General features: G+C 69.3%; 45 protein-coding genes, 1 tRNA gene, 3 rRNA genes and 1 riboswitch (2 of these 50 running past the window's edge). Of the genes, 24 read left to right on the top strand and 25 right to left on the bottom strand.

The window, feature by feature from the left end; all coding sequences use genetic code 11:
* Positions 1-55, bottom strand: the beginning of a protein-coding gene (locus tag N8I87_RS19120; protein WP_263210353.1) for a GTP cyclohydrolase II. The gene continues 572 nt to the left of window position 1, outside the view; the window shows 55 of its 627 coding nt (coding positions 1-55); the start codon lies at positions 53-55; the stop codon falls past the left edge of the window.
* Positions 56-158: 103 nt separating this feature from the next.
* A complete protein-coding gene (locus N8I87_RS19115) occupies positions 159-674 on the bottom strand; it encodes a MarR family winged helix-turn-helix transcriptional regulator (protein WP_263210352.1) in 516 nt (171 codons plus the stop codon).
* Between the two features lie 85 nt (positions 675-759).
* Here N8I87_RS19115 and N8I87_RS19110 point away from each other — a divergent pair, with 85 nt between their 5' ends.
* From N8I87_RS19110 to N8I87_RS19100, 3 genes are all read left to right on the top strand, one after another.
* A complete protein-coding gene (locus N8I87_RS19110; protein WP_263210351.1) occupies positions 760-1,896 on the top strand; it encodes a dihydrofolate reductase family protein in 1,137 nt (378 codons plus the stop codon).
* Positions 1,897-1,945: 49 nt separating this feature from the next.
* Positions 1,946-2,019, top strand: a tRNA-Met gene (locus tag N8I87_RS19105).
* 308 nt (positions 2,020-2,327) lie between these two features.
* A riboswitch (cyclic di-AMP (ydaO/yuaA leader) is annotated at positions 2,328-2,485 on the top strand.
* A 9-nt stretch (positions 2,486-2,494) separates the two neighbouring features.
* The gene (locus tag N8I87_RS19100) at positions 2,495-3,535 is read left to right on the top strand and encodes a M23 family metallopeptidase (protein WP_263210350.1); all 1,041 of its coding nucleotides are present in this window, start codon (positions 2,495-2,497) and stop codon (positions 3,533-3,535) included.
* Between the two features lie 121 nt (positions 3,536-3,656).
* Here N8I87_RS19100 and N8I87_RS19095 read toward each other — a convergent pair whose 3' ends face one another.
* The 4 genes from N8I87_RS19095 to N8I87_RS19080 form a co-directional block, all read right to left on the bottom strand.
* On the bottom strand, positions 3,657-4,991 hold the full coding sequence (locus tag N8I87_RS19095; RefSeq protein ID WP_263210349.1) for a PrsW family intramembrane metalloprotease: 1,335 nt from the start codon (positions 4,989-4,991) through the stop codon (positions 3,657-3,659).
* A 10-nt stretch (positions 4,992-5,001) separates the two neighbouring features.
* On the bottom strand, positions 5,002-5,826 hold the full coding sequence (trmB, locus tag N8I87_RS19090) for a tRNA (guanosine(46)-N7)-methyltransferase TrmB (protein WP_263210347.1): 825 nt from the start codon (positions 5,824-5,826) through the stop codon (positions 5,002-5,004).
* A gap of 42 nt (positions 5,827-5,868) precedes the next feature.
* Positions 5,869-7,086, bottom strand: a complete 1,218-nt coding sequence (gene lhgO, locus N8I87_RS19085; protein WP_263210346.1) for an L-2-hydroxyglutarate oxidase — start codon at positions 7,084-7,086, stop codon at positions 5,869-5,871.
* A gap of 179 nt (positions 7,087-7,265) precedes the next feature.
* The gene (locus N8I87_RS19080; protein ID WP_263210344.1) at positions 7,266-8,687 is read right to left on the bottom strand and encodes an NsdA family TPR-like regulatory protein; all 1,422 of its coding nucleotides are present in this window, start codon (positions 8,685-8,687) and stop codon (positions 7,266-7,268) included.
* 694 nt (positions 8,688-9,381) lie between these two features.
* Between N8I87_RS19080 and N8I87_RS19075 the strand changes: the two genes are divergently transcribed.
* Complete coding sequence (locus tag N8I87_RS19075; protein WP_263210343.1) at positions 9,382-11,613, top strand: asparagine synthase-related protein; 2,232 nt, start codon at positions 9,382-9,384, stop codon at positions 11,611-11,613.
* A gap of 354 nt (positions 11,614-11,967) precedes the next feature.
* Positions 11,968-15,276, top strand: coding sequence for an ATP-binding protein (locus tag N8I87_RS19070; protein WP_263210342.1), 3,309 nt, complete (start codon positions 11,968-11,970; stop codon positions 15,274-15,276).
* On the opposite strand, the gene N8I87_RS19065 is transcribed toward N8I87_RS19070, so the two are convergent.
* Both N8I87_RS19065 and N8I87_RS19060 read right to left on the bottom strand, forming a co-directional pair.
* Positions 15,263-17,182 (bottom strand): sigma-70 family RNA polymerase sigma factor, encoded by a 1,920-nt coding sequence (locus N8I87_RS19065; RefSeq protein ID WP_263210340.1) that lies wholly within the window; start codon positions 17,180-17,182, stop codon positions 15,263-15,265. The genes N8I87_RS19070 and N8I87_RS19065 overlap by 14 nt on opposite strands.
* A 206-nt stretch (positions 17,183-17,388) precedes the next feature.
* Complete coding sequence (locus N8I87_RS19060) at positions 17,389-18,162, bottom strand: TetR/AcrR family transcriptional regulator (protein ID WP_263210339.1); 774 nt, start codon at positions 18,160-18,162, stop codon at positions 17,389-17,391.
* Positions 18,163-18,541: 379 nt separating this feature from the next.
* Between N8I87_RS19060 and N8I87_RS19055 the strand changes: the two genes are divergently transcribed.
* From N8I87_RS19055 to N8I87_RS19045, 3 genes are all read left to right on the top strand, one after another.
* The gene (locus N8I87_RS19055) at positions 18,542-19,921 is read left to right on the top strand and encodes an NAD(P)/FAD-dependent oxidoreductase (RefSeq protein ID WP_263210338.1); all 1,380 of its coding nucleotides are present in this window, start codon (positions 18,542-18,544) and stop codon (positions 19,919-19,921) included.
* Between the two features lie 221 nt (positions 19,922-20,142).
* On the top strand, positions 20,143-21,801 hold the full coding sequence (locus N8I87_RS19050) for a SpoIIE family protein phosphatase (protein ID WP_263210337.1): 1,659 nt from the start codon (positions 20,143-20,145) through the stop codon (positions 21,799-21,801).
* Positions 21,802-21,833: 32 nt separating this feature from the next.
* On the top strand, positions 21,834-22,649 hold the full coding sequence (locus N8I87_RS19045; protein ID WP_263210336.1) for a class I SAM-dependent methyltransferase: 816 nt from the start codon (positions 21,834-21,836) through the stop codon (positions 22,647-22,649).
* Positions 22,650-22,712: 63 nt separating this feature from the next.
* On the opposite strand, the gene N8I87_RS19040 is transcribed toward N8I87_RS19045, so the two are convergent.
* On the bottom strand, positions 22,713-23,999 hold the full coding sequence (locus tag N8I87_RS19040; RefSeq protein WP_263216542.1) for an MFS transporter: 1,287 nt from the start codon (positions 23,997-23,999) through the stop codon (positions 22,713-22,715).
* A gap of 129 nt (positions 24,000-24,128) precedes the next feature.
* Between N8I87_RS19040 and N8I87_RS19035 the strand changes: the two genes are divergently transcribed.
* The 4 genes from N8I87_RS19035 (at position 24,129) to rrf (ending at position 30,492) form a co-directional block, all read left to right on the top strand.
* Positions 24,129-24,689 carry a MarR family winged helix-turn-helix transcriptional regulator gene (locus N8I87_RS19035; protein WP_263210335.1) on the top strand — a complete coding sequence of 187 codons (561 nt, stop codon included), beginning with the start codon at positions 24,129-24,131 and terminating at the stop codon, positions 24,687-24,689.
* 658 nt (positions 24,690-25,347) lie between these two features.
* Positions 25,348-26,873 (top strand): 16S ribosomal RNA (locus tag N8I87_RS19030).
* A 295-nt stretch (positions 26,874-27,168) separates the two neighbouring features.
* Positions 27,169-30,288 (top strand): 23S ribosomal RNA (locus tag N8I87_RS19025).
* 87 nt (positions 30,289-30,375) lie between these two features.
* A 5S ribosomal RNA gene (gene rrf, locus N8I87_RS19020) occupies positions 30,376-30,492 on the top strand.
* Together the 16S, 23S and 5S rRNA genes form the textbook arrangement of a ribosomal RNA operon.
* A 289-nt stretch (positions 30,493-30,781) precedes the next feature.
* Here the strand turns inward: rrf and tnpA are convergent.
* Positions 30,782-31,210, bottom strand: coding sequence for an IS200/IS605 family transposase (gene tnpA / locus N8I87_RS19015; protein ID WP_263210334.1), 429 nt, complete (start codon positions 31,208-31,210; stop codon positions 30,782-30,784).
* A 20-nt stretch (positions 31,211-31,230) separates the two neighbouring features.
* On the opposite strand from tnpA, the gene N8I87_RS19010 reads away from it, so the two are divergent.
* Entirely contained in the window at positions 31,231-32,514 is a 1,284-nt protein-coding gene (locus tag N8I87_RS19010; protein ID WP_263210333.1) for an RNA-guided endonuclease InsQ/TnpB family protein, read from the top strand.
* Between the two features lie 62 nt (positions 32,515-32,576).
* The gene (locus N8I87_RS19005; RefSeq protein ID WP_263210332.1) at positions 32,577-32,909 is read left to right on the top strand and encodes a hypothetical protein; all 333 of its coding nucleotides are present in this window, start codon (positions 32,577-32,579) and stop codon (positions 32,907-32,909) included.
* Positions 32,910-32,914: 5 nt separating this feature from the next.
* On the opposite strand, the gene N8I87_RS19000 is transcribed toward N8I87_RS19005, so the two are convergent.
* Positions 32,915-33,475: a cysteine hydrolase family protein gene (locus tag N8I87_RS19000; RefSeq protein WP_263210331.1), complete on the bottom strand. Its 561-nt coding sequence runs from the start codon at positions 33,473-33,475 to the stop codon at positions 32,915-32,917.
* An 86-nt stretch (positions 33,476-33,561) separates the two neighbouring features.
* Here N8I87_RS19000 and N8I87_RS18995 point away from each other — a divergent pair, with 86 nt between their 5' ends.
* On the top strand, positions 33,562-34,134 hold the full coding sequence (locus N8I87_RS18995) for a GNAT family N-acetyltransferase (RefSeq protein WP_263210330.1): 573 nt from the start codon (positions 33,562-33,564) through the stop codon (positions 34,132-34,134).
* 30 nt (positions 34,135-34,164) lie between these two features.
* Here the strand turns inward: N8I87_RS18995 and N8I87_RS18990 are convergent, their stop codons facing one another.
* From N8I87_RS18990 to N8I87_RS18960, 7 genes are all read right to left on the bottom strand, one after another.
* A complete protein-coding gene (locus tag N8I87_RS18990; protein ID WP_263210329.1) occupies positions 34,165-35,712 on the bottom strand; it encodes a type IV secretory system conjugative DNA transfer family protein in 1,548 nt (515 codons plus the stop codon).
* 11 nt (positions 35,713-35,723) lie between these two features.
* Positions 35,724-37,136 carry an ATP-binding protein gene (locus N8I87_RS18985; protein WP_263210328.1) on the bottom strand — a complete coding sequence of 471 codons (1,413 nt, stop codon included), beginning with the start codon at positions 37,134-37,136 and terminating at the stop codon, positions 35,724-35,726.
* 9 nt (positions 37,137-37,145) lie between these two features.
* Entirely contained in the window at positions 37,146-38,687 is a 1,542-nt protein-coding gene (locus N8I87_RS18980) for an SCO6880 family protein (RefSeq protein WP_411577382.1), read from the bottom strand.
* Between the two features lie 14 nt (positions 38,688-38,701).
* A complete protein-coding gene (locus N8I87_RS18975) occupies positions 38,702-40,042 on the bottom strand; it encodes a hypothetical protein (protein ID WP_263210324.1) in 1,341 nt (446 codons plus the stop codon).
* Entirely contained in the window at positions 40,032-40,853 is an 822-nt protein-coding gene (locus tag N8I87_RS18970) for a DUF8175 domain-containg protein (protein WP_263210322.1), read from the bottom strand. Before N8I87_RS18970 ends, N8I87_RS18975 begins: the two co-directional genes overlap by 11 nt.
* Before the next feature lie 178 nt (positions 40,854-41,031).
* Positions 41,032-41,340 carry a DUF8827 family protein gene (locus tag N8I87_RS18965; RefSeq protein ID WP_014673544.1) on the bottom strand — a complete coding sequence of 103 codons (309 nt, stop codon included), beginning with the start codon at positions 41,338-41,340 and terminating at the stop codon, positions 41,032-41,034.
* A 349-nt stretch (positions 41,341-41,689) separates the two neighbouring features.
* Entirely contained in the window at positions 41,690-42,292 is a 603-nt protein-coding gene (locus tag N8I87_RS18960) for a TetR/AcrR family transcriptional regulator (protein WP_263210315.1), read from the bottom strand.
* 89 nt (positions 42,293-42,381) lie between these two features.
* Between N8I87_RS18960 and N8I87_RS18955 the strand changes: the two genes are divergently transcribed.
* The 4 genes from N8I87_RS18955 (at position 42,382) to N8I87_RS18940 (ending at position 46,371) form a co-directional block, all read left to right on the top strand.
* Positions 42,382-43,308: an oxidoreductase gene (locus N8I87_RS18955; protein WP_263210313.1), complete on the top strand. Its 927-nt coding sequence runs from the start codon at positions 42,382-42,384 to the stop codon at positions 43,306-43,308.
* A 227-nt stretch (positions 43,309-43,535) separates the two neighbouring features.
* Positions 43,536-44,309 (top strand): trypsin-like serine peptidase, encoded by a 774-nt coding sequence (locus N8I87_RS18950; RefSeq protein ID WP_263210312.1) that lies wholly within the window; start codon positions 43,536-43,538, stop codon positions 44,307-44,309.
* Positions 44,310-44,500: 191 nt separating this feature from the next.
* Entirely contained in the window at positions 44,501-45,445 is a 945-nt protein-coding gene (locus N8I87_RS18945) for a C40 family peptidase (protein WP_263216540.1), read from the top strand.
* A 221-nt stretch (positions 45,446-45,666) separates the two neighbouring features.
* Positions 45,667-46,371, top strand: coding sequence for a phosphatase PAP2 family protein (locus tag N8I87_RS18940; protein WP_263210310.1), 705 nt, complete (start codon positions 45,667-45,669; stop codon positions 46,369-46,371).
* A gap of 275 nt (positions 46,372-46,646) precedes the next feature.
* Here N8I87_RS18940 and N8I87_RS44740 read toward each other — a convergent pair whose 3' ends face one another.
* The 3 genes from N8I87_RS44740 to N8I87_RS18930 form a co-directional block, all read right to left on the bottom strand.
* A complete protein-coding gene (locus N8I87_RS44740; protein ID WP_411577196.1) occupies positions 46,647-47,015 on the bottom strand; it encodes a transposase in 369 nt (122 codons plus the stop codon).
* The gene (locus N8I87_RS18935) at positions 46,933-47,895 is read right to left on the bottom strand and encodes an IS701 family transposase (protein ID WP_438829313.1); all 963 of its coding nucleotides are present in this window, start codon (positions 47,893-47,895) and stop codon (positions 46,933-46,935) included. Before N8I87_RS18935 ends, N8I87_RS44740 begins: the two co-directional genes overlap by 83 nt.
* A 111-nt stretch (positions 47,896-48,006) precedes the next feature.
* Positions 48,007-49,590 carry an FAD-binding oxidoreductase gene (locus N8I87_RS18930; RefSeq protein ID WP_263210309.1) on the bottom strand — a complete coding sequence of 528 codons (1,584 nt, stop codon included), beginning with the start codon at positions 49,588-49,590 and terminating at the stop codon, positions 48,007-48,009.
* Positions 49,591-49,957: 367 nt separating this feature from the next.
* Between N8I87_RS18930 and pstS the strand changes: the two genes are divergently transcribed.
* From pstS to pstB, 4 genes are all read left to right on the top strand, one after another.
* Entirely contained in the window at positions 49,958-51,085 is a 1,128-nt protein-coding gene (pstS, locus tag N8I87_RS18925) for a phosphate ABC transporter substrate-binding protein PstS (RefSeq protein ID WP_263210308.1), read from the top strand.
* Positions 51,086-51,192: 107 nt separating this feature from the next.
* Positions 51,193-52,203 carry a phosphate ABC transporter permease subunit PstC gene (pstC, locus tag N8I87_RS18920; RefSeq protein WP_263210307.1) on the top strand — a complete coding sequence of 337 codons (1,011 nt, stop codon included), beginning with the start codon at positions 51,193-51,195 and terminating at the stop codon, positions 52,201-52,203.
* Positions 52,200-53,264 (top strand): phosphate ABC transporter permease PstA, encoded by a 1,065-nt coding sequence (gene pstA, locus N8I87_RS18915; RefSeq protein ID WP_263210305.1) that lies wholly within the window; start codon positions 52,200-52,202, stop codon positions 53,262-53,264. The genes pstC and pstA overlap by 4 nt, the downstream gene beginning before the upstream one ends.
* Before the next feature lie 64 nt (positions 53,265-53,328).
* Positions 53,329-54,105, top strand: coding sequence for a phosphate ABC transporter ATP-binding protein PstB (pstB, locus tag N8I87_RS18910; protein WP_263210304.1), 777 nt, complete (start codon positions 53,329-53,331; stop codon positions 54,103-54,105).
* A 264-nt stretch (positions 54,106-54,369) separates the two neighbouring features.
* Here the strand turns inward: pstB and N8I87_RS18905 are convergent, their stop codons facing one another.
* Entirely contained in the window at positions 54,370-55,368 is a 999-nt protein-coding gene (locus tag N8I87_RS18905) for an inorganic phosphate transporter (protein ID WP_263210302.1), read from the bottom strand.
* Positions 55,369-55,375: 7 nt separating this feature from the next.
* Positions 55,376-55,996, bottom strand: a complete 621-nt coding sequence (locus N8I87_RS18900) for a DUF47 domain-containing protein (protein WP_171110497.1) — start codon at positions 55,994-55,996, stop codon at positions 55,376-55,378.
* A gap of 188 nt (positions 55,997-56,184) precedes the next feature.
* On the opposite strand from N8I87_RS18900, the gene N8I87_RS18895 reads away from it, so the two are divergent.
* Complete coding sequence (locus tag N8I87_RS18895) at positions 56,185-56,523, top strand: metal-sensitive transcriptional regulator (RefSeq protein WP_263210301.1); 339 nt, start codon at positions 56,185-56,187, stop codon at positions 56,521-56,523.
* Positions 56,524-56,613: 90 nt separating this feature from the next.
* Here the strand turns inward: N8I87_RS18895 and N8I87_RS18890 are convergent, their stop codons facing one another.
* Both N8I87_RS18890 and N8I87_RS18885 read right to left on the bottom strand, forming a co-directional pair.
* Positions 56,614-56,790, bottom strand: coding sequence for a hypothetical protein (locus N8I87_RS18890; RefSeq protein WP_263210300.1), 177 nt, complete (start codon positions 56,788-56,790; stop codon positions 56,614-56,616).
* 94 nt (positions 56,791-56,884) lie between these two features.
* A protein-coding gene (locus tag N8I87_RS18885) for an SCO4651 family lipoprotein (RefSeq protein ID WP_263210299.1) crosses the window boundary here: on the bottom strand, positions 56,885-57,671 show its 3' portion. It continues 68 nt past the right edge of the window; 787 of the gene's 855 nt are visible here — the last part of the coding sequence; its start codon lies off the right edge, out of view — the gene reads right to left on this strand; it ends in the stop codon at positions 56,885-56,887.

Raw genomic sequence — 57,671 nt, 5'->3', positions numbered from 1 at the left:
AGCGCAGCGGTACCCGGACGCGGGCGCGCGGTGTGGCGGCTGGGGTGTCGGGCATGCGGGTTCTCCGGGTTCAGGAGTTTCAGTTTTGAAGCAGATGCCGGAACCCTACCCCATGCTTTAAATTTGAAGCAACGGATTTGCGGAGTCTGTCCGGTGCGTCACGAACAGGACTTCGGCGACCGGCGCCGCCATGGCACATCGTCCGGCGCGCACCGCGCGTCCTCGCCCTGGAGCGCCTCGGCGATCCCGCCGAAGATCTCCTCCAGCTGCCGTACCTGCTCCGGGCTGAGGTGATCGAAGAGGGAGGCGCGTACGGTCGCCACATGACTCGGCGCCGCGTGGTCCAGCACGGCCCTGCCCTCGTCGGTCAGTACGGCGATGCTGCCCCGCTTGTCGGAGGGGCAGCCCTCACGCCGTACCAGGCCGTCCTTCTCCAGCCGGGTCACGGCGTAGGTCAGCCGGCTCCGGGTGATCTTCGACTTCTCGGCGAGGTCGGTCATGCGCAGGCTGTGTTCCGGCGCCTCGGAGAGGTTGGCCAGGATGGAGTAGTACAGGTGCGGCATGCCGGTGTCCTGCTGGAGCTGCCGGTCGATGGCGTCCTCCAGGAGCAGACTGCCGGCGATGTACGCGCGCCAGGCGCGCTGCTCCTCGGGGGTGAGCCAGCGGGTCGTCATACCGCCAGTGTAAGTTTGTTTCAAACTTGAACCAAGCCCGCACGTCAGTCGCACTACATCAGACCTCGTCAGGGAGAGCGCGCCGATGCCGTACCCGTACGTCCTGTTGTCCGCAGCCGTCTCCCTGGACGGATATCTGGACGACACCGGCCCCGAGCGGCTGCTCCTGTCCAGCCCGGCCGACTTCGACCGGGTCGACGAGGTGCGGGCTTCGGTCGACGCGATCCTGGTCGGCGCCGGCACGATCCGCGCCGACAACCCCCGGCTCCTGGTCAACTCGCCCGAGCGACGCGCCGCCCGCGTGGCCGCCGGCCGGCCCGAGTACCCCCTCAAGGTCACCGTCAGCGGCTCCGGCGAGCTCGACCCGGACGCGAAGTTCTGGCACACCGGCGGCGAGAAGGTCCTGTACACGACGGAGAAGGGCGCCGAGCGCGCACGCGGGCTCGGCCTCGCGGCCGATGTCGTCGCGCTCGGCCCCGATCTCGACTGGGCGACGCTGCTCACGCACCTGTACGAGGAGCGCGGGGTGCGCCGGCTGATGGTCGAGGGCGGCGGCACCATCCACACCCAGCTGCTCCGACAGGGCCTCGCCGACGAACTCCAGCTGGTCCTCGCGCCGCTTCTGGTGGGGGATCCGGCGGCGCCCCGGCTGTTCGGCCCCGGGGGCTACCAGGGCGGGCGGCTCCGGCTCCTGCAGACGCGTCGCATCGAGGACGTCGTACTGATGCGGTACGAGCCGACGGCACCCGGCACCGGGCGGTCCGTCACCGCGGCGGACCGGCACTGGATGCGGATCGCCTGTGACCTCGCGGCGCTGTGCCCGCCCTCGGAGACCGCCTTCAGCGTGGGCGCTGTCGTGGTGGCCGCCGACGGCACCGAGCTGGCCCGCGGTCACTCGCGGGAGGGCGACGACCCGGTCGTGCACGCCGAGGAGGCGGCGCTGGCCAAGATCGACCCGGCCGACCCGAGGCTGGCCGCCGCCACGGTGTACAGCAGCCTGGAGCCCTGCGCCCGCCGGGCGTCACGGCCCGCTCCCTGTGCGCGGCTGATCCTGGACGCCGGGGTACGGCGGGTGGTCACGGCCTGGCGGGAGCCGGACACGTTCGTGCCGGGCGCCGACGGCAGCGGGCTGCTGACGGGCCAGGGCGTGGATGTCGTCGTGCTGCCCGAGTACGAGGACCGGGCCAAGGCGCCGAACCGCCATCTGCCGGCCCTCGAATAAACCTGTGCGCTTGCACCCCTGAGCATGACGTATGCTTGAGGCACACCGACGCGGGGTGGAGCAGCTCGGTAGCTCGCTGGGCTCATAACCCAGAGGTCGCAGGTTCAAATCCTGTCCCCGCTACTCAAGGCTCAGGGCCGGAATCCAGTTCATGGATTCCGGCCCTGGGTGTTTTGTGCGACCAGGCGACGGCCAGGCGATTATCACGAAGAGTGACCGGACGAAAGCCCTCCGCATAACATCTGAGTCACCATCAAAAACGTTGTGACTCGTGTGCTGCGGTCAACTCGCCCGATTTTCATCGGTCGTGGCAGGTAAGTCCCGCAGTAAAAACATTAATGATCAAGCAGAACGGCTTGGAATCTGACAGCTGGGTCTATTAACGTTCGATAACGCAGCGCGGTCGTCCCAGCCGTCACAAGAGTCGGCTCCGTGCGCACGCGCCGAATCCCGCAAGGGAACCGGGGAACCACCACCTTGGGGTGAATCACGCGGATGCCGCCGTGGAGGCACGGCCTGTATGCGCGCGTAGGAGACCTTCCTGCTCCGAACCCGTCAGCTAACCCGGTAGGCGACGGAAGGAAAGGAGTACGCCCGCGTGGCGTCCAACCGGCCTGCCCCCACAGCCCCATTCGTGCCGAGCGAGCACACCGAGTCCTTCGGCTACGGCAGCTACCGCACCGACGAGGGCCCGTGGGAGGAGTGGAACCCCACCGAGGAGTCCCTCAGCCCGGTACGCGGCCGGCACCGCGTCGGCAAGCAGCGCGGCGGCGGACTCGCCCGTAGCTCCACGGTCCTGGGCGTCGGCGTCATAGCAGCCGTCGGCGCGGGCGGCATGGCCAGCGCCAACACCGGCAAGCCGCCGGTGTCCATCTCCATGCCCGACCTGCCCTCCGTCAGCTCCCTGCTCGGCGACAGCACCCCGGACGAGGCCCCCGCCAAGGGCTCCGCGACCGCGCTCAGCAGCGTCGGCACGACCTCCGCCGACCGCACCCAGGGCGCCTCCGACGCCGGTGAGGCGCTGCGCAACCGCATCATGGCCCAGGCCGAGAAGCAGCAGGGCCAGGTCGAGACCAAGGCCGCCGCCGCTGCCGCGGCCGCCGCGGACAGGCAGGTCGCCGCCGCGGCCGCCAAGGCCGAGAAGGAGGCCGCCGCCAAGGCCGCCGACGCCAAGGCGGCGGCGGAGGCCGCGGCCAAGAAGAAGGCCGAGGCCGCGCGCCTGGCCGCGCTGGCCAAGCAGTACACGCTGCCGACCTCCTCGTACACGATCACCTCGACCTTCGGTCAGGCCGGCGCCATGTGGTCCTCCGGCTACCACACCGGCCTCGACTTCGCCGCGCCCACGGGCACGCTCATCAAGGCCATCCACAGCGGCACGATCACCGAGGCGGGCTGGGCCGGCTCCTACGGCTACCGCACGATCCTCACCCTCGACGACGGCACCGAGCTGTGGTTCTGCCACCAGTCCTCGATCAGCGTCTCCGCCGGGCAGAAGGTCAGCACCGGCGACGTCATCGGCCGCGTCGGCGCCACCGGTAACGTCACGGGCCCGCATCTGCACCTGGAGGTCCACCCGGGCGGCCAGGCCACCGGGACCGACCCGATGACATGGCTGCGGGGCAAGGGCCTCAACCCCTGACCCAACCTGTCGAACCCCCGGCGGTCCTGACGGCACCCCCCGACGTCAGGACCGCCGGTCAGGTGTTTGCGGGACCTCTTCCGAGTCGGCGCAGCCGTGTGCCACGCCTGTCCGCTGCGCCCTAAGGCCGATAGGGGTTGTACGCGGGATACGGCGCGGCCGGGTACCCGTACTGCACCGGCATCCCGTACGGCACCTGTGGCCCGTACGGGATCTGCGGCCCGTACACCGGCCGGGGCGGCGCGGACATCCGGGCCGCGTACTCCATCGCCGGACGGGCCACCTGGCGTCGCTTCCACAGCTCGGCCAGCAACTCCCGCTCCCGTACGACGTAGTCGGCCCCCGCGCGGCCCCGGCGCCCGCGATGGCGCAGGAACGCCAGTGCCGTCGCGTCCGCCTCGTACTGCCCCACGGCGCGCGCCGCCTGCTTGCCCAGGTGGTGGCCGGCGTAGTCCCGGGCCATCTGCCGTGCCCGCATCGAGCCGAGCACGAACGGTTCGGCGGGCCCGAGCCACCCGGCGAAGACATACACGGGCAGTTCCTCGCGCACGGTCCGCAGTTCGCGCTGCCGTGTCCAGATCGCCAGCCAGGTCAGCAGCCCGAACGCGGGCACCATGAACGCTGCGTACACCGCGAAGAACCCGTACGGGCCGAAGGTCGAGGAGCCGTTCCAGAACGCGTGCATGCTCATCGCGAGCAGCAGCCCGCCGAGCGGCACCAGCACCCGCCGCACATGCTGCCGCTCGGCGGAGAGCGCGGCGATGCCGAAGCCGATGCCGGTGAGGACGGTGAAGAGGGGGTGCGCGAACGGGGACATCACGACGCGCACGAAGAACGTCGCGGCCGTGACGGAGGCGATGCCGCGGTCGCCGGTCATCTGGTCGGTGCCGAAGGCGGTGCCGAGATAGAGGATGTTCTCGGTGAAGGCGAACCCGGTGGCGGTGACCCCCGCTATCACCACGCCGTCCACGATCCCGGTGAAGTCCCGTCTGCGGAACAGGAAGACGAGGAGTACGGCCGCCGCCTTGGAGGACTCCTCCACGATGGGCGCTATGACGGTGGCGCCGAGGGTGTCGGCGCCGGACGGATCGGCGGTGGTCGTGGCTATCCACCGCGTCGCGAAGCTGTTGGCCACGATGGCTATCAACGCCGCCGCGCAGGCGCCCCAGGCGAACGCGAAGAGCAAGTTCCGCCAGGGCCCCGGCTCGACCCGGTCGAGCCAGCGGAAGGCGGCTATGAGCAGGGGCACGGGCAGCACGGCGAGACAGATCCCGACCAGGAACCCTTCCGTGCCGGTCTGTTCGCGGACCAGGGCGAGGATGACGAGCCCGGAGAGCGCGAGCAGGGTGATGAGTGCCCCGTACCGCACCCATCTGCGCTGCCACCAGCGCGGGTGATGGAGCGCACCGCCGTCGGGGCCGGCGGGGTGCGTCGGATACGGGGGAAAGGTGGTCACGGCATTGACCCTAACGTCGCTGCTGCTCCCGGTGCTGTACGCGGCGGAAGAGCAGATCGTTCACCACATGCCCCTTGTCCAGTCCCTGACCCTCGAAACGGGTCAGCGGCCTGAAGCCGGGACGCGGCGAGAAACCGCCGTCGGGCCGGGTGTTCTCGAAGTCCGGGTGCGCGGTCAGCACTTCGAGCATCTGCTCGGCGTACGGCTCCCAGTCCGTCGCGCAGTGCACGATCGCCCCCGGTCTGAGGCGGGTGGCGGCCAGGTCGAGGAACTCCGGCTGGATCAGCCGCCGCTTGTGGTGCCGCTTCTTCGGCCAGGGGTCGGGGAAGTAGACGCGCAGCCCGTCGAGCGAGTCGGGCGTGAGCATCTCGCGCAGCAGGATGATCGCGTCCCCGTTGCCGACCCGGACGTTGGACAGCCCGTTCTGGTCGCAGAGGTTGAGCAGGTTGCCCTGCCCCGGGGTGTGCACGTCGACGGCGAGGATGTTGAGGTCGGGGTTCTCGGCGGCCATCTGCGCGGTGGCCTCGCCCATGCCGAACCCGATCTCCAGCACCACGGGCTTGTCGTTCCCGAACAGCTCGCCCAGGTCGAGGACCCGCTGCCCGTCGATGTCGAGGCCCCACTTGGGCCACAGCCGCTGCAGCGCGTCCGCCTGCCCCGCGGTCACCCGGCTCCGCCGTGGCTGGAAGCTCCGGATCCGCCGCTCGAAGTGCGATCCGGCGGGATCGGCCCTGGGGCCGTCCGGGAAGCGAGGCTCACCCTTGGCGCGGGTGTGCCGGACGGAGACGCCGGGGACGTGCCGGGGGGATTCGGGGGCGTTCAGGAACTCAGACACAGTGGTGACGATTTTACGCGAGCCGGGACACGGTGAGCCCGGTCACAACGAGCCCAGCACGGCCAGTGCCCGGCGCGCCACAGACCTCCCGATCGGCAGCGAGGCCGTGGCCGCCGGAGACGGGGCGTTCAGCACGTGCACGGCCCGTGCGCCCTCCCGGATCAGGAAGTCGTCGACGAGTGTCCCGTCCCGCAGGACGGCCTGCGCGCGCACCCCGGGGGCCGCCCGCACCAGATCGTCCGGCTGCACGGCGGGCAGCAGTCTGCGCACCGCGTCCGTGAACGCCGGCTTCGACACCGAGCGCCAAAACTCCCCGGCCCCGTAGCGCCAGTGCTGCCGGGCCATCGCCCACGCCCCGGGCCAGGCCAGCGTGCCCGCCACCTCACGCGGCCGTACGACCCCCCAGCCGTACCCCTCCCGGGCCAGGGCGGGCACCGCGTTGGGGCCGACGTGCACGCCCCCGTCGATCCCGCGCGTGAGATGCACGCCGAGGAACGGGAACGCCGGGTCCGGCACCGGATACACCAGGCCCCGCACCAGTGCGGGCCGCGCCAGCTCGTAGTACTCGCCCCGGAAGGGCACGATCCGCACCTCGGGCTCGTCGCCGGTCAGCCGGGCCACCTCGTCGCAGTACAGCCCGGCGCAGTTCACCAGCACCCGCCCGCGCACGATGTCCCCGCCCGCCGTCCGCACGGCGACCCCCAGCTCCGGGCGGCGGTCCACCCGCACGGCCCGTGCCCCGTACCGGATCTCCGCCCCGGACGCCTCGGCGAGCTGCCGTGCGACCCCGGCGAAGTCGGCCACGCCCGTCGTCCCGACGTGTATGGCCGCGAGGCCACGCACCTCCGGCTCGTACTCGGCGATCTGCGCGGCGCCCAGCTCCCGCACCGGAATCCCGTTCTCCCGGCCGCGCTGCACCAGGGCGTGCAGCCGGGGCAGCTCGGAGCGCTCGGTGGCGACGATCAGCTTGCCGGTCACGGCGTGCGCGATGCCGTACTCGGCACAGAACTTCACCATCTCGGCGGCGCCCCGCACCGCGTACCGCGCCTTGAGCGAGCCGGGACGGTAGTAGATCCCGCTGTGGATCACACCGCTGTTGCGCCCCGTCTGGTGCCGGGCGGGCCCCGGCTCCTTCTCCAGCACGGTCACCCGTGTCCCAGGTGCGGCACGTGTGATCGCATACGCCGTCGACAGCCCGACGATCCCACCGCCGACCACCAGCACGTCGCAGTCGTACGCGACCTCCCGCACCTGCACCACCTCCTGGCATCGATAGTGCACTGCGCCACCGACAACGCGTTGAAACCAGGGTGACGACAGCGCCCCGAAAGGGGCGCGGGCCTGTGACACCAGCGGCTCCGCCGCGGGGCGCGACAAGCCGCAGTCAGCCCGCACCCCCAAGCCTGCATCAGCCAGGCAGACGCTCAGGAACCCGGCACCTAGGCGGGAGCCAACAGCGGTCGCGCCCGCTCCCGCAGCTCGACCACGCGCGGTTCGTCGCCGTACGGCTCCAGCCGGTGCAGCAGATCCTTCACGTACTCCGTGGTGCGCGCGGACGATATCCGCCCCGCGACCTCCACGGCCCGCACCCCCTGCTCGCACGCCGCGTCCAGATTGCCCGACTCCAGTTCGGCGACCGCCGAGACGACCAGCCGCAGCCCGTGCGACCGCACGAACTCCTCCGTCGGCTTCGACAGTGCCTGCTCCGTGAAGCGCCGGACCTGCCGCGGTGCCTTCAGATCGCGGTAGCACTCCGCGGCGTCGGCGGCGAACCGGTCGTAGGAGTAGAAGCCGAGCCAGGTCGGGTCGTTGTCGCCCTCCCGGGCCCGCTCCAGCCAGCCCTCGGCGGCCTTCAGGGCCGCGCCGGCCGCCTGTGCGTCACTGGCGCGTGCGTGCGCGCGCGCCTCGACGAGGCGGAAGAAGCTCATGGTGCGGGCGGTGGCCAGACCCCGGTTGCGCTCCACGGCGGCCTGCGCGAGGTCGACGCCCTCGTCGCCGAAGCCCCGGTAGGTCGCCTGAAGGGACATGGAGGCCAGGACGTAGCCCCCGAGGGGGACGTCGGCGGCCGCACGCGCGAGGCGCAGTGCCTGGATGTAGTACCGCTGCGCGGCCTCCTGCTGGCCCGTGTCGAAGGCCATCCAGCCCGCGAGACGGGTGAGTTCGGCGGAGGCCCCGAACAGGGCGCGGCCGACCTCGTCGGAGTACGAGCCGAGCAGCAGCGGTGCCGCCTCCACCCGTAAACACTCGGGCACCATGGACGAACGCCAGTCGCCGCCTCCGTATTTGGAGTCCCAGCGCCTGGCGTCCTCGGCGGCCTCCCGCAGTTTCTGCACATCGCTGTGGCCGACTTTGATCGGTGCGCCGGAGCCCTCGGAGGGGTTTGCGTCCCGTGCGACCGAGCTGTCGGCGGGGGTTATCAGCCAGCGTGAGGCGGGCGTTGCGTATGCGCTCACTGCGAATGATCCGGCCAGGGACTGCCAGATGCCGCCGGAGCCGGCCCGGCGGCCGGCGAGGTCGAGACGGTACAGCTCCGTCGCCGACCGCACCGCCTGTCCTACGTCTCTGGGGAAGGCGAGGCCCACTTCGGGTGCGGGATCCGCGTCCGCCAGGCCGATCTCGTGGAGCGGCACCGGGCGGCCGAGCTTCTGGCCGATCGCGGCCGCGATGAGGTGGGGCGCGGCACCCTGCGGCACCATGCCCTTCGACACCCAGCGCGCGACCGAGGTCTTGTCGTAGCGAAGAGTCAACCCGCGTTGAGCGCCAAGATCGTTGACGCGTCGCGCGAGTCCTGCGTTGCTGATTCCCGCGAGGGCGAGAACGGCGCCGAGCTTTTCGTTCGGCCCGCGTTGCTCCCTGGACATGCGCCACCCCTCGACACAGACGGCTGCCGCGCTGGCATAACCACGCGGCATTCGTAAACCCAGCGTAGTTCGCCGCATCCCAAGCGTTAAGGGGCATTGTTCCGGTTGGCGGGATTGTGGTCCGTACGGAAGTACGGGCCTGTACGCACCGTGCACGGCATGCCGCGACGTGCCCCCGCCCGTGTGGCCGTGCGCCCGTCCGTGCGCTCTTCTCCGGCCATGTCGGGAGCGGTTCCATGGATCGTGCGTGGGTCGGCCCGCTGTACTGGATCCAGTGGGCTGGGGGACACCGCCACCTTCATCCCCGCGGGTGGCGGACCGGTCCGGGAGGCGGTGCCCGCCTCCCGGACTGTGCGCTGTCGGCGCGCCGCGCCGAGCCTGTACGGAGCGTGCTCAAACCCGTTCCCGCGCCCGTGATTTGGCCGAAAATCGACCCTGCCTCTTATGGGTGATTACCGCTCCTACCACGGGACTTGAGGGCGTGAAGGGCGTTTTAGGGGAGCGTTCCGGGGGCGCATTCGAGTCGCAGTTCCCTTGTGTCGTACGGGGGTTCGCTTCTTCACGGGCACGCGCGCGTGGGCGCATTCCATCGGCCGAAGGAGGCGCCGCCGCACCTCAAGGGCGCGTTCTTCATGGCAGCATGGTGAACCGGTTCGTACCGTGCACTGGTTGTCCACAGCCTGTGGAGGCGTCGATGCGGTGGTTGGTGGGATGGAGCAGCGCCGCCGCCGGTGCCGCCGAGATCGGTTCCGCGGGCGCGACAGGGCACGACGGCGAGACCGTGCACCCGATCGGCTCCCAGCTCCTGTGGGGTGACCCCGATCCCCTGTGGGCGGTCGGTGACTGGCGCCCGGACGAGGTGCGCGTGGTCAAGGCCGACGCCCAGAACCGCGTCGCCGTGCTGGGCACCTGCGGTGCCTCCGACGAGGAGCTGCGGCTCGGCCTGTTCACCGCGCGCGGCGGGGCACTTCGGCATCTGACGGCCTGGTCCGGCAGTTACACGGCCGTCGTCCAGGTCGGCCGCCGCGTCACCGTCTGCGGCGATCTCGCCGGCGCCCGCCCGGTGTTCTACACCCCCTGGGCCGGCGGCACCGCGTACGCGACGGCCGCGCTGCCGCTCGCCGACCTCATCGAGGCCAACCTCGACTTCGGCCACCTCGCGGCGCTGCTCGCCGCTCCCGACGTACCGGCCGTGCTGCACGACTCGACGCCGTACGACGGCGTGCGGCGCGTTCCGCCGGGACATGCCCTGATCCTGCGTGCGGGCGCGCGCGAGATCGCCGGGTACGAGCCGGTCGCCTCCCTCGCCGTGGCGGCGCCCTCGGCCGACCCGGACAGGGCGGTGGACGCCGTGCGGGACGCGCTCGTGGAGGCGGTGCGCGCCCGTCTGTCCGCACCCCGGCACGTCCCCGACATCGACCCCGGCCCGGTGCCCGGCATGGGCCCGGCCGAACGGCGTGCCGCGCGCGGGATGCCCGTACCCGGGATCGGCGCGGACCTGAGCGGCGGCCCCGCCTCCGGAACGCTCGCCCTGCTGGCCGCCGGCCTCCCGGGCATGCCGGGCACGATCCTGGGCCACGGCACCGGCGCCGGTGAGCGGCTGCTGGCCGTCACCTTCAACGACCTGGCCGTCGGGGGCCGCGAGGCCGAGCTGGAGCGGGCGGGCAGCCTCGCGTCCAACCCGCGCCTGCACCATGTCGTGGTGGCCGGCGGCGAGGAGGTACTGCCGTACGCCGACCTGGACGGACCGCTCACGGACGAGCCGGCACCCTCGCTGGTCCTGGCGGCCCGGCACCGGGCGCGGCTGGCATCGGGCAGCGCGGACCACTTCACCGGCTACGGCGCCCGCCAGGTCCTGGACGCCCACCCGGCCCGCCTGGCGGACCTGCTGATGGACCGCAAACGGCGCCACCTTGTGCGTCCGGTCGCGGCACTGGCCAAGGCTGACGGTTCGGTGCTGGTCCCCGCGCGCGTGTACAGCGCGGCACGGCGGCTGGCGCGGACGCCGTACCGGGCGGGCGTGGAAGTGCTCGCCGAACGCCTGCTGCGCCGACGGTTCGACGAACCCGGAGGCGCGGTCGGAGCGTCCCTCGCGGCGCTCACCTGGGCCAGACCGGGGCCCGCGGCGCGCTGGCTGACCGGAGAGGCACTGGCTGAAGTATCGGTTCTGCTCCAGAGCTCGGCGAACCGCTCCGGAGTGGGCCCCGGCCAGCGGCCCGGCGACTACCGCGCGCGTGCGGCACTGGCCCGGCACGCGGCGGACATCCGGGTGCTGGAACAGGCCGCCGAGATCCGCTCCCAGCGGCTGCACGCCCCGTTCCTCGACAACCAGGTGGTCCGCGCCTGCCGCGAACTCCCCGAGGCCCTCAGGGTCCAGCCCGGCGCCCGCGCCGCCATCCTCCGTACGGTCCTGGAGGGCGCCGGCGTCACCGACCTCCCGCCCGGCTGGGGCGCCCCCTCCCACGCCTCCTCGGCCGCCGCCGCCCGCACGGGCCTGCGCGTGGCCGCCGACTCCCTCGTCTCCCTCTTCACCACCCCCCTCCTCGCGGAAGCGGGCCTGATCGAGGCCCGCGTGGTCCGCAAGGCACTGCGCGGCGCGGCCGCGGGCGAACCACTGCCGCTGGACGGCCTGGCGGACCTGGTCTCCCTGGAGTTGTGGCTGCGCCGGCTGCTGGCGCGTAGGGGCACGTGCTGGACGGGCACCCCGGCACGCGCGCGTGCGGTTCCGGCGGGGATCACGCCGCAGCGGGGGCGCTGGGGGCGGGGGCTGCCGCGCGGCGGGGGTAGGGCACGGGGCTGCGGTGGATGGCGGCCGGGTGGTCCGCCTGGCGCTGTGCGGTGCGGCTTCGGGCGAGCCGTTGCCGCTGGACGGCCTGGCGGGTCTGGTCTCCCTGGAGTTGTGGCTGCGCCGGCTGCTGGCGCGTAGGGGCACGTGTCGGACGGGCACCCCGGCACGCGCGCGTGCGGTTCCGGCGGGGATCACGCCGCAGCGGGGGGCGGGGGCCGCTGCGCGGCGGGGATGGGCGCCTGCACCATGCACCGGCAAGACGGTGATCACCGACAGCGCCGGGAAGCCGAAGGCGGCGGTCACCGCCGACTCGGTGGGCACCTGGCGCTGGGAGTTCGCGCGAATGGGTACGACGAGCGGGGCGACGGCGTGGCCCTGAAGCAGCCGACGGCGGACCCGCGCCGAGTGCTTCTCGGCGCCGGACTGCCGCAGCGGGACGGCCCCGCCCCGAAACTCCGTGCCCCCGCTCGCCGCCCCGGCGACAATGACCCGGTGCGGTACAGAATCCTGGGCGTTGCCCAAGTGACGGACGACCAGGGCACCTCCATCCCCCTCGGCGGCGCCCGGCTGCGCGCGCTCCTCACCGCCCTCGCCCTGCGCCCCGGCCGCACCACGCCCCCCGACGCCCTGATCGACGAGGTCTGGGCTGACGACCCGCCCCAGGACGCCCCGGCCGCGCTCCAGGCACTGGTGGGCCGTCTGCGCCGTACCGTCGGCAAGCACACCGTCTCCTCCGGCCCCGGCGGCTACCGCCTGGAAGCGACCGGGGACGACATCGACCTGCACGTCTTCGAGCGGCTCGTGCGCGACGGCACCGCCGCCCTGGACCGGGGCGACCCGGCCACCGCCTTCCGTACCCTCACCGAGGCCCTCGCGCTCTGGTACGGCCCCGCCCTCGCCGACCTCCCCGACCGCACCGCCGCGACCCGCCCGCAGGCCATGCGCCTGGAGGCGACCCGGGCCCGAGCGGCCGCCGCCCTCGGACTCCGCCGCGCGCCCGAGGTCGTACCGGAGCTGACGGAGCTCACCACGGCCCATCCGTACGACGAACCGCTGCACGCCCTCCTCATCCGCGCCCTGCGCGACACCGGCCGCACCGCCGACGCCCTCGCCGCCTACGACACTGCCCGCCGCACCCTCGCCGACGGCCTGGGCGCCGACCCCGGCCAGGAACTCAAAGCCCTCCACGCGGAGTTGCTCACGCAGGAGGAGCCTCCCGCGCACTCCCCCCTCGGCCGGTTCCGCGAGCGCACCGGCAATCTGCGCCCCCGCCTGACGTCCTTCGTCGGGCGGGAACCCGAGCTCGCGGCCGTTCGTTCCGAATTGAGCAGGGCCCGCCTCGTCACCCTCACCGGACCGGGCGGCTCGGGCAAGACCCGGCTCGCCGAGGAGGCCGCCGCCGGGCTCCCGCAGGCATGGCTGGTCGAACTCGCCCCGCTCGACCGGCCCGAGGCGGTGCCGGGCGCGGTGGTCAGCGCGCTCGGTCTGCGCGAGACCGTCCTCATGACCAGCGAACTGGCGACCCACCAGGACGACCCGGTCACCCTGCTCGTCGAGTACTGCGCCCCGCGCAGCCAGCTCCTGATCCTTGACAACTGCGAACACGTCATCGGCGCGGCCGCCGAACTCGCCGAGACGCTGCTCACCCGCTGCCCGGGCCTCACGATCCTCGCCACCAGCCGTGAACCCCTGGGCGTCCCCGGTGAGTCGGTGCGCCCGGTCGAACCCCTCGTCCCCGAGCAGGCGCACCGTCTCTTCGAGGAGCGCGCGGCGGCGGTCCGTCCCGACGCCGACGCCGTGCTCCATGACAAGGAGGCGGTCGACGAGATCTGCCGGCGCCTCGACGGCCTCCCCCTCGCCATCGAGCTCGCCGCCGCACGGCTGCGGCTGCTCACCCCCCGGCAGATCGCCGACCGCCTCGACGACCGCTTCCGCCTCCTCACCTCCGGAAGCCGTACGGTCCTGCCCCGCCAGCAGACCCTGCGTGCCGTGGTCGACTGGTCCTGGGAGCTCCTCGACGAGCGGGAGCGGACGGTGCTGCGCGAGGTGTCGGTGTTCGCCGGCGGCTGGGACCTCGCGGCGGCGGAAGCCGTGTGCACCGGCCCGGCGGCGGAGCTGATCGGAGCACTCGTCGACAAGTCCCTCGTCGTCGCCGCGCCGGACGGCTGGGACGCCCTGGACGGCATGCGGTACCGCATGCTGGAGACCATCCAGGAGTACGCCGTCGAGCGCGCCGCCGAGGTCCCCGGGCTGCGCGCGGCGGCCGAACTGCGGCACCGCGCGTGGGTGCGCGCGCTGACCGAGCGGGCGGAACCGCTGCTGAGGTCCGGGGCCCAACTGCCGTGGATCTCCCGCCTGGAGACCGAACTGGACAACATCCGCGCCGCCCTCGACCGCAGCCTGCGTGACGGCGACGAGGAGGCGGCGGGCGCGCTCGTCCTCGCGGTCGGCTGGTTCTGGTGGCTGCGCAACTACCGCCAGGAGTCGGTGGACTGGGTGGCGGCCGTGCTGCGCCTGGGCGTCGCCCTGGACACCCTGCCCGAGGACGCCACGGCTCAGGACCGGGAGCGGCTCGCCGCCTGCGCCGACCCGGTCGGCGCCCTTCTCGCGGCCCCCGACGCGGAGACGGGCCATCCCCTGCGCGACCTGCGCATGGACCTGCGGATGCTCCATATGTTCCTGACGTCCGAGTCCGGCGCCCCGGATCTGCTGACGGACGAGCGGGCCCCGGAGTACATCGCGCGCGTGCGGGCCGTCTTCGAGCACGGCGGGCCGCGGTCCGCCCGGCTGCCGGGCATCATCTGGCCGCTCACCGTCTACCACCTGGGCGGCCCGGCCGAGGTGGGCCCCGACATGTCGGCGGCGGTCGCCAACTGCCGTCTCCACGGCGACGACTGGGCGGTCTGCGTCAGCTTGATGTACCGCACCCACATGGTCGTCGACTCGCCCGGCAATCTGCGGGGCGTCGACGAGGACCTGGCGGAACTGCGGGTGCTCAGCCGGCGGGTGGGGGACCGTTGGATGCGGGCCCAGGTGTGCAGCGCGGCCGGCGAGGCGGCCATGGCGCGCGGCCGTTTCGAGGAGGCCAGGAGCGAGTACGAGGAGGCGCTGCGGCTCGCCTACGAGGTGGGCGGATACGCCGAAGCGCCGTTCCTGATCGCGCGGCTCGCCGAGATCGCCTACCGCTCGGGCGACCGGGCGGCGGCGCTTTCCGCCCTGGACGAGGCGGCCGCGGCGGCCGACCAGTACGGGGTGGCGGAGTCCCAGGCCTTCATCCTGCTGCTGCGGGCGCACATCGCCCAGGACGCCGGGGACATGGTCCGCGCGCGCGAGCTGTTCGAGGCCACGCGCCGGGTGACGGCGGGCGGAAACGCCCCGCCCCAGTTCATGGCGGTCCTGGGCGCGGTCGAGGCGCTGATCACGGCCGGTGAGTCCGGTCCCGAGCAGGGGCTGCCGGTCGTGGCCGAGGCGCTGCGCGAGGCCGTGCGGCGGCGGTGCGCCGAGTCGATCACGGCGGGGCTCGTGGACATCGCGGCCGACCTGCGGGCGCGGCTCGGCGATCTGGCGGGTGCGGTACGGCTGTTCACGGCCGCCGACCACTGGCGTGCCGGCCACCCACGCCCCGAGCCGGAGCGCACCCGCGCGGCGGACGTCGACGCCACCGCCCGCGCGCGGCTGACCCCTGCCCGGTACACGGCCGAGCGCGCCCGGGGAGCGTCCCTCACCGCGGACGACGTACTGCGGGAACTGGACCGTGGTCCCACCGCCACCGGCGGACTCGACGCCCCTAGCGGCAGGTGAACCTCGCGTCGGCCCAGTCGGCGAGCGCGCCGGTGTCGAAGGCGTTGCTGTGCGGCTCGACCACCAGCCGTACGGTGCGGTGCCCGGCCAGGTTCACATGGACGGGGACGGCCGGGGCGCCGCCCTTGACCATCCCGGACCGCCACAGCCGGACGCCGTCGGCGTAGACGGAGAAGTAGACCTTGCCCAGTCCCAGGGTCAGGTCGTCGACGCCGGCCATCGCGTCGTACGCGGTGCACTCCCGGTTGAGGTCGACGGTGACGGAGGAGGCGCCGTGGACGGTCACACCGCGCGCGTAGTGCTTGTCGGCGACGGACAGCCCGTAGCGCCGCCACACCCAGCTGCTCTCGGCCAGCCGCATCTCGGGCTTGCTGCCGTCGCCGGTGATGTCGTACCGCAGACCGCTCCACTGGTAGACGACCGGCGCCGGCGGGGGTGCGGGCGTCGTGGGCGGAGCGGGGGTGCGGGTGGGCGTCGAGGGCGGTGTCGGTGGCGGGGTCGGCTTCGGCGAGGGGGCCGGGGTCCGGCTCGGGCTCGACGTCGGGTTCGGGCTCTGCCCGGGTGCGCTCGACGGGGCGGGGGCCGGCGTCGGGGCCGCCACGGGGACGACGCCCGGTGCCGTCGGTGTGGGCCGCGTCGTCGAGGGAGCCGAGGGTGCGGGGGCCGGCGGATTCGGCTGGGCGACCGACGGTGGGGACGACGGCTTGGCGACCTCCTTGGCCGGGTGGCCGTCGTTCAGCAGGGCGAGCGCCACCGTGGCGACCCCGACCGCCACCACACCGGCCGCGATACCGGCCTTCACCGACCCGGCCAGCCCTTCGGCGGCCGCCGCGCCACCGCCCGCCCCGCCGGACGAGCCGGCACCGGCCGTGGCGGCCGCGCCCGCGGCGCCCACCCCGGCGCCGGTGGCGATGATCCCGAGCGCCTTGGCGTACCCGGCGGCGCCGAACCAGCCGATGACCGCGACCGGGACGACCGCGGGGATCCCGCTCGCGACCTCCTCGATCTGCGCGGCCGCCAGCCGGCAGCCGGCGCACTCCGCCAGGTGCTTGCGCAGGCCCCGCTCGGCGCGGATGCGCAGCTTGCGGCGGGCGTACGTGCCGAGCTGGTCGGCATAGCGTGCGCACTCCGCGTCGCCGGCGAGCGTGGCGCTGACATGGGCCTGGAGGTAGGCCTGCCTGAGGCCCTCGCGGGCGCGGCTGGCGAGCACGCGCGTGCCGTTGGCGTCCAGCCCGAACAGGACGGCCACCTCGCTCGGCGACTCGTCCTCCACCTCGGTGTGCCACAGCACCGCCTGCCAGCGCTCGGGCAGCGAGCGGAAGGCCCGCATGGCCAGGGACTGCTCGGCCTCGTGCAGGGCCCGCACATCGGCGCCCAGGGCGAGTGTCCCGTCGCCCGGCACCCCGGACGCGCGCGTGGCATGAGCGGCGAAGACCGCGAAGTCGTCGACGAGCTGCTCGCGCCGGGACGACTTCGTCCAGTGCGCGGCCACCCGCCTGACGGAGGTGAGCAGATAGGCGCGTACGGCGTGCTCGGGACCCGAGCCGCCGCGCACCGCCTGGAGCATGCGGGCGAAGACCTCGGCGGTCAGATCGTCCGCGGTGTGGGCGTCGCGGCAGCAGGAGCGCGCGTAACGGCGCACGGCGTCCGCGTGGCGCCGGTACAGCTCCTCGTACGCCGTGTCGTCGCCCGCGCGCATCCGCTCGATCAGATCGCCGTCGCCCGGCGCCGCCTCACGCGACGGCAGGGGGCCGCTCTCGCGCTGGGCCGGGACGCTGCTGCGCGCCCGGTCGCCGGAGCGCGGTACGTCCGCCGGGCCGCCCTGGCTGGGCACCTGGGGCGCGGTCAGCCCGCCGGTGTCCGCGTCACCGTCACCGAGGGACTCGTCCCACCCGTCAACGCTCATCGCGCAAAGCCCCCGACGCCTGCAAGCCCGACCCGATCACCGGGTCAGAGTGCCACACCGGCCTTGGTTCAGGACCTCCGAGTACGAGCCATCCACTCGTCCGAGCGGACCTGTCGCCCGGCGCCGGCGGCCATCACCCGGACGGGGAGGGCTCAACGAGCCGACCCCGCCCGGTACTTGATCGGCGTGCGCACAAGCCGCACCGGTCACGCGGGACGCGAACGCAGCCCCTCCAGCAGGATGTCCAGCAGCCGTGCCGAGGCCGCCGCCTGCTGGGCCGCGTCCGGCAGCGACGGGGCCGCTGTGGCGATCACCAGCAGGACGTCGGACACCGACACGTCCGGCCGCAGTTCGCCCGCCGCACGGGCCCGCTCCACGAGCCGGCCGACCACCTCGAGCAGCGCCGCCGCCCCCGCGTCGTCGTCCGCGGCCGCCGTCGGCTCCTCGGACACCAGCCGCAGCTCACCGGCGCCCGGCTGGCTCCGCTGCTGCGGTACCCGCGCCTCCTCGGCCCCGGAGCCCGCGTCCTCGGTGCCGTCGTCCTGGACGCCGACCCGCAGCACCTGCGGCGGCAGCAGCCGCCCGGCCCCTGAAGCCACCGACGTGCGCAGGAAGCGCGACAGCGCCGACCACGGCTCGTCCTCCTGCCCGAGCGCCGCCCGCGCCTGGTCGGTCAGCCGGGAGGTCTCCTCCTCGGCTATCCGCCTGACCAGGACGTCCTTGCTCGGAAAGCGCCGGTACACCGTGCCCACACCGACCCGCGCGCGCCGCGCCACGTCCTCCATCGGCGCGCCGTAACCCAGCTCGCCGAAGACCTCGCGCGCCGCTCGCAGCACGTGCTCCAGATTGCGCTGTGCGTCCACCCGCAGCGGCGTCGTGCGCGAACCCTCCGCGCGTCCGTTGCCCGCCGCCGCGCCCATCGCACCGCCGACGGGTGCGATGGCGTTCGCCGAAGACCAATGCGTGTCCTGAATATGCATAAGCGTTCCCCCGGTTAATGACGTCTCCCCCCGGAGACTCCCCGCCACTGAATCCGGAGTGCGCGGAACTGGCACCGGTCCCTGAGCGGGAGCGCCCGTCGCGGACCCGTTCGACCACATCCCCTACACCCCGTCGACACACGAACATAGTTGAGAGGGAGTCAATTCAGAAGGGGCAGGTTCCGCACGGAGCGCCCCCCGATCGGAGTACGGAGCGCATACGTCCCGTTTGCGCACTCTGGCGCCCTCGTGTCCGCCCCCGCTGACCTGCCCGCTTTCTCCCGGCTTCGGCAGCTCCGGCGCCGCTGCGAACACCTGGTCGCCGGTCACACAAATTGCCGGGGCTGTGGACAAACAAGAGCGTCGGGTGCGTCATGGGATGGTGAAGGAACGTGCGCGCATTCTCGTTGTCGGCGGTGGCTACGTCGGGATGTACACGGCTCTGCAACTTCAGCGGAGGCTGAAACAGGAGCTCAGGCGGGGCGAGGTCGACATCACTGTCGTCACCCAGGATCCGTACATGACGTATCAGCCGTTCCTTCCCGAAGCGGCCGCCGGTTCGATTTCTCCTCGTCATGTCGTCGTACCGCTGCGCCGCGTCCTGGACCAGTGCCATGTCGTCGTCGGTGAGGTGGTGGCCGTGGACCACACCACGCGGACCGCCACCCTCACCACGCTCGCCACCGAGGAGGAGGGCAGGGGCGCCGAGCACCTCACCTACGACGAACTCGTCCTCGCCCCCGGCGCGATCGCGCGCACGCTCCCCATCCCCGGCCTCGCCGAGCACGCCGTCGGTTTCAAGACCGTCGAGGAGGCCATCGGCCTGCGCAACCACGTCCTCGAGCAGATGGACATCGCCTCCTCCACCCGCGACCCCGCGATCCGCAACGCGGCCCTCACCTTCGTCTTCGTGGGCGGCGGCTACGCCGGAGTCGAGGCACTGGCCGAACTCGAGGACATGGCTCGCTACGCCACGCGCTACTACCACAACGTCCGGCCCGAGGACATGAAGTGGATCCTCGTCGAGGCCGCCGACCGGATCCTGCCCGAGGTCGGCGCGGAGATGGGCCGCTACACCCTCACCGAACTGCGCCGCCGCAACATCCAGGTCCTCCTGGAGACGCGCCTCGAATCCTGCGCCGACCGAATCGCCGTACTGAGTGACGGCCAGCGCTTCCGGACCCGTACGGTCGTGTGGACCGCCGGCGTCAGACCGCACCCGGTCCTCGCCGCCACCGACCTCCCGCTCGACGGCCGCGGCCGCCTCAAGTGCACCGCCCAGCTGACCGTCGAGGGCGTGGAACACGCGTGGAGCGCCGGCGACGCCGCCGCCGTCCCCGACGTCACGGCCGAGGAGCCGGGCAAGGAGACCGCGCCCAACGCCCAGCACGCGGGCCGCCAGGCCAGGGTCCTCGGCGACAACATCGCGCACGTCCTGCGCGGCGAGCCCCTCGACACCTATGCGCACTCCTACGCCGGCGCCGTCGCCTCACTCGGACTGCACAAGGGCGTAGCACAGGTCTACGGCCGCAAGCTGAAGGGCTACCCTGCCTGGTTCATGCACCGCGTCTACCACCTCAGCAGGGTGCCCACCTTCAACCGCAAGGCTCGCGTACTCGCCGAATGGACCCTCTCCGGACTCTTCAAGCGGGAGATCGTCTCCCTGGGCTCGCTCGAACATCCCCGCGCGGAGTTCGAACTCGCGGCCGGTGGAAAGCCTCATCACGACCCCTCGGACGACCCGAAGGGGTCGTCCTGACCGGACCGAGGAACTCCCCGAGCCGCTTGGGCGTCTGACGGATGTCGCCGCGGTCGGCCAGCCTGCCAGACTGCCCCACGACTGCCCACGACCTTGGACGGGCATCCGCCCGCCCTCAGCACCCATGAGGCTTTTCCCGAGCACCGCAATTCCGGGGGCGACCCCCGGACCCCCGGCCGGATCCGGTGCCGGCCGACCACGACGACACGAGGCAAGGATTCGTGAACTTCACGCGCTGGAGCGCCCGGCTCCCCGGAACGCAGCGCCGCGCCGCAGCGCGGACCGAGCACGCGGTCACCCCGGACCGGCGGGGGGACGGTTCCGTGCCCGCGGCCCGCGCCGAACAACTGACCGACGACGCACCGTCCGTGCCCGCCGTCGACGAGCTCCCCGCGCGCGAGGTCCTCGACCGCGTCCCGGCCCTCGTCGCCCTCGTCCACGGCCCCGACCACCGCATCGCCTACGTCAACGACGCCTACGCCGCGGCCTTCGGCCAGCGACCGCTCGGCGAACCCGCCCGCGAAGCCCTCCCGGAGCTCGCCGAACTGGGCCTGCTGCCCCTCCTCGACCAGGTCCTGCGCAGCGGCAAGCCCCGCACGCTCAAGTCCCGCAGGGCCCCCGACGGCCGCTCCTACACGTTCACCTGCACTCCGGCCGCCGAGAACGGCGTCCGGGACGGCGGCGACGGCGCGGTGCTGGTCTTCGCCACCGACGTCACCGACCACGCCGAGGCCGCCGAACGCCTGCGCGCCAGCGAACGCCGCCAGCGCGAGACCGCGGTGACCCTGCAGCGGAGCCTGCTCCCCCAGGAGCTGGAAGAGCCGGACGACCTGAGGATCGCGGCGACCTACCAGCCCGGCGGCACCGAATCCGCGGTCGGCGGCGACTGGTACGACGTGATCACCCTGGGCGGCGGCCGCACCGCCCTGGTGATCGGCGACGTGATGGGCAGGGGGGTACGGGCGGCCGCGGTGATGGGCCAGCTCCGCACGGCGGTGCGCGCGTACGCCCGCCTGGACCTGCCCCCGCACGAGGTGCTCCAGCTCCTCGACGGCCTCGCCATGGAGATCGACGCCAACCAGATCGCCACCTGCGTGTACGCCATCCACGACCCGAACGAGGGCCGGCTGGTGTACGCCTCCGCCGGGCACCTGCCCATCCTGGTCCGCGACGAGAGCGGCACGGTGCTGCGCGCCGACGAACCGACCGGCCCCCCGCTCGGCACCGGCGGCTGGATGCACGCGTCGGGCTCGATCCCGCTGGGCCCCGGCTCGACCGCGGTCCTCTACACGGACGGTCTGGTCGAGCGCCGGGACGAGGACCTGGACGAGGGCATCGCGTCGCTGGAGCGGGCACTGGCGGGGGCGACGGGGACACCCCAGGTGGTCTGCGACCGACTGGTCCGCACGGCGGGTGTCACGGCCGACCACGACGACGACGTGGCGGTCCTGGTCCTCCAGCACCCGGCCCGCACGGGCCCCGACGGCGACCTCTTCCGCAACGCGGCCCTGGAACTCCTCGGCGGAGTGGAAGCGGCCCCACGCGCGCGTGCGTTCGCCTCCGGCGTGCTGACCAGCTGGCGCTTCCCGGCCGACCTGCACGACCTGGGCGTCCTCGCCACCAGTGAGCTGGTCGCCAACTCCCTGCAGCACGGCACCCCGCCCATGCGCCTGCGCCTGCGCCGTACCGACCGCCGCCTCATCGTCGAGGTCACCGACGGCGACGACCACCTCCCGCGCCGCCGGCACGCGGAGCCGGGGGACGAGTCGGGCCGGGGCATCGCCATCGTGGCGACGATCGCCTCGAACTGGGGATCCCGGCGGACCCCGGGCGGCGGGAAGGCGGTGTGGTGCGAGTTCGTGCTGCCGCGCGCCATCTAGGCGAACCGGCTCCGCGGTGCTACTAGCTCCCCATGGCAGACGAACCGGGATTCCAGCTCAAGGGAAGCGCTCCCGAGCGCTATGAGGAGTATGTGGCGCCGCTCATGGCGCCCTTCACGACGGCGTTGCTCGACGCCGTGGACCTGTGCCCAGGCGATGTCGTCCTCGACCTCGCCTGCGGCACCGGCTTCGCCGCCCGCGCGGCCGCCGCCCAGGTCGGCCCCGCCGGCCGCGTCCGCGGCGTCGACGTCAACGCGGACATGCTCAAGGTGGCCGTCGCCCACCATCCACGCCTGTACCCCGACATCGAGTTCACCGAGGCCTCCGCCGACCGGCTCCCCTACCCCGACGCGACCTTCGACGCGGTCGTCTGCCAACAGGGCGCGCAGTTCTTCCCCGACCTCACCGCGGCCCTCACGGAGACGGCCCGTGTCATGCGCCCCTCCGGCCGCTTCGCGGCCACCGTCTGGGCCGACATGAGCCTCTCGCCGTACCTCACCGCCCAGTACGAGGCCATCAAGGAGTACGGCGGCGACGAGGCCGCGGCCGACTTCAGTACCGCCTTCGCCTGTACGGCCGACCGGCTGACCGACGCCCTCGGCAAGGCGGGCTGCCATGACGTCACGACACGTGAGATCGCCTTCGGCATCGCCCTGCCCCCGCTCACGGACTTCGCCCCCGGCCATCTCTCCGTCCTGCCCTGGGGCCAGCGGCTCGCCGACGCCCACGGCGAGGAGACGCTCGCCGCCGCAGGCCACTCGGTCGCCGCCCGCCTCGCCGACCGCACGGGCCCCGACGGCAGGCTGACGCTCCCGTTCACCGCGATCCTGGCGACCGCGATCCGGTGAAACAGAAGGCGGCCGCCACCCGAAGGTGACGGCCGCCCTCGCCGGTCTCAAGCCTCGCCGGTCTCAGGCCTCGGCGGCCACCGGCTCCGCGGGTGCGGCGCCCCGCGCCACGACCCGGCTCCGCGCCTGCCAGGGCCGGTCCTGCGCGGCGGTGAGCTGCCGCCCCAGCCGGAGCGCGAGGGCGGTGATGCCCAGCGAGAACAGCAGGAACGTCACGATGTATGGCGTGTGCAGCGAGGCCGCCATCGGCCCGCCCACCGCGGGACCGACGGCCAGCGCGAGCTGCTTCACCAGGGCGAAGGCGGAGTTGTACTGCCCCGCCATCCCCTCCGGCGCCAGATCGGCCACCAGCGGGGCGACGGTGGGCGACAGCATCGCCTCACCCAGCCCGAACAGGGCGTACGTCGACACGAACGCGGCCGTGGCCATCTCCTGGCTGCCGTGCCCGAGACCCGCGTACCCGGCCACGACCCACGCCACGGCCCAGATCAGGCCCACGGCGGCGATCACCCGCGTGCGGCGACGGCGCTCGACGAACTTCAGCACGGCGAACTGCGCGACCACGATCATCAGGGTGTTCGCGGCCAGCGCCGTACCGAGCGCGGAGGTGGAGATCCCCGCGGCCTCGACACCGAACGCGGCCAGCCCGGACTCGAACTGCCCGTAGCAGGCGAAGAACAGCACGAAGCCCAGTACGGACAGCTGCACCATGGCCCGGTTGCCGAGCAGCTGCTTCCAGCTGCCCTTCGCCGAACGCGCGGGCGCGTCCTCGATCCGCGGCGAGTGCGGCATCCGCACCGTCGACATGATCACGACGAGCAGCAGGAACATCGCCGCCTCGATCGCGAACAGGAGCGTGAAGGAGGAGACGCGGGTGGTGTCGACCAGATGACCGCCGATGAGCCCGCCGACCCCGAGCCCGAGGTTCTGCAGGAAGAACTGCGTAGCGAAGGCCCGCGACCGCGTCTCCGCCGACGAGCACTCCACGATCATCGTCGCCAGCGCCGGCTGCATCACGGCCTGCCCGGCCCCGAGCGCCGCCGCGGAGAGGAGCACGGCAGGCGCACTGCCCGCGAGCCCCAGGCTCAGGGCGCCCAGCGCGGCCATGACCAGGGCGGCGAGCAGGACCGGCAGTGGGCCGCGCCGCACGATCGCCCGGCCGGCGAACGGCAGCACGATCAGCGCGGCCACGGCGAAGACGGCGAGGACCAGCCCCGCCGTCATGGCTCCGAGCCCCCGCACCTGCGCCACATAGACGTACAGGTAGGGGACGGTGAAGCCGAGCCCGAACGCGCTGAGTGCGTTGCCCACGTGGATCCGGCGCATCGCAGCGCCCATCGCCCTGGTCACGTTCACCTCTCTCCGGTAGTTGGTGTGTCTCGGTACTTAGGACCGAAGACTTCGAAGATAAATTTCGAAGCTAAAGAGTACACATCCAAGGACTTCAACGCCAAGCGGCCCCATGCGATACTTGGGCGCATGGGCGACACCTCCGGCACCATCGGCATCGGCGGCGAGCCGACCCTCGAAGAGCAGATCGCCGCCTACCAGCGCGAGTTCCAGGGCCTCGACCCCCAGGTCGAGAAGATCGTCTCGGCGCTGTCCCGCCTGAACCGCCGCATGAACGTCGCCTACGGCCGCCAGACCGCCGCCCTCGGCATCAGCAACGCCGAGTGGGAGGTCCTCAAGGCGCTCGTCCTCTCCGGCGCCCCCTACCGCATGGGCCCCAGTGACCTCGCCAAGCGCCTCGGCCTCACGCCGGCCGCGATGACCCACCGCATCGACCGCATGGTGGCGGAGGGCCTTGTCACCCGTGAGCGGGACGAGTCCAACCGCGTTCGGGTGATTGTGGAGCTGACTCCCGAGGGGCGCGAGAAGTGGCTCGAGGCCATGCGCCTCGCCTCCGTCTTCGAGGAGGAGCTCCTTCAGGACCTCTCCGCGGAGGAGCGCACGGTCCTCGGGGAAGCCCTCACCCGGCTGCTCCGCAGGGTGGAACACGCCCAGCCGGACGCCGGCGGGCGCCTCTCCGACCTGGACTGACGTCCGACAGAAAAGATCTTGACAGGGGGTGCTTGACAGCACCTCTGTCCGATCCGTAAAGTCCTCCGGGTTGCCACGGGGCCGTAACGGTTCTGCGACAGCACCTCCCGCCGCAGCAGCGGCAGCCCAAACCATCAGCACGATCACCCAGCCGGGTTGAATTCGGCATGCCCGAATTCAATTCGATTTGGACACGGCAGCTCGATTAGGAACTGCCGGCAGGATCCGCTAAGGTTTGAGACGTCGGAACGGCCCAACGGCCGCGAGGACAAACCCCGCTGACCGGGAATCAGGGCCGAAAGGATCTGATAGAGTCAGAACCGCCGGAAAGGGAAACGCGAGAGCGAGAACCTGGAAAGCACCGAGGAAATCGGGTCCCAAAAGATCTGATAGAGTCGGAAACGCAAGACCGAAGGGAAGCGCCCGGAGGAAAGCCCGAGAGGGTGAGTACAAAGGAAGCGTCCGTTCCTTGAGAACTCAACAGCGTGCCAAAAGTCAACGCCAGATATGTTGATACCCCGTCTCCGGTCGTCATGACTGGGACGAGGTTCCTTTGAAATAACACAGCGAGGACGCTGTGTGCGAGGGGACTATTCCTCCTCTCGCACCGCTCTCGTGGTGTTCAACCGGCTGTATTAATTTACTGGCCGAGTAAACATTCACGGAGAGTTTGATCCTGGCTCAGGACGAACGCTGGCGGCGTGCTTAACACATGCAAGTCGAACGATGAAGCCCTTCGGGGTGGATTAGTGGCGAACGGGTGAGTAACACGTGGGCAATCTGCCCTTCACTCTGGGACAAGCCCTGGAAACGGGGTCTAATACCGGATACAACCACTGACCGCATGGTCGGGTGGTGGAAAGCTCCGGCGGTGAAGGATGAGCCCGCGGCCTATCAGCTTGTTGGTGAGGTAATGGCTCACCAAGGCGACGACGGGTAGCCGGCCTGAGAGGGCGACCGGCCACACTGGGACTGAGACACGGCCCAGACTCCTACGGGAGGCAGCAGTGGGGAATATTGCACAATGGGCGAAAGCCTGATGCAGCGACGCCGCGTGAGGGATGACGGCCTTCGGGTTGTAAACCTCTTTCAGCAGGGAAGAAGCGAAAGTGACGGTACCTGCAGAAGAAGCGCCACTAACTACGTGCCAGCAGCCGCGGTAATACGTAGGGCGCAAGCGTTGTCCGGAATTATTGGGCGTAAAGAGCTCGTAGGCGGCTTGTCACGTCGATTGTGAAAGCCCGAGGCTTAACCTCGGGTCTGCAGTCGATACGGGCTAGCTAGAGTGTGGTAGGGGAGATCGGAATTCCTGGTGTAGCGGTGAAATGCGCAGATATCAGGAGGAACACCGGTGGCGAAGGCGGATCTCTGGGCCATTACTGACGCTGAGGAGCGAAAGCGTGGGGAGCGAACAGGATTAGATACCCTGGTAGTCCACGCCGTAAACGGTGGGAACTAGGTGTTGGCGACATTCCACGTCGTCGGTGCCGCAGCTAACGCATTAAGTTCCCCGCCTGGGGAGTACGGCCGCAAGGCTAAAACTCAAAGGAATTGACGGGGGCCCGCACAAGCGGCGGAGCATGTGGCTTAATTCGACGCAACGCGAAGAACCTTACCAAGGCTTGACATACACCGGAAAACCCTGGAGACAGGGTCCCCCTTGTGGTCGGTGTACAGGTGGTGCATGGCTGTCGTCAGCTCGTGTCGTGAGATGTTGGGTTAAGTCCCGCAACGAGCGCAACCCTTGTTCTGTGTTGCCAGCATGCCCTTCGGGGTGATGGGGACTCACAGGAGACCGCCGGGGTCAACTCGGAGGAAGGTGGGGACGACGTCAAGTCATCATGCCCCTTATGTCTTGGGCTGCACACGTGCTACAATGGCCGGTACAATGAGCTGCGATACCGTGAGGTGGAGCGAATCTCAAAAAGCCGGTCTCAGTTCGGATTGGGGTCTGCAACTCGACCCCATGAAGTCGGAGTCGCTAGTAATCGCAGATCAGCATTGCTGCGGTGAATACGTTCCCGGGCCTTGTACACACCGCCCGTCACGTCACGAAAGTCGGTAACACCCGAAGCCGGTGGCCCAACCCCTTGTGGGAGGGAGCTGTCGAAGGTGGGACTGGCGATTGGGACGAAGTCGTAACAAGGTAGCCGTACCGGAAGGTGCGGCTGGATCACCTCCTTTCTAAGGAGCATCTAGATCTCGTAAGAGATCCAGAGCCACTACGTCGGCAAACGTCCGACGGTGGTCAGCTCATGGGTGGAACGTTGACTACTCGGCACACTTGACCTGCTCTGGTCGCTAGTACTGCTTCGGCGTGGAACGCGAGATGGGGAGGCGAGGGTGTCGGGCACGCTGTTGGGTGTCTGAGGGAATGAACTTCCTTCAGTTGCCGGCCCCGGTGTACTCGCTGGTTTCCAGTGGGGTGACGGGTGGCTGGTCGTTGTTTGAGAACTGCACAGTGGACGCGAGCATCTGTGGCCAAGTTTTTAAGGGCGCACGGTGGATGCCTTGGCACCAGGAACCGATGAAGGACGTGGGAGGCCGCGATAGTCCCCGGGGAGTCGTCAACCAGGCTTTGATCCGGGGGTTTCCGAATGGGGAAACCCGGCAGTCGTCATGGGCTGTCACCCACTGCTGAACACATAGGCAGTGTGGAGGGAACGAGGGGAAGTGAAACATCTCAGTACCCTCAGGAAGAGAAAACAACCGTGATTCCGGGAGTAGTGGCGAGCGAAACCGGATGAGGCCAAACCGTATGCGTGTGAGACCCGGCAGGGGTTGCGCATGCGGGGTTGTGGGATCTCTCTTCTGTCGTCTGCTTAACGACAGGACGAGTCAGAAACCGTTGATGTAGGCGAAGGACATGCGAAAGGTCCGGCGTAGAGGGTAAGACCCCCGTAGCTGAAACGTCAGCGGCTCGTTTGAGAGACACCCAAGTAGCACGGGGCCCGAGAAATCCCGTGTGAATCTGGCGGGACCACCCGCTAAGCCTAAATATTCCCTGGTGACCGATAGCGGATAGTACCGTGAGGGAATGGTGAAAAGTACCCCGGGAGGGGAGTGAAATAGTACCTGAAACCGTGTGCCTACAAGCCGTGGGAGCGTCGGATGCAGCTTGCTGTATCTCGTGACTGCGTGCCTTTTGAAGAATGAGCCTGCGAGTTTGCGGTGTGTTGCGAGGTTAACCCGTGTGGGGAAGCCGTAGCGAAAGCGAGTCCGAACAGGGCGTTTCAGTAGCACGCTCAAGACCCGAAGCGGAGTGATCTAGCCATGGGCAGGTTGAAGCGGAGGTAAGACTTCGTGGAGGACCGAACCCACCAGGGTTGAAAACCTGGGGGATGACCTGTGGTTAGGGGTGAAAGGCCAATCAAACTCCGTGATAGCTGGTTCTCCCCGAAATGCATTTAGGTGCAGCGTCGTGTGTTTCTTGCCGGAGGTAGAGCACTGGATAGGCGATGGGCCCTACCGGGTTACTGACCTTAGCCAAACTCCGAATGCCGGTAAGTGAGAGCACGGCAGTGAGACTGTGGGGGATAAGCTCCATGGTCGAGAGGGAAACAGCCCAGAGCATCGACTAAGGCCCCTAAGCGTACGCTAAGTGGGAAAGGATGTGGAGTCGCACAGACAACCAGGAGGTTGGCTTAGAAGCAGCCACCCTTGAAAGAGTGCGTAATAGCTCACTGGTCTAGTGATTCCGCGCCGACAATGTAGCGGGGCTCAAGCGTACCGCCGAAGTCGTGTCATTGCAGCATAAGCCCCAACGGGTGCTGTGATGGGTAGGGGAGCGTCGTCTGCCGGGTGAAGCAGCACCGGAAGGTAGTTGTGGACGGTTGACGAGTGAGAATGCAGGCATGAGTAGCGATACAAACGTGAGAAACGTTTGCGCCGATTGACTAAGGGTTCCTGGGTCAAGCTGATCTGCCCAGGGTAAGTCGGGACCTAAGGCGAGGCCGACAGGCGTAGTCGATGGATAACCGGTTGATATTCCGGTACCCGCTGTGAAGCGTCAAACATCGAGCATCGTGATGCTAAGGCCGTGAAGCCGCCCTGATCTCTTCGGAGTTGAGGGGAGTGGTGGAGCCGCCGGACCAAGCGGTTAGTAGGTGAGTGATGGGGTGACGCAGGAAGGTAGTCCATCCCGGGCGGTGGTTGTCCCGGGGTAAGGGTGTAGGCCGCAAGGTAGGCAAATCCGCCTTGCATACGGCTGAGACCTGATGCCGAGCCGATTGTGGCGAAGTGGATGATCCTATGCTGTCGAGAAAAGCCTCTAGCGAGTTTCATGGCGGCCCGTACCCTAAACCGACTCAGGTGGTCAGGTAGAGAATACCGAGGCGTTCGGGTGAACTATGGTTAAGGAACTCGGCAAAATGCCCCCGTAACTTCGGGAGAAGGGGGGCCAGCTCCGGTGATCCGATTTACTCGGTGAGCTGGGGGTGGCCGCAGAGACCAGCGAGAAGCGACTGTTTACTAAAAACACAGGTCCGTGCGAAGCCGTAAGGCGATGTATACGGACTGACGCCTGCCCGGTGCTGGAACGTTAAGGGGACCGGTTAGCTCCATTTCGGTGGGGCGAAGCTGAGAACTTAAGCGCCAGTAAACGGCGGTGGTAACTATAACCATCCTAAGGTAGCGAAATTCCTTGTCGGGTAAGTTCCGACCTGCACGAATGGCGTAACGACTTCTCGACTGTCTCAACCATAGGCCCGGTGAAATTGCACTACGAGTAAAGATGCTCGTTTCGCGCAGCAGGACGGAAAGACCCCGGGACCTTTACTACAGTTTGATATTGGTGTTCGGTTCGGCTTGTGTAGGATAGCTGGGAGACTTTGAAACGCGGACGCCAGTTCGCGGTGAGTCGTCGTTGAAATACCAGTCTGGTCGTGCTGGATGTCTAACCTGGGTCCGTGATCCGGATCAGGGACAGTGTCTGATGGGTAGTTTAACTGGGGCGGTTGCCTCCTAAAGAGTAACGGAGGCGCCCAAAGGTTCCCTCAGCCTGGTTGGCAATCAGGTGTTGAGTGTAAGTGCACAAGGGAGCTTGACTGTGAGACCGACGGGTCGAGCAGGGACGAAAGTCGGGACTAGTGATCCGGCGGTGGCTTGTGGAAGCGCCGTCGCTCAACGGATAAAAGGTACCCCGGGGATAACAGGCTGATCTTCCCCAAGAGTCCATATCGACGGGATGGTTTGGCACCTCGATGTCGGCTCGTCGCATCCTGGGGCTGGAGTCGGTCCCAAGGGTTGGGCTGTTCGCCCATTAAAGCGGTACGCGAGCTGGGTTTAGAACGTCGTGAGACAGTTCGGTCCCTATCCGCTGTGCGCGTAGGAGTCTTGAGAAGGGCTGTCCCTAGTACGAGAGGACCGGGACGGACGAACCTCTGGTGTGCCAGTTGTTCTGCCAAGGGCATGGCTGGTTGGCTACGTTCGGGAGGGATAACCGCTGAAAGCATCTAAGCGGGAAGCCTGCTTCGAGATGAGGACTCCCACCCACTTGATGGGGTAAGGCTCCCAGTAGACGACTGGGTTGATAGGCCGGATATGGAAGCCAGGTAACTGGTGGAGTTGACCGGTACTAATAGGCCGAGGGCTTGTCCTCAGTTGCTCGCGTCCACTGTGTTGGTTCTGAAACCACGAACAGCCCCATGCTTTCAGGCATGGTGCGGCGTTCACAGTTTCATAGTGTTTCGGTGGTCATAGCGTGAGGGAAACGCCCGGTTACATTCCGAACCCGGAAGCTAAGCCTCACAGCGCCGATGGTACTGCAGGGGGGACCCTGTGGGAGAGTAGGACACCGCCGAACAAATTTTGAGAAAGAGCCCCAACTCCGGTTGAAAAACCGGGAGTTGGGGCTCTTTCGCGTTCACGCCACGGTCATGGCCACGTCACCTCGGTTCCACAACGGGCCCGACCATGTGGATGCGCACCGGACGGTATCGCAGGTCATCAGCCCGTACACGCGGACCGGACGGGTCGACTCGACCTTCTACCTCTGATCTTGGCCAGTGCTCCGCCCTTCAGGGCGGGGGTGAAGGCCATCCCTGGGTCGGAGGCACGGAGCGCCGGAGGGCTCTGCGCCTCAGTGGTGACGGTCAGACGGGGCGCTGCTGGTTCTCGATGTACTGCTTGACAACGGTCAGGGGTGACCCGCCGCATGATCCGGCGAAGTAGGAACCGGACCAGAAGTGTCCGGCCCACAGGTACCGGCGGACGTGGCTGTCGTACTCCCGGCGGAGCCGCCGGGAGCTGACGCCCTTGAGGGAGTTGACCAGCTTGGAGAGCTGGACTTTCGGCGGGTAGTGCACGAGCAGGTGCACGTGGTCCTGTTCTCCGTTGAACTGCTTCAGCTCGGCCTCGAAGTCGGCGCAGACCTCCCGCATGATCTCTTCGGTGCGGGTCAGCATGGCGTCGGTGAATGCTTTCCGCCTGTATTTGGTGACAAAAACCAAGTGAACGTGCAGGTTGTGGACGACATGGCGACCGGTTCTGACATCGGGATTAGGGTTCCAGCGCGGTGACATAAACCAATGCTAGGCTCCCGATGGTGAGTCAAGATACCCTGGTAAAGCGGCAGTTCGGGCATCGTGCCCGGCTTGCGCTGTCGCCTGCCGGGATGTTGAAGACCGACGGCCAGGCGCACGCAGCCCGCACCATGTGGAACCTGCTGCACGCCTGGTGGCAGATGATGCCGAAGCAAGAGCGGACTCTCGCGAACGCGGACGCCGCGATTCGCCAGGCCCGCGAGGACATCGACTTTCTCGCCGTCCTGCCCGCGCAGGCCGCGCAAGCGGTGCTCAAGACGTACTTCCAGGCGTGGAAGAACTGCTGGGACGGCCGCGCCGACGCTCCGAACTTCAAGGGCCGGTTCCGCACGGTGATGTCCGTGGACATCCCGCAGGGCCGGGACCTGAACATCGTCCGGGTGCACCGCCGGTGGGGGCAGGTCAACATTCCCAAGGTGGGCCGTGTCCGGTTCCGGTGGACAAAGGACCTGCCTGTCGGCAAGCACGCAGGCCCGGAGAACCGGATCACCGGGGCCCGGCTGATCAAGGACGCGCTCGGCTGGCACATCGCCTTCCGTGTCCAGACCCTTCAGGGCAAGCCCGAGCCCCACCAGGGGCCGGACATCGGCATCGACGTGGGCGTCACCGTGCCCATCGCCCTCTCGGACGGCGAAACGTACGAGCACGGCGAATGGCTGACCGGCAAGGAGAGGGCCAGGCTCCTGCACTTGGAGCAGCGTGCCGCGCAGCGAAAGCGCCACCGCAAGCCCGGCGAGCGCACCAGCCGCCGGCTGCACCGCACGTGCGACCAGATCGCAGGACTCCGCGCGAAAGCCAAGCGCCGGGCCCTTGACTGGCAGCATCAGACGACCACCGCCATCGCCCGCACATACGGCACGGTCGTCATCGAAGCACTCACCATCACGAACATGGTCAAGTCCGCCAGGGGAACCATCGAAGAGCCGGGGAAGAACGTTGCCCAGAAATCCGGGCTGAACCGCTCCATCAGCGGGGAGGCGTGGGGGCGCACGGTCACCATGCTGGCGTACAAGACCGCCCAGCACGGCGGCACCCTGGCCAAGGTCCCCGCCCCCGGCACCTCCCGGCGCTGCTCCGCCTGCGGCCGCACCACGCCCGGCAACCGGGAGTCCCAGGCCGTGTTCGTGTGCAAGAACCCGGACTGCGGCTGGTCGGGCAACGCCGACCACAACGCAGCCCGGAACGTCCTGCACCTGTACCGGATGGGCCTCGCGCTCATCCCGGCTGCCGGAAGGGCAGTCGTCAGGCGCGCCAAGCGCGTCAAGCCCGCTACCGCAAGGTAAGCAGGAATCTCCCGGCGCCAGCCGGGAGAGCACTTCAAAGCACCGCCTCCATGGTGCGGACGATGGAACTGCTGCTGGGGCTGTCCCCCATGACGCAGTCCGACGCGTACGCCACCCCGATGGTGAACTCCTTCACGGCCGAGCCGGACGCGGCGCCGTACGACGCCGTGAAGCCGGCGACCGACCTCACGGCGGTGAACACGGTCAACTCGCCGATGGCCGGTGTGTCGGCGAAGCAGGACCTCACCAAGGAGGACCAGATCGACGAGCGGACCTTCAACGAGGCGATCTGGAAGAGCGTGCGCGGGGCGAAGGCGCGGATGCCGGAGCCCCGGCACGACCTCTACGGGGTTGTGCCCAATGACCAGGCCAAGGAGCTCGATGACGACGACTGACGGTGTCAGTCGGCCGCGGTGAAGGTCACCTCCGCGGTGTCGACGGTCCCGCCCCGGCGGCCGGGTGCGCTGTGCCACTTCCAGTAGAGGTTGGTGTGGGCGATCACCTGCTCCGGGGCGGGAGCGCCGTAAGCGGAGAGGTCCTCCGTGGTGTGGGCGTCGGCGACCAGCGTCGCGTCGTACCCGCGGACGACGGCGCCGTGCAGGGTGGAGCGGACACATATGTCCGTCTGGGCGCCGGTGACGACGAGCCGGCCGACGCCGCGCTCGGCCAGGACGGACTCCAGCTCGGTGTCCTCGAAGGAGTCCGGGTAGTTCTTGTGGACCAGGGGCTCGGTGTCGTGGCGCTTCAGCTCCGGGACGTACTCCCAGCGCTCGCTGCCGGACTTCAGCTGTTCGTCGGAGTGCTGGACCCAGATCACCGGGACGTTCTCGGCGCGGGCCTTGTCGACCAGGACGTTGATGTTCGCTATGACGTCGGCACGGTTGTGGGAGCCCTCCACCACCCCGTTCTGGACGTCCACGATGAGCAGCGCGGTGTTCGGCCGGTTCTGCAGAGTCGTCATGACCAACCACGGTAGATCGCGGCACTGACAGTGAGCCCGGCCTATTTCAGGTGAGCGTTCCGGTGGGTGCGTACTAGCGTGGCCGTATGAGCAGTTTGATCAGCTTGACCAGCGACGATCACGTGATCCGGGCGATACGGGCCGACGAGTGGCAGGCCGTCAAGCGGCTGCGGCTCGACGCGCTGCGGGATCCCGTGGCGCACCTCGCGTTCCTGGAGACGTACGAGAAGGCCGCGGCCGAGCCGGACACCTTCTGGCAGGGGCGGGCCGAACGGTCCGGTGAGGGGGCGGACGGCGCCCGGCAGTTCATCGCCGAGGGGCCGGACGGGGCATGGGTCGGCACGCTGACCGTGCTCGTGGAGGAGGCGGGGTCCACCGACTGGGCCGGCTTCGCGGTCGACCGGAAGCAGGGCCATGTCGTCGGGGTGTTCATGCAGCCCGGATACCGGGGAATCGGGCTCACGGAAGCGCTGTTCGCGGCAGGGGTGGAGTGGGCCTGGGGGGTCGGGGCCGAGCGGGTGCGGCTGATCGTCCACGAGGAGAACGGGCGGGCCCAGGGCTTCTACCGCAAGGTGGGGTTCGTGCCGAGCGGGGTCACCGTGGCATTGGAGCAGGCGTCCGGTGAGTCCGAGCTGGAGTTCGTGCTCGAGAAGTCGTAATGAGACACAACAAGTTCGTAACGAGGCTTCTCAGACGGGCAGTTCGTGGTGCGGCCAGCGGGCGCGGCCCTGTTCCCGGGAGCGGAGCAGGGCCAGGGTCGGCAGGCCGCGGTCCGCTCCGGTGGCCAGCAGCTCGGGGAGCTGGGGGAGCGGGGCGACGGCCGCGATGTCGTCGAGGACGAGGGTCAGTGGTGGGTCGAGCCGACCGGAGGATGACCGTTCGGCCATGCGCCGGCCGCGCTCGACCACGCTTGAGACAAGTGCGGTCAGAAGGGGCATCGCACCTGGGTTGGTCCTGGGATCCTCGATGGAATCACCCACCAGATAAAGCGTGCCCCCTTCGTTGACGAAGGAATCCAAGGCAAGCGCATCAGTTCGGTTCGGAGTGCATGCCTCGCGGATGTTGACCGTGGACAGGGCGGCCAGCGCGCGGCTCGTCAACTCCTGGGCGATGTCTCGGCGTTCGGGGTGCGCGGTGAGGGCGGCTTCCAGTTCGCCCGCGGCTCCGGGGGCCGCCTTGGGGTTGGTACGGAGGGTTCGTACGGCGTCCTGGATCTGGGCGCCCTGGGACCAGCGGTGGACGTGGCGGATGGTGCGGCCGTCTATGGCGGCGGCGTGCAGATAGCTGCGGAGCAGGGTTTCGGCGGTGTCCACCAGGGCCTGGTCGATCTTGGCCGTCGGTCTGACCGGGGCCAGCAGGGCTGTGGCGCGCTGTACTGCCGTCTGCTTGTCCTCGCAGCCCGCCGTGGGCGACCAGTGGAGGCGGGCCGGGGTGTCGCAGAGGTGGGTCGGGTCGTAGAGCAGGACGGGGCCGAGCTTGGCTCGCGCGTCCTTGGTCTCCGACCAGAGCGTGGGATTCGAGGTGACGACCACTGCGGGGCCTTCCGCGTCCCGGATCGCCTGGGCCGCGGTCGCGCGGCGGCTCTCGGGCGGGGCGTAGAGCACGGCGCCTTCGGTGCGGCCGGCTTCCCATGCGCCCACGCGCTCACCGCCCGCCGGGAAGCCGGGAAGAGCTTCGGTCGGCGCGGGCTCCGATTCCCTGCGTGGTTCGGGCACTTCGAACTGCTGGGGCTGGGGCTGGGGCTGAGGTTGAGGTGCCTGCGGCTGCGTCGCCTGAGCCGCCTGATCCGCTGGGGCTGCTGCCGGGGCCGCGGGTGCCGCGCCCGCCGCCTGTGCGCGCCCCTTCGCCACCCCCTTCTCGAAGCTCCGTCTGACCTTCCCCGCCCGCCACCGCGCCATTGTTCCCATCACGAACACGGTCAGCACGAACAGCACCATCAGCTGGCCGATGAACAGGCCCCAGAAGAGCCCGTACCCGGAGAGCTGCCCGGCCGGTGTGTTCGGCCAGGCGCCCGCGATGTCGTGCGGTTCGCCGATGAGGTGCCGCATGGCCAGCGGGGTGCGGGTGAAGGTGACCCCGGACGGCCACGAGCCCCGGGCGAACCAGCCCGCCAGTCCCGTCGCCGTCCACACCAGCAGGGTCATGCCGAGGAGGAACGCGAGTATGCCGATCAGCAGTCCGTCGGGAATACCGCCCTGGTTCTCCCGCCGGGAGTCGCGGTGGTCGTCGGGTCTCACGGGGTTCCTCCCTACGCCACCGTCGATTCGGAGTCGCCGAGATGCTGTTCCACGAAGGCCGCCGCGCGCTCCTCCGCCTCCAGCTCGGCCGCGCGCAACGCGTCGTCGGACTCCGTCTCCCGGGACGACTCGGTCATCGCGCGGTCGGTGAAGACCAGCGGGCGTTCCGTCTCGGTCACCAGGTGCTTGACCACCTGGACATTGCCGTTGACGTCCCACACCGCGATGCCCGGGGTGAGGGTCGGGATGATCTCCACGGCCCACCTCGGCAGGCCCAGCACCCGGCCCGTCGCCCGCGCCTCGTCCGCCTTCTGGGCGTAGACGGTCCGCGTGGAGGCCATCTTCAGGATCGCGGCCGCCTCCTTCGCCGCCGCGCCGTCCACGACGTCGGACAGATGGTGGACGACCGCCACGAAGGACAGACCCAGCCGGCGCCCGAACTTCAGCAGCCGCTGGAACAGCTGCGCCACGAACGGGCTGGCGATGATGTGCCAGGCCTCCTCGACCAGGAAGATGCGCTTCTTCCGGTCGGGGCGGATCCAGGTGTGCTCCAGCCACACACCGACGATCGCCATCAGGATCGGCATTGCGATGGAGTTGCGGTCGATGTGGGACAGGTCGAAGACGATCAGCGGCGCGTCGAGGTCGATGCCGACCGTGGTGGGGCCGTCGAACATGCCACGCAGGTCACCGTCGACCAGGCGGTCGAGGACCAGCGCCACGTCCAGGCCCCAGGCCCGTACGTCGTCTATGGCGACGTTCATCGCCTCGGCCGACTCCGGCTCCGGGTGCCGTAGCTGCTCGACGATGTCGGACAGCACCGGCTGGCGCTCGACGATCGTCTCGTTGACGTACGCGTGCGCCACCTTCAGCGCGAAGCCGGACCGCTCGTCCAGGCCGTGCCCCATCGCGACCTCGATGATCGTGCGCAGCAGCGCCAGCTGGCCGGTCGTCGTGATCGAGGGGTCGAGCGGGTTGAGCCGGATGCCGTGGTCCAGGGCCGCCATCGGGTCCAGCCGGATGGGAGTTATCCCCAGCTCCTCCGCGATGAGGTTCCATTCGCCCACCCCGTCCTCGCCCTGCGCGTCCAGGACGACGACCTGGCGGTCGCGGAAGCGCAGCTGGCGCAGGACGTACGTCTTCTCCAGGGCCGACTTGCCGTTGCCGGACTCGCCGAGGACCAGCCAGTGCGGTGCCGGGAGCTGCTGGCCGTACAGCTGGAACGGGTCGTAGATGTAGCCCTTGCCGGAGTAGACCTCGCGGCCGATGATCACGCCGGAGTCGCCGAGGCCGGGGGCGGCGGTCGGGAGGTAGACCGCCTGGGCCTGGCCCGTGGACGTGCGCACCGGCAGCCGGGTCGTCTCGACCTTCCCGAAGAGGAAGGACGTGAAGGAGTCGGTGAGGACGGACAGCGGATCCCGCATGTATGGCCCCTACCTTCGAATACCGGTGGCGAACGGGAGGGTGTTCACGAAGGCCCGGTGGTGCTCGCGGTCGCACCACTCCAGCTTCAGATACGACTTTCCGGCCGAGGCCCTTATGGTCCGCTTGTCGCGGTTGAGCGCCTCCGGTGAGCGGGAGGACACGGTGATGTAGCCGACGAGGTTGACCCCGGCCGCGCCACTGGCCAGGTCCTCGCCGCGCTGGTCGAGACGGTTGTGGGCGGCGATGTCGCGCGGGTCGACGGTGCGGTTCATCTTGGCGGCGCGGCTGGCCTCGGCCTCGTCGTTCGTCTTCTCGGTCAGCATGCGCTCGATGGCGATCTCGGTGGGTTCGAGGTCCATCGTCACGGCGACCGTGCGGATGACGTCCGGGGTGTGGACCAGCAGAGGGGCCAGGAAGTTGACGCCGACCGGTGTCATCGGCCACTCCTTCACCCAGGCCGTGGCGTGGCACCAGGGCGCGCGGGTCGAGGACTCCCGGGTCTTGGCCTGGAGGTAGGTGGGCTCCATGGCGTCGAGCTCGGCCGGCCAGGCGTTGCGTTTCGTCATCGCCTGGATGTGGTCGATCGGGTGGTCCGGGTCGTACATGGAGTGGATGAGGGAGGCGAGCCGGCCCTGGCCGAGGGGCTGGCGCACCCGGATGTCCGCCTCCTGGAGGCGCGAGCAGATGTCGGTCAGCTCGCGCGCCATGACGACGGCGAGCCCGGCGTCCCGGTCCAGCTTCCGGCCGGCCTGCGGCCGTGCCGCGCGGGCCATGACCTGTGCCTCGGAAGCCAGTTCGCGCGTGTAGTGCATACAGGCGACGAGGTAGGCGCGGTGCTGCTCGCTGCTGGTGGACACCATCGACTGCAGCTGGTCGTACGAGCGTGCCAGCCAGTCGGGCGCCTTCTCGTCCCCGCGCAGCGCGACGTCCTTGGCGTGGGCGTCCGGGTCGGCGGGGAGGGTGCGGGCGAGCATCTGGAGCCGGGTGACGAAGCCGTCGCCGTTGGCCACGTGCTTGAGCAGCGTGCCGAAGCGGTCGACGAGGGCCTCCTGGTCCTCGGAGTCGCGCAGACCGACGCCGGGTCCCTCGATCTCGATGGCCGCGGTGACGGTGCGGCGGTCGGCGTGCAGCAGGACGGCGATCTCGTCCGGCCCGAAGGGCGCGGCCAGCCAGCTGATGCGGCCGATCCCCGGGGGCGGCCCGATCTCCACCTCCCGCCCGTCGGCCCGGGTGCCTGCCTCCATCACCCCGCTGCGGTACACGGTGCCCCGCCGCAGGGTGCGCTTGTAGCTGCGGTTGATCTCGAACCACTTGTAGAACGTGCGGTGCTTGTACGGCACGTACACCGCCATCAGCGCCAGCAGCGGGAAGCCCATCAGCAGCACGATGCGCAGTGAGAGGACGGGAACCAGGAGCCCGCACATCATGCCGAGGAACGCGCCCGCGATGATCAGCGCGATCTCGCCGGACTCACGGTTCCGTCCGACGATCGCGTTCGGCCGGGCGCGGCCGATGAGATACGTACGGCGGGGCGTGACCGGATGGGACATGTGGGACTCGGTCGTCAACGCCCTTCACCTCCCGAGCGATTGCTGCTGTTGCGAGTGTTGCTGGCGTGCGGGGTGTTCGTCGGGCTGGGCGTGCGCGGCGCGGGGGTGGTGGAGGGGACGGATCCGCCGCCACCGCCGTTCGAGCCGCGTGAGCTGTGTGCGGCGACGCCCCCCTGGGCCGGGTTGGCCGGGCGAGGGGTGTTGGAGCCGCCGGACTGGCCGCCGCCTCCGTTGTTGTCGGCGCGGGCGCTGTGTGTCTTGATGCCCTGTGCGACCAGGGTGGCCGGGGAGCTGATGACCGCGGCGGCCTTGCCCTCGGCGCCCTGCATGATGCGGTTGTTGCGGCCGTTGGCGATCTCGTCGCCGAAGCCCGGGACGAAGCGGTAGATCATCGCGCTGGCGAAGATGGCGAGCAGGATGATCGCGAGGCCGGAGACCACGGCGGAGAAGGCGTTGGGCCCGTTGTCGTTGGACAGGGCCCCCGCGAGGCCGAGCACGATGACGATCACCGGCTTGATGAGGATGACGGCGATCATGATGCCGGCCCAGCGGCGTACGTGACCCCAGAGGTTCTTGTCGACGAGGCCTGCGTAGACGACGGTGCCGAGGAGGGCGCCGACGTAGAGGAGGGCGGCCCTGATGACCAGCTCCAGCCACAGGATGCCGGCGGCGAGGATGCTGACCAGGGAGACGACGATCAGCATGATCGGGCCGCCGCCGATGTCGTTGCCCTTTTTGAGGGCGCCGGAGAAGGTGCCGAAGAAGGTGTCCGTCTGGTTGCCGGTCGTCTGCGCGAGTACGTCCGTGACGCCGTCGGTCGCCGATACGACGGTGTAGAGGATCAGCGGGGTGAACGCCGACGCGAGCACCGTCAGCCAGAGGAAGCCGATGGCCTCGGAGAGGGCGGTGGTGAGCGGGACGCCGCGCACCGCGCGCTTGGCCACGGCCAGCAGCCACAGGAGGAGGGTCAGGATCGTCGACGCCGCGAAGACCACCGCGTACTGCTGGAGGAACTTGGCGTTGGTGAAGTCGACGTTCGCGGTCTCCTTGACGGCGTCACTGAGCTTGTCGATGGTCCAGGAGGCGGCATCGGCGCAGCCCTTGGCCAGGGAGGAGAGGGGGTCGAGGGTGGAGAGGGGGCCGTTGGTCGTGCCGGTGGATCCCTTGTCGCTGTTGCCGTGTTCGCAGTACTGCTTCGCGGGCCCGATCAGCAGGTCACACGGGTTGTTGCTCTTCGACGGAGACGGGCTTGGAGTTGGTGCGGCGACGGCGCGGGTGGCCAGCAGAACGGCCGTTGCCTGTACGGCGGCCACCAAGCCGGTGAGCTTGAGTACGCGACGCGGGTTACCGGGCATACGTGAACCCTCCGTACTCTTCGATGGCTTTGCTGATCTCGTCGGAACTGGCGGCCTTGTCATCACCGGGAACCGGCGCCGGGCCGTCCTTCTGGGTGTCCGTGGTGATCTTCCAGTCGCCGTCGGCCCACTGCAGGTCGAAGGTCCAGGTCTTCCAGGTCGAGCTCACGGGGTCGGTCGAGTTCGCCGACGACATACCGATGAGGCCCATGTACCAGACGGAGACCTTCGTGGTGCTCCCGCTGAACTGCTCGACCTTGGTGCCCACTGGCACGGTTCTGGACACGAAGGTGCTGCCCTGTGGCGGATTACCCTTCGAGTCGAGCCCCATCTTGCCGAGGAAGCTCGCCGAGTAGGCGGCGTCCATCGCGCTCTGGAGCTTGGCTGCCGCAGCTGACGTGTAGATGCCGTCGACGATTCTGTGCCGGTCGTTCTTGTTGAACATACCGGTTGAGCCCAGCACCACGGCGTAGTTGGCCGCCGCACTCTCCGCCCCCTGCCGGCTGTGCGCGAACCCCGTCGGAATCCCCCCCGCCTTCGACTCCACCGGCCTCGTCCCGCTCGCCGCCGTGGCAGACGTGGCCGGCTTGTCGGTGGTGCCGTCGGTGGATGACGCGTCGTCACCCCCACGGTTCGCAAAGGCGATCGCGGCGATCAGTATGACCACCACCCCGACGACCGTGATCAGGCTCCGTGAGGACGAGCGGCCGCCGCGCCTGGCGCCGCCGTAGGGGTCGCCCTCGGGGAGTCGCGTGCGTGTCTGACCCGTGTCGGCGTACCCGCCGGAACCGTGCTCGTCTCCGAGACTCATGCCGCGTTAGCCCCCTCGTACCGGACCGCGTAGGTATACGACGGTAGCCGTGCTGGTTCCCGCGCGGGCGCGGTGTGGTGACTCGACATCAGGGAAACGCAACCTCAGCCGGTGGGCACGACGGGCGGGTGGGGTGGGGGGAGACGACAGGGCCGGACCGGGCGCGCCCGGGGCGCGGTTACACGGCCATTCCGTACACGATGGTGAACAGCGTGCCCAGGGAACCGATGATGAAGACTCCCGTAAGACCGGCGATGATGAGGCCCTTGCCCTGTTCGGCGCTGAAGGTGTCCCGGAGGGCCGTCGCGCCGATGCGCTGCTTGGCCGCGCCCCAGACCGCGATGCCGAGGCAGAGCAGGATGGCCACGGCCATCACCACCTCGATCATCACCTTCGCCTCGTTGCCCAGGCTGCCGAAGGGGCCCCAGTCCGGAGCGATCCCGCCGATGATGGTGTTGATGTCTCCCTTATCGGCCGCAAAGAGCATGTAAGTCACCGCCCCTGGTGGGTAGTTCTGAGAGGCCCCTGCGGTGTGCAGAGGTCACGCCTCATTCTCGCCGAGAATCTCGCTGTCGTATGTCGACTTGACGTCATTGCTTGGCGGGTTTCGTACGAATGGCACGTACGGTGACTCTGTGTATCACGGCAGGTCACGCCGGGCAACGAGGCCTGAGCGGAACCTGTCGTGTGGTTCCGTCGTTGACCCCTCTTACGACCTGGCACGGTTTCTGACGGCCGGTCGGGTGAGTCGTCGAGACGATGTTCTCACGGTACGTATCACGAACCGGCCCCGGCTTGTCGCCGTCCAAGTCGTCTCGGGCGAGGTGGACTTGGGTTCAGCGGGGCTCGAGGCCGTGCAGCAGGTGGTGGATGTGTTCGTCCAGGCCGGCCAGGACCTGGTCCGCCGGGATCGAGCCGTTCGCGGCGAAGGAGGCGAGGCCGTGCATGCTAGCGGCCGCGACGAGGGTGATGCGCTCCGGGTCGCCCGCGACGATCTCACCCCGCGCCTGCGCGTCCGCGACCAGCCGCATGAAGGACCCGACGGAGCGGTCCACCTCGCCGGCGAGCTGAGCGGAGGCCTCGGGGTCGTGCTTGCGCGTGAACATCAGCTCCAGCAGCGCGGCGTTCTCGGCGGCGAACCCGACGTACGCCTTGGCCAGCGCGCACAGCCGCGGCTCCAGCGCGAGCGCGGGATCGTCCGCGGACTCCAGCGCCTCGGCCAGCCGCTCGTACCCGGCCAGGGCCAGGGCGTCGAGCAGTGCCTGTTTGTCCTTGAAGTGGCGGCCGGGGGCGGCGTGGCTCACCCCGATCTCGCGGGCCAGCTCGCGCAGGGACAGCGCGCCGGCGCCCCGGTCGCGCAGGGTGCGCTCGGCGGCCTCGAGGAGGGCGGCGCGCAGGTCTCCGTGGTGATAGGGGCGGCTCTCGGACATGTGGACCATCGTATCGGTATGTAGACGGTGGCAGCATTGTTGGCGGCGTCACCATTGTTGTCATTGACAGCATTGTAGGCGGCGCCTACATTGAAGTCATGGCTGACAAGAACGACGCGCTCAAGGCGCGCACATGGAACGCGACCCACCTCCCCGACCTCCGTGGCCGTACGGCCGTCATCACCGGCGCCAACAGCGGCATCGGGTTCGCTGCCGCCGACGCGCTGGCCCGTGCGGGAGCCCACGTGGTGTTCGCCGTACGGGACCTCGAGCGCGGCCGGGCCGCCGCCGCGAAGGTGAGCGGCAGCACGGAGGTGCGCCGTCTGGACCTGGCGGATCTGGCCTCCGTACGGGAGTTCGCCGGGGCGTGGCAGGGCCCGATCGATCTGCTGATCAACAACGCGGGCGTGATGATGCTCCCGGAGCAGCGGACCAAGGACGGCTTCGAGATGCAGTTCGGCACGAACCACCTCGGCCACTTCGCCCTGACGAACCTGCTGCTGCCCCACGTCACGGGCCGGGTGGTGACGGTCGCCTCCGGTGCCCACCGTATGGGCGACCGCACGATCTCCTTCGACGACCCCAACCTCACGGGCCGCTACACCCCCCAGCGCGCCTACTCCCAGTCCAAGCTGGCGAACCTCCTGTTCACCCTGGAACTGCAGCGCCGTCTGACCGAGTCCGGCTCGCCGGTCCGCGCCCTCGCCGCCCACCCCGGCTGGGCGGCCACCAACCTGCAGAGCCACACCGCGAACCCGGTCGTCCGCGGCGTCATGCTCGTCGGCAACCGATTCCTGGCCCAGGACGACCGGGCGGGCGCGCTGCCCACGCTGTACGCCGCGACCCAGGACCTGCCCGGCGCCAGTTATGTCGGCCCGGACGGCCTGGGCGAGATGCGCGGCGCGCCGACCCTGGTGGGCCGTATCGCGGCGGCGAGCGACCCGGTTGCCGCCCGACGGCTGTGGGCCCTGTCCGAGGACATGACCGGTGTCAAGTGGGGTCTCGAGATCGCCGAGGCGGTGTGACGACGACGTTCTGACCGGGGCGGCCCGTCGTCGGCACGTTGTCAGCAGGTTGGCCCAACGGGAGCCGTGCGCACGAGGCGGGGGAGGTACCCGCACAGTACGGTGGTCTCGAACCGGACTTGAGCCGGCCGGGGTGCGGTGGCCCGGCGGCCGACAGGGCGGTTCACAGGAAAATCTCAGTGAAGTCGGGAACTGTTTCTCACCTCGGTGGGACAAAGTGGGGCCTGATGAAGCGCTTCTCACGCATCTCAGGTACCCCGCGTCCCGTCCTGCTCGGTGGTGCGATGGTGTTGCTGGCCGTCACCTCGGCTTCCGTCGCGGCGGCCGACGACGGGCCGGGACCGCTCGGGGTCACCGCCGTGGCCGCCGTCACCGCGCGGAGCGCGCGAGTCGGGGCGCTGTTCAGCGCGGACAAGGCCGACGACCTCGCCGGTAACCACTTCTGCACCGCCTCCGTCGTGCACAGCGCCCAGCGGAACCTCGTCGTCACCGCGGCGCACTGCGTGAACGACGACGACTCCGACCTCGTGTTCGTGCCGGGGTACCGGGACGGGCAGGCGCCGTACGGGGTGTGGCAGGTCGGGAAGCGGTTCCTGCCCGACGGGTGGTCCCAACGGCAGGACGAGGACAGCGACATCGCCTTCGCGTTCGTGGACGAGCTGGACGGGAAGCGGATCGAGGACGTCGTGGGCGGCAACCGGTTCGCGACGGGGATGGCGACCGGGGCCACGGCGGTGACCGTCACCGGTTACCCCGACTCCCACGAGGCGCCCATCAGCTGCACCAACAAGCCCTCCGCGCGCGGCAGTACGCAGCAGCGCATCGACTGCCCCGGCTTCAGCAGCGGGACCAGCGGCAGTCCGTGGGTGAACGGGGACCACGAGGTCGTGGGGGTGCTCGGCGGGCACGAGCAGGGCGGGTCCACGGACGACACCTCCTACAGCGTGGTCCTGGGTGCGGAGGCGGCGGAGCTGTACCGGGACGCGGTCACCGATCCCTGAGCGGGCGGACACGGCACGGCGCGGTGATCTCTGTGGCCGCGGGAACGCCGTGAATAGGCTGAAATGCTGGGCGGGTGAGCGGACGTGACCCAAAATCGGCCTTGAACGGGGCGCGGATGGGGGAGGGTTGAGCCGTGCGGAAAGTATGGGTGGCCGGTGGTGTCGCGGCCGGGCTCGGCCTGAGCTTCGTGATGCTGCTCGTCGTCGGGGTGTACATCGTCGCCGGGAACCTCGTGGGCGGCGTCGGTGGGGGCAGTGTCGGGCTGGCCAAGGGAGCGGTACCGGCCGCTTACCAGGCGCTGGTGCAGAAGTGGGGCAACCTGTGCCCCGCCCTCAACCCCGCCTTGCTCGCCGCCCAGTTGTATCAGGAGAGCGGCTTCAACCCGAACGCCAAGAGCCCGGCACAGGCGCAGGGGATAGCACAGTTCATCCCGGGGACGTGGGCGACGCACGGTGTCGACGGCGACGGTGACGGGGACCGCGACGTCTGGGACCCGAATGACGCGATTCCGTCGGCCGCTTCGTACGACTGCGAGCTCGCGAAGTACGTCAAGGACGTGCCCGGCGACACGTCGGCCAACATGCTCGCCGCCTACAACGCGGGGGCGTACGCGGTCATCAAGTACGGGGGTGTGCCGCCGTACAAGGAGACCCAGGGCTACGTGAAGACGATCACGACTCTGCAGGAGAGCTTCGCCGCCCCCGTCGCCCGTGTCGATCCCTCCAAGCAGGCCGCCGCGGCCATCTACTACGCGCAGAAGAAGCTCGGCACGCCCTATCTCTGGGGTGGTGACGGCACCGCTGACCAGGGTGGACGGTTCGACTGTTCGGGGTTGACCAAGGCCGCGTACGAGAGTGTGGGGGTCACGCTGCCGCGAGTCGCCAACGATCAGTACAACGCCGGGCCGCACCCGTCCCGGGACCAACTGCTCCCCGGTGATCTGGTGTTCTTCTCGGACGACCCGACCGACTCCCGCGCCATCCGGCACGTGGGAATCTACGTGGGGGGCGGTTACATGATCGACGCGCCGAGACCGGGGGCCGTGATCCGGTTCGACCCGGTGGACACCCCGGACTACTTCGGCGCCACCCGCGTCACCGAAGATGGCGCGAAAGCGCTCCCGACGACCGTGTGAACCGACTGTGAACCAACCCCCTGAGCTGCGGCGATGAGTCTCTCTTCGATAACGTCTGCGTGATCATTCGGTGGAGTGTGGAACGTATCAACGGGGATCGTGCGTTCCTGTTGACGTAGTCGAGCGGACGTTCAGCGGAAGCGGACCTACAGGCCACGGGGGTGGGCAGGAGCGGCGCACGTGAGGTGCGTCCGGAACAACGACGAAGGGGCCGCAGCACCATGGCTGTACTCGCCGAATCCGGATCGAACCCCGACGTCGACCTGCTCTACGACATCAACGGCCTGGCCAAGAGCGCCCCGAACTGGTTCGACCGGGTCATGGAGTTCGTGGGTGAGTACGGGCTGCTGCTCGCCATGGTGCTGCTGGTGGTGTGGTGCTGGTGGTCCGTCCGCCGGCGGGCCGGCAGCGCGGACGAGGTGGCGTCGTCCGTGGCCGCGCTCGTGTGGGCGCCGCTCGCGGCCGCCGTCGCCGTGCTCGTCAACGTGCCCATCCGCGGGTTCGTCGAGCGGCCCCGGCCCTTCCGTGATCACCAGGGTCTCGCGGTCCTCGTCTCCGGCAAGACCGACTACTCCTTTGTGAGCGACCACGCGACGATCACCATGGCCCTGGGCGTGGGCGTGTTCGTCGCCAACCGGAAGTTCGGCATCGCCGGGATCGGGCTGGCGCTGCTGGAGGGCTTCTGCCGGGTGTACATGGGCGTGCACTATCCGACGGACGTCGTCGGGGGCTTCGCCCTCGGCACGGCTGTCGTCCTGCTGCTGTCCCCTCTGGCCATGGCCCTGCTCACGCCGGTGATGAAGGCGGTCGCGCGCTCGCCCAGGGCGGGGCTGCTGATCCGGCCGCCGTCCGGCGAGAGGGGCGAGGCGCTGGTCCCGGGGGCCCGCACGCCGGCCGCGTCCGAGGAGCGGGACCTGGCGGCCTAGTGCTGTGGCCGGAAAGGTTTGCCGGGAGGCTCGCGGCGTCCGGTGCGGTGCATCGCAAGGCGGAGCATCATCCGCGTACTGGATGTACTCGGGTGATGCGACAACGCGGCGAGGTGCCGTGCCGGGCGTCGCGAGCCGGTGAACCTTTCCGGTCGCAGCACTAGTAGGGCTTGGTCATCTTGCTATCGGTGCGGGTATGTCGCGGCGGCAGGTGGGGCAGGCGCCGGTCCAGAGGGCGAGGAGTGTCTGCAGTTCACGGACGATCTGGTAGAGACTCAGACCGCCGCTGTGTCTTTTGGGGCGCGAGCCATGCGCCTGAGGGTGCAGAAGGCATGGGCGGCGGAGACGAGGGTGACATGGTGGTGCCAGCCGCCCCAGGTGCGGCCTTCGAAGTGGGCAAGTCCCAGGGCCTGTTTCATCTCCCGGTAGTCGTGCTCGATGCGCCAGCGCAGCTTGGTCAGCCGCACCAGGGTGGCCAGTGGCATGCCGGAGGGCAGGCTGGACAGCCAGAACTGCACCGGCTCGCTCTCGGTGGCGGGCCATTCGGCCAGCAGCCAGCGTTCAGGCAGCTCGGGAGCGTCCGTGGTCTTGCGTAGGCCCCGTCCGGCGGGCCGGACCCTGAGGGCGACGAACCGCGAGTACATGCGCTTGAAGCCGTTTCGGCCCGTGCCCGGCCGGGAGCCTACCCGCCAGGAAACCGGCCGTGCAGCCGCCCGGCTTACCGCGATGACCAGGTCTTTCACCGTCTGCGCAGGGTCGGGGTACTGCGCTTTCGGTGGTACCGGTGCCCGCGTAGGGGGGCTGGACGGGCCGGGCGTCGGCCGGATGGGCGGTGTGGCGGCAGGAGATCCCGACCGCATAGGGCAGGCTGCGTTCCTCCAGCCCCAGACGGAAGGCGGCGGCATCGCCGTATCCGGCATCCGCCACGACCAAGGGGACATCGACGCCCCACGACCGGGTTTCGTCGATCATGTCCAGGGCCAGCTGCCACTTCTCCACATGCCCCACCTGGGCGGGGATGCCGCAACGGCCGCGGCGGGCGACCTTGGCCGCATCCGCCTGTCCAGAGGCCGGATCCCATGAAGCGGGCACGAACAGCCGCCAGTTCACTGCGGCCGAGGCCTGCTCACGGGCCAGGTGCAGCGACACTCCCACCTGGCAGTTGGTGACCTTGCCCGCGGTGCCGGTGTACTGCCGCGACACACACGCAGACGCGTCCCCGTCCTTGAGGAAGCCGGTGTCGTCAACGATCAGCGCCTCCGGACCGATCGCCTCGTGCATCCTCCAGGCCAGCCGGGCCCGCACATGCGCCGGATCCCACGGGCTGGAGGTGATGAAGTGCGCCAGCGCCTGCCGGTTGCCGTCCTCGCCGAGGCGGGCTGCCATCGGCTCCACCGACTTACGCCGCCCGTCCAGCAGCAGCCCTCGCACATACGCCTGTCCCCACCGCCGCTGGTCCGCACGGAAGAACCCGTCGAACAACTCCGCCGCGAACGCCTCCAGGTCCCCCCGGGCCTCGGTCATCTCCTCAGGTGTCACACCACGACAACGCCACCCACGAGGCAACAGACACGCCACTCAGGAGTGAAGATGACCAAGCCCTACTAGCGGCAGCGGGCAGCGCGGGCGGACTCGTCAGAGGCTCTGCGGGTAGGTGAAGAAGCGGGTCGGGTCGTACTTCGTCTTGACCTGCTTCAGGCGCGTTGCCGCGTCCCCGTAGTACGCCTTGCGCCAGTCCTTCAGCGTCGGGTCCGTGTAGTTCTGATACGCCGCTCCGGACGCGTACGGCTTCATCGCGTCGTGCGCCGTCGTCAGCCAGGACTGGGCCGTGCCGCCCGAGGTGCCGGTCCGCCAGGAGGCGATGTACTGGGTCAGCATGCGCGAGCGGCGGTGGACGAAGGCCGTCGCTGTGGGGGAGACACGGTTGACCGCGCCGCCGAGGGCCGTCAGGGCGATGCTGCCCGAGCCGCCCCGGACCGTCTGTATCTGCTTGAGGAGCGTCTGGATGCCGGCCGCGGACAGGGAGCGGTCGAAGAAGTCCGAGCGGGCCGCGTACGTCTCCCTGCCCAGCGCGCCCTGCGAGGAGCGGCCGGGGGTGGAGCCGGGCAGATGGCACTGGGCCTGCGTGGAGAAGGAGGAGCAGCCCGCGTAGATCTCCATCGCCTCCTCGTAGCCGCGGCGGCGCAGCGACACGCTCCGCGCGTTCGCGCCGACCAGGTGCGCCAGGCGGTCCACCGCGTTCTGGAGTTCGCCGTAGGTGCCGAGGGAGAACGCCGCCACCGAGACGGTCGGGGTGCCGCCCGCCGAGTTCGCCAGGTGCAGGGAGGACCAGATCTCGTCCGGCTGGCTCGGGCCCCACTCCTGCCAGGCCTTGATCACCGCCGCGGCCTTCGCCCACGGCCAGGTCAGATAGCCGGTGACGGCCTGCGGTGCGGGGTGGGTCCTGAACTGAAGCTCCGTGACGACGCCGAAGTTTCCGTTGCCGGCGCCGCGCAGGGCCCAGAACAGGTCCTTGTTCGTGGTGGAGTTCGCGACGAGCTGCTTGCCGTCCGCCGTGATCAGGGTGGCCTGGGTCAGGCTGTCGCAGGTCAGGCCGTAGGCGCGGGAGACGACACCGTGGCCGCCGCCGAGGACCAGACCGGAGACGCCGACCGTGGGGCAGGAGCCCGCCGGGATGGTCACGCCCTTCGCGGTGAGCGCGCGGTAGACGTCGATCAGCTTGGAGCCGGCGCCGACCACCGCTTGGCCGCCGCTCACGCGGATCCGGTTCAGCTTCGAGACGTCGACTATCAGGCGCCCGTTGCCGGAGGACCAACCGGCATAGGAGTGGCCGCCGTTGCGTATCGCCACCTGGATGCCGTGGGCCTTGGCGTAGGCCAGCGTCGTGCGGATGTCGTCCGGGTGCGCGACATAGGCGACCGCCGCGGGCTTCAGACCGTCGAAGCGGGTGTTGTACAGCTGGTGGGCGGCCGCCCAGGAGGCGTCTCCCGGGCGGATCAGCGGGCCGTCGAGGTCGCGGGAGAGGCCCGCCCAGTTGGCGGCGGCCGCCGCATGGGCCGTCTTGGCTTGCGTACCGGAGGATATGGACGTAGCGGACGAATCGGCTACATTGGCTGTGTCAGTCGAGGGGCCGGCAGCCGACTTGCCCCCGCTGCACCCCGCTATCGCGGCCGCCGTCAGTGCGGCCGCGCCGCCTGAGATGAACGTGCGCCGTTCCATACCCGTGCCTTTCGTCGGCTTTCGTGGAACGAGACGAAGCCGGTGGACCGAGGGTTCCACCGACTTCGCATACACGTGCGCACCATTCGCATACACGTGCGCGCCGCTCGGGCGGGGCGCCGACCGGACAACTGGACGCAACCCGGCCTTCGGGACCTTGGCGTGCCCTCCCCGTGAGCATTCCGTGACCTTACCGGGCCGACGGCAGGGGTTCACCCGCCGTTCACTTATGGCCATCGGTGGCTTCACCTGATCTGCCTAATTTCGGCCGTACGCGGTGCGGAGAGTGGCCCTGACAGGAACTCGCGCACCCACGACGACCTCGCACGCCGCCGACGGTGGCGGCTCCAGGAAGGAACTCCCGAAAGTGAAGCTTCAGCGCAAGAACCGGCTGCGCGCCATCTCCCTCGGTGCTGTCGCCGTCTCCGGAGCCCTGGCCCTGTCGGCGTGCGGCTCCGACGACACCGGCAAGAAGACGACGGACAACTCCTCGTCCTCGACGAGCCCCAGCTCGATCAAGTGCGACAACGCCAAGGGCCAGCTGCTCGCCGACGGCTCCTCCGCGCAGAAGAACGCGATCGACGCCTGGGTGAAGGAGTTCTCCCAGGCCTGTGGCGTCCAGATCAACTACAAGGGTGGCGGCTCCGGCGCCGGTGTCACGGCGTTCACCCAGGGCCAGGTCGCCTTCGCCGGTTCCGACTCGGCGCTCAAGCCCGAAGAGGTCACCGCCTCCAAGAAGGTCTGCTCCGGCGGCCAGGGCATCGACCTCCCGATGGTCGGCGGCCCGATCGCCCTCGGTTACAACGTCCCGGGTGTCGACAACCTGGTTCTGGACGCGCCGACCCTCGCCAAGATCTTCGACAGCAAGATCAAGACCTGGAACGACTCGGCGATCGCGAAGCTGAACCCCGGCGTGAAGCTTCCCAACCTCAAGATCCAGGCGTTCCACCGCTCGGACGAGTCCGGCACCACGGACAACTTCACCAAGTACCTGATCGCCACCACCCCGGACAACTGGAAGTACTCGGGTGGCAAGGCCTGGCAGGCCAAGGGCGGCCAGGCTGCCCCGCAGTCCGCGGGTGTGGCCCAGCAGGTGAAGCAGACCGCCGGTGCCATCGGTTACTTCGAGCTGTCCTACGTCACGGACGGCGTGAAGGCCGTGTCCATCAACACGGGTGCCAGCAAGCCGGTCGCCCCCAGCACCGAGAGCGCCACCGCCGACATCGCCGCCGCGAAGGTCGTCGGCACCGGCAAGGACCTCTCGCTCAAGCTGGACTACAAGACCAAGGCCGAGGGCGCCTACCCGATCACCCTGGTCACCTACGAGATCGCCTGTGACAAGGGCAACAAGGCCGACACCCTGCCGGCCACCAAGGCGTTCCTGCGCTACATCGCGAGCGAGGACGGCCAGAAGGTTCTCTCGGGCATCGGCTACGCGCCGGTTCCCGACGAGATCATCGCGAAGGTCCGCACCACCATCGAGGGCCTGAGCTGACCTAGGAGTGCGGTCCGGTCCCGGCTTCCCGGGACCGGACCGCACCGTCCGGTGCACCGCCGCCAGGAGCCGTACAACCCATATGGCTCCGCAGACCGGAGAATCCGATGGACATAACTACACGGAACACTGAAGACGCACCTCCACCCACCCCACAGCCGGCCGCGAGCGCGCAGAAGCGCGTCTCCCGTGGCGCCACCCGACCCGGTGACCGGATCTTCCTCGGTCTCTCCCGTGGGTCGGGCATCTTCCTGTTGGTGATCATGGCCGCCATCGCGGTCTTCCTCGCCTACCGTGCGTCCCTCGCCATCAGCAAGGATCACGCGAACTTCCTCACCACCTCCGAGTGGACCACCAACCTCCAGCCGCCGGTCTTCGGTATCGCCGTGCTGGCTTTCGGTACGGTCGTCTCCTCGATCATCGCCATGCTCATCGCGGTGCCGGTCGCGGTCGCGATCGCGCTGTTCATCACGCACTACGCGCCGCGCAGGCTGGCCGGCCCCGTCGCGTACGTGATCGACCTGCTCGCCGCGGTGCCGTCCATCGTGTACGGCCTGTGGGGCGCGCTGATCCTCGTACCGCACATGACCGGCCTCTTCGGCTGGCTCAACGACTACTTCAGCTGGACCGGGCTCTTCACCTGGGACGAGGGCGCCCCGCGCTCCATGCTCACGGTCGGCATCCTGCTCGCGATCATGATCCTGCCGATCATCACCAACGTGAGCCGTGAGGTCTTCCGCCAGGTCCCGCAGATGCACGAGGAAGCGGCCCTGGCCCTCGGCGCCACGCGCTGGGAGGTCATCCGCATGTCGGTGCTGCCCTTCGGCCGCTCCGGCGTGATCTCCGCCTCGATGCTCGGCCTCGGCCGCGCGCTCGGCGAGACGATGGCCGTCGCCACCGTGCTCTCCCCGGACTTCATCATCCACGCGAGCCTGCTCAACCCGGGCGGCGGCACCTTCGCCCAGAACATCGCCAGCAAGTTCAGCGAGGCGACGCAGTTCGGCCGTGACGCGCTCATCGCCTCCGGTCTGGTCCTGTTCGTCATCACCCTGCTGGTCAACGGCGCGGCCCGCCTCATCATCGCCCGCCGCGCGGAGTACTCGGGGGCCAACGCATGAGCCACGCAGCCGTCGTCAGCGACAAGCGCCCCAGCACGCTGCGTGGCGCCAGCCTCCCCAAGTGGTCGCCGTGGGCGATCGCGGGCGGCTCCATCGCCCTCGGGATCGGCATCGCCCTGGCCGCCGGCCTGGACAGCAAGATCCAGTGGGGTGTGATCGCCGCGCTCCTCTTCGTCCTCGGCACGTACGGCATCGCCGCCCGCGTCGAGGGCCGCCGCCAGGCCAAGGACCGCATCGCGACCAGCCTCGTCTGGGTCGCCTTCGTCCTCGCCGTCGTCCCGCTGGTCTCCCTGATCTGGGTCACCATCGCGCGCGGCATCAAGGTGCTGGACGTCTACTTCCTGACCCACTCCATGGGTGTGGTCGCCGACACCGAGCCGGGCGGCGGTATCTACCACGCCATCATCGGCAGCCTCGAACAGGTCGGCCTGGCCACCCTGATCGGCGCCCCGATCGGTGTGATGACCGCGATCTACCTGGTCGAGTACGGACGCGGGAAGCTCGCCGCGGCCGTCACCTTCTTCGTCGACGTGATGACGGGTATCCCGTCGATCGTCGCCGGTCTGTTCATCCTCAGCCTGATGCTGATGTGGGACATGGGTCCCTTCGGCTTCGCCGGCTCCCTCGCCCTGGCCATCCTGATGATGCCCGTCGTGGTCCGCTCCACCGAGGAGATGCTCAAGCTCGTACCGAACGAGCTGCGCGAGGCATCCCTGGCGCTCGGCGTCCCGAAGTGGCGCACCATCCTGAAGGTGGTCCTGCCGACCTCCATCGGCGGCATCACCACCGGCATCATGCTGGCGGTCGCCCGTATCGCCGGTGAGACCGCGCCCGTGCTGCTGCTGGTGTTCGGCAACCCGTTCATCAACACGGACCCCTTCGAGGGTGCGCAGGCGTCGCTGCCGCTGTACATCTATCAGCAGTTCGCGAACAGCGCAGGTTCCGGTGCGGCGTACGACCGGGCCTGGGCGGCCTCGCTGACGCTGATCGCCTTCGTGATGATCCTCAACCTGGCGGCCCGCGCGATCGCGCGCTGGAAGGCCCCGAAGACCGGTCGCTAAGGCGACGATTTCCGGCTCCGCCGGGCGGGGCCCTCAGCGACTGATTTCTGGAAGTGAAGTAGACATGGCCAAGCGAATCGACGTAAGCGGGCTCACCGCCTACTACGGCTCCCACAAGGCGATCGAAGACATCTCGATGACCGTCGAGCCTCGCTCGGTGACGGCCTTCATCGGCCCCTCCGGCTGCGGCAAGTCGACGTTCCTGCGCACGCTGAACCGTATGCACGAGGTCACCCCCGGTGGCCGGGTCGAGGGCAAGGTCCTGCTCGACGACGAGGACCTGTACGGCGTCGGTATCGACCCGGTGTCGGTCCGCCGCGAGGTGGGCATGGTGTTCCAGCGCCCGAACCCCTTCCCGACGATGTCGATCTTCGACAACGTGGCGGCGGGGCTGCGGCTGAACGGCAGCTACAAGAAGAGCGAGCTCAGCGACATCGTCGAGAAGTCGCTCAAGGGCGCGAACCTCTGGAACGAGGTCAAGGACCGCCTCAACAAGCCCGGCTCGGGCCTGTCCGGTGGTCAGCAGCAGCGTCTGTGCATCGCCCGGGCGATCGCGGTGGAGCCGAAGGTTCTGCTCATGGACGAGCCCTGCTCGGCCCTGGACCCGATCTCCACCCTCGCCATCGAGGACCTGATCGGTGAGCTGAAGGAGCGCTTCACGATCGTCATCGTGACGCACAACATGCAGCAGGCGGCGCGGGTCTCCGACCGTACGGCGTTCTTCAACCTCGCCGCCGTTGGCCAGCCCGGCCGGCTGATCGAGATCGACGACACGGAGCGGATCTTCTCCAACCCGTCCGTCCAGGCCACGGAGGACTACATCTCCGGTCGCTTCGGCTAGGCCGACGCCGGTATAGACCCCTCGCGGTGCTGCATGGCGGTGCCACCGCGAGGACGGAAAAGGGCCCGCCCCTGGCTCCCGGGGGCGGGCCCGTTCCTCTTTCACACCGGGTGCGACCGCTGGGGCTCCGCCCCAGCCCCCAGCTACGGCGGCTCCGTCGGCTGGTGAGTAGGCCCTGCGACAGCGGCCCGTGGGGCCACTATTCGGCCGACCGAGACGGGCGGGCGGGTGGGAGATGGAGCCCCGGGGACGGACCCCCCGCCCCTACAGAAACGCCAGCTTCACAACGGCGTAGGCCAGCGCAGCGACCAGCGCTGCGGCCGGCATCGTGATGAACCACCCCATCACGATGTTCTTGGCCACACCCCACCGCACGGCATTCACCCGCTTCGTCGCCCCGACGCCCATGATGGCCGAGGTGATGACATGGGTCGTGGAGATCGGCGCCTTGAAGAGGAACGCCGTGGTGAACATGATCGACGCACCGGTCGTCTCCGCCGCGAACCCCTGCGGCGGATCCAGTTCGATGATCTTCCGCCCCAGCGTCCGCATGATGCGCCAGCCACCCGCGTACGTACCGAGCGACAGCATCACGGCGCAGACGATCTTCACCCACACCGGGATCGGATCGCCGTAGGTCTCGTGGCCGGAGATGACCAGGGCCATCACCACGACACCCATGGTCTTCTGCGCGTCCTGCAGACCGTGTCCCAGCGCCATGCCGGCCGCGGACACCGTCTGCGCTATCCGGAAGCCACGCTTGGCCTTGTGCGGGTTGGCCCGCCGGAAGATCCACATGATCGCCGTCATGACCAGATAGCCGACGATGAGACCGACGACCGGCGACAGGAACATCGGGATGACGACCTTGTCGAGCACCCCGTTCCACAGCACGGTCGTGCCGCCCGCGAGCGCCGCGCCCACCAGGCCGCCGAACAGCGCGTGCGAGGAGGAGGACGGCAGGCCGAAGTACCAGGTGATCAGGTTCCACGTGATCGCACCGAGCAGCGCGGCGAAGAGGATGCCCATCCCCCTGCCGCCCTCGGGCGTCTCGATCAGCCCCTCGCTGACGGTCTTGGCGACTCCGGAGCCCAGGAAGGCACCGGCGAGGTTCATGACCGCGGCCATCGCCAGCGCGGCCCGCGGCGTCAGCGCGCGCGTCGACACGGACGTGGCGATCGCGTTCGCGGAATCGTGGAAGCCGTTGGTGTAGGTGAAGAAGAGCGCGACCGCGATGGTCACGACCAGAGCGAAGGTGTCCATCGACGGCTCAGGACTCCTTGACGGCGATGGTCTCCACCGTGTTCGCCACGTGCTCGAAGGCGTCCGCCGCTTCCTCGAGCACATCCACGATCTGCTTGAGCTTCAGGACCTCGATCGCGTCGTACTTGCCGTTGAAGAGGTGTGCAAGAAGCTTTCTGTGGATCTGGTCCGCCTGGTTCTCCAGGCGGTTGACCTCGATCCAGTACTCGGTGAGGTTGTCCAGGGTGCGCAGGTGCGGCATGGCCTCGGCGGTCAGCTCGGCCGCCCGTGCCAGCACCTCGATCTGCTGCTCTACGCCCTTCGGCAGTTCCTCGATGTTGTAGAGGACGACCAGGTCGACGGCCTCCTCCATGAAGTCCATGATGTCGTCGAGGGAGGACGCCAGCGAGTAGATGTCCTCACGGTCGAACGGCGTGATGAACGAGGAGTTCAGCTGGTGGAAGATCGCGTGCGTGGCGTCGTCACCCGCGTGTTCCGCTGCCCGCATACGCTCTGCGATCTCGGCCCGGGCGGAAGCGTCCGCCCCGAGCAGTTCCATCAGGAGTTTCGAGCCGGTGACGATGTTGTCCGCGGACGCGGCGAACATGTCGTAGAAGCTCGTCTCCCTGGGGGTCAGACGAAAGCGCACGTGGGATCCTCGGGGTGCTTCGGTTTCGGTCAGGCTGATGCTAGGGGCAACATCCGGCCACGGCTATCGGGCCGTCCTCCAGTGTCGCCCATCGGACAGATCGATCATCAGGGGGGCGTACCAAGGGCCCTATACCCAGCAAAGTTCGTTACCATATACCCACTAGGGGTATATGTCTGGAGGACGCGATGACGACCACCGAGGCCGGCGCCACGGCGCCCTCCGAGGGTGAGCACCAAGGCGCGACGCACGGGTACCACAAGCAGAAGGACGAGCACCTCAAGCGGCTGCGCCGGATCGAGGGGCAGATCCGCGGGCTGCAGCGCATGGTCGACGAGGACGTCTACTGCATCGACATACTCACGCAGGTGTCCGCCTCCACCAAGGCCCTGCAGTCCTTCGCGCTGCAGCTCCTGGAGGAGCATCTGCGGCACTGCGTCGCGGACGCGGCCGTCAAGGGCGGAGACGAGATCGACGCGAAGGTGGACGAGGCGACCAAGGCGATCGGACGCCTGCTGCGCACCTGACCGCGTACACGACAAGTCGTACAGGACAAGCAGGGGACAGGAGGAGTCACGGGGCGGGCGGTCCCCCCACCCGCCCGTGGGACACCCGGCCTACTCGCCGGAGGTGTCACGCTCCTGGGCCACTTTCAGCACCTCGTCGATGCTCTCAAGGCTGAGCCGGTCCTCGTGGGCGGCCGAGGCCGCGATGATCAGGTCTCCGCACAGCTCGATCTCGGCGAGGGCCACGTGGTCCTGAACTGCCGTACCGCCGACCGGAGCCACGTGCATCACCTCTTCTCTGCCGTCACCGAATTCCTAGAGTAGGCAGTGGTCTACACACCGCGCATGGCACGGACGGGCTAGTTCGCGAGATGGTTACCGGCTAGTTCTTTGGCTGGTTTTCTGCGATACGGCCCGCGTAGATGTCCTTCTCGCGTGGCAGCCGTACGTCCGCGGGGGCCCCGAAGTCGTACAGCAGTGTCGTCGAGGCGACCGCCACGGCGGCCTTCTGCTCCCCGTTGACAAAGCTGAAGTGCTCTCTGAGCTTGCGGATACGGCCCTGGTCGTCGAGGTAGGCGTCGAACGGCACACGGGCCGTGGCGAACCCTTTCGCCGCCGCTGCCAGGGCGTCCCGGTTGCCCGCCGAGGCCGTGCCGGCCGCCTTGCCGAGATCGGCGGTGCCGCGGAAGTGCCGCACCGGGGTCCCGCCCACCTCGGTCCGTCCCACGAAGGTCGCCGTGCGCGTCCCGCGCAGCAGCTCCGCGGCCGCGTACGGATCCGTCGCCCCGCCCGTCACCAGGTTGCCGTCGGACAGCGTCGCGGTCTCGACCCGGACCCATTTGTCGGCGGGCACCCCGGCGCCCCGGTTCTTCATGAACAGCGCGCCCGGGGCGAGGAGCTCCGTGATGGGCCGGTGCTCCACCGTCCCTGCCGGGTCCTGCGGCAGCTGCACGGTGAGCCGGCCGAGCTGTCTGCGGTAGTCGTACACGCCCTTGCCGCGGATGGTGACCCGGGTGCCGCCGGTGGCCATCTCCATCGACGTGCTCGCCTTCGAGCTGCCCGCCTCGCGCAGCAGATCGGCGGCGCGGTGCAGCGCGACGACCGGATCCACCGCGTCGCGCACGTCCTCGGCGGCGACCCCGCTCACGGAACACCCCGTCCCGCACACA

It is taken from the genome of Streptomyces sp. HUAS 15-9, from assembly GCF_025642155.1.
Classification (GTDB): domain Bacteria; phylum Actinomycetota; class Actinomycetes; order Streptomycetales; family Streptomycetaceae; genus Streptomyces.
The sequence above is the reverse complement of the archived record's forward strand: the minus strand, read 5'-3'. Positions and strand labels throughout refer to the sequence as shown.

What these genes read in the sequence shown, in the direction of transcription:
- N8I87_RS19115 (WP_263210352.1), bottom strand. Translation starts at nt 674, where the DNA reads ATGACGACCCGCTGGCTCACCCCCGAGGAGCAGCGCGCCTGGCGCGCG.
- tnpA (WP_263210334.1), bottom strand. Translation starts at nt 31,210, where the DNA reads ATGTCACCGCGCTGGAACCCTAATCCCGATGTCAGAACCGGTCGCCAT.
- N8I87_RS19075 (WP_263210343.1), top strand. Translation starts at nt 9,382, where the DNA reads ATGCGGTGGTTGGTGGGATGGAGCAGCGCCGCCGCCGGTGCCGCCGAG.
- N8I87_RS19045 (WP_263210336.1), top strand. Translation starts at nt 21,834, where the DNA reads ATGGCAGACGAACCGGGATTCCAGCTCAAGGGAAGCGCTCCCGAGCGC.
- N8I87_RS18905 (WP_263210302.1), bottom strand. Translation starts at nt 55,368, where the DNA reads ATGGACACCTTCGCTCTGGTCGTGACCATCGCGGTCGCGCTCTTCTTC.
- N8I87_RS18940 (WP_263210310.1), top strand. Translation starts at nt 45,667, where the DNA reads ATGGCTGTACTCGCCGAATCCGGATCGAACCCCGACGTCGACCTGCTC.
- N8I87_RS18950 (WP_263210312.1), top strand. Translation starts at nt 43,536, where the DNA reads ATGAAGCGCTTCTCACGCATCTCAGGTACCCCGCGTCCCGTCCTGCTC.
- N8I87_RS18895 (WP_263210301.1), top strand. Translation starts at nt 56,185, where the DNA reads ATGACGACCACCGAGGCCGGCGCCACGGCGCCCTCCGAGGGTGAGCAC.
- N8I87_RS18955 (WP_263210313.1), top strand. Translation starts at nt 42,382, where the DNA reads ATGGCTGACAAGAACGACGCGCTCAAGGCGCGCACATGGAACGCGACC.
- N8I87_RS19035 (WP_263210335.1), top strand. Translation starts at nt 24,129, where the DNA reads ATGGGCGACACCTCCGGCACCATCGGCATCGGCGGCGAGCCGACCCTC.
- N8I87_RS18980 (WP_411577382.1), bottom strand. Translation starts at nt 38,687, where the DNA reads ATGTCCCATCCGGTCACGCCCCGCCGTACGTATCTCATCGGCCGCGCC.
- N8I87_RS18960 (WP_263210315.1), bottom strand. Translation starts at nt 42,292, where the DNA reads ATGGTCCACATGTCCGAGAGCCGCCCCTATCACCACGGAGACCTGCGC.
- pstB (WP_263210304.1), top strand. Translation starts at nt 53,329, where the DNA reads ATGGCCAAGCGAATCGACGTAAGCGGGCTCACCGCCTACTACGGCTCC.
- N8I87_RS18970 (WP_263210322.1), bottom strand. Translation starts at nt 40,853, where the DNA reads ATGAGTCTCGGAGACGAGCACGGTTCCGGCGGGTACGCCGACACGGGT.
- pstA (WP_263210305.1), top strand. Translation starts at nt 52,200, where the DNA reads ATGAGCCACGCAGCCGTCGTCAGCGACAAGCGCCCCAGCACGCTGCGT.
- N8I87_RS19080 (WP_263210344.1), bottom strand. Translation starts at nt 8,687, where the DNA reads ATGTCCAGGGAGCAACGCGGGCCGAACGAAAAGCTCGGCGCCGTTCTC.
- N8I87_RS19110 (WP_263210351.1), top strand. Translation starts at nt 760, where the DNA reads ATGCCGTACCCGTACGTCCTGTTGTCCGCAGCCGTCTCCCTGGACGGA.
- N8I87_RS19010 (WP_263210333.1), top strand. Translation starts at nt 31,231, where the DNA reads ATGGTGAGTCAAGATACCCTGGTAAAGCGGCAGTTCGGGCATCGTGCC.
- N8I87_RS18965 (WP_014673544.1), bottom strand. Translation starts at nt 41,340, where the DNA reads ATGCTCTTTGCGGCCGATAAGGGAGACATCAACACCATCATCGGCGGG.
- N8I87_RS18890 (WP_263210300.1), bottom strand. Translation starts at nt 56,790, where the DNA reads ATGCACGTGGCTCCGGTCGGCGGTACGGCAGTTCAGGACCACGTGGCC.
- N8I87_RS18975 (WP_263210324.1), bottom strand. Translation starts at nt 40,042, where the DNA reads ATGCCCGGTAACCCGCGTCGCGTACTCAAGCTCACCGGCTTGGTGGCC.
- N8I87_RS44740 (WP_411577196.1), bottom strand. Translation starts at nt 47,015, where the DNA reads ATGTACTCGCGGTTCGTCGCCCTCAGGGTCCGGCCCGCCGGACGGGGC.
- N8I87_RS19060 (WP_263210339.1), bottom strand. Translation starts at nt 18,162, where the DNA reads ATGCATATTCAGGACACGCATTGGTCTTCGGCGAACGCCATCGCACCC.
- N8I87_RS19005 (WP_263210332.1), top strand. Translation starts at nt 32,577, where the DNA reads ATGGAACTGCTGCTGGGGCTGTCCCCCATGACGCAGTCCGACGCGTAC.
- N8I87_RS18930 (WP_263210309.1), bottom strand. Translation starts at nt 49,590, where the DNA reads ATGGAACGGCGCACGTTCATCTCAGGCGGCGCGGCCGCACTGACGGCG.
- N8I87_RS19055 (WP_263210338.1), top strand. Translation starts at nt 18,542, where the DNA reads ATGGTGAAGGAACGTGCGCGCATTCTCGTTGTCGGCGGTGGCTACGTC.
- N8I87_RS18985 (WP_263210328.1), bottom strand. Translation starts at nt 37,136, where the DNA reads ATGCGGGATCCGCTGTCCGTCCTCACCGACTCCTTCACGTCCTTCCTC.
- N8I87_RS19000 (WP_263210331.1), bottom strand. Translation starts at nt 33,475, where the DNA reads ATGACGACTCTGCAGAACCGGCCGAACACCGCGCTGCTCATCGTGGAC.
- N8I87_RS19065 (WP_263210340.1), bottom strand. Translation starts at nt 17,182, where the DNA reads ATGAGCGTTGACGGGTGGGACGAGTCCCTCGGTGACGGTGACGCGGAC.
- N8I87_RS18935 (WP_438829313.1), bottom strand. Translation starts at nt 47,895, where the DNA reads ATGACCGAGGCCCGGGGGGACCTGGAGGCGTTCGCGGCGGAGTTGTTC.
- pstC (WP_263210307.1), top strand. Translation starts at nt 51,193, where the DNA reads ATGGACATAACTACACGGAACACTGAAGACGCACCTCCACCCACCCCA.
- N8I87_RS18995 (WP_263210330.1), top strand. Translation starts at nt 33,562, where the DNA reads ATGAGCAGTTTGATCAGCTTGACCAGCGACGATCACGTGATCCGGGCG.
- N8I87_RS18945 (WP_263216540.1), top strand. Translation starts at nt 44,501, where the DNA reads ATGCTGCTCGTCGTCGGGGTGTACATCGTCGCCGGGAACCTCGTGGGC.